This window comes from Frateuria sp. GZRR35, assembly GCF_051900415.1.
GTDB lineage: Bacteria > Pseudomonadota > Gammaproteobacteria > Xanthomonadales > Rhodanobacteraceae > Frateuria_A.
Window position 1 is genome coordinate 110,360 of the sequence record NZ_JBHZGL010000002.1, and the last position, 55,751, is coordinate 166,110.

The window sequence follows — 55,751 nt, forward strand, 5'->3', positions numbered from 1 at the left end:
ATCCTCAAGGTTGCCAGCTGCGCCACAGGCGCTCGAAGGCGGCGTGGACGCGATGGATGGCCTGCTCGAAGCCGAACAGTCCGGCGTCGTGGTGGAGGCCGAGCATCAGTGCGTAGATCTCGAAGGCGAGCTGCGGCGCATCGGTGTCGGCGCGCAGGTGGCCGGCGGCCACGGCCTGGGCGATGCCTTTTTCCAGCTCGCCACGCCAGCCGGCCTGCTGCGCGACGACCGCGTCGTGCAGCGGGCCTTCGCGCCCGTCGTATTCGCCTGCGGCGGTGAGCAGTACGCAGCCGCTGGTGTGCATGCGGCCCCACTCGCACCACTGGGCGACGATCGCGCGCAGGCGCGGCAGACCGCGCGGGGCGGACAGCGCCGGCATCAGCACATGGGCCATGAAGCGGCGGGCGGCCGCATCCAGCACGGCCAGTTGCAAGTCTTCGCGCGAGCCGAAATGGGCGAACACGCCGCTCTTGGACATGCCCACGTCGGTGGCGAGGGTGCCGATCGAGAGGCCTTCCAGCCCGCCGACGCGGGCCAGTTCGTAGGCGTGTTCCAGGATGAGTTCGCGGGTGGCGAGACCTTTGGCGGGGGCAGTAGCGGTGGTCATGCCGCGCAAAATAGCACGACCGTTCGTTCTATTAAAGAAGCGGCTTTCTGTAGGAGCGCACCGGTGCGCGACCGGATGCATGACGGTCGCGCACAGGTGCGCGCCTACAGGCGATCGCGCGTTCATCGGATCTAGGCGGGCGCTGCGGCTAAGCTTGGCTGCTGCCCTCGCAAAGGAGACGCCTCATGAAGCCCCGCCTGCTGATCGCCGCAGCCCTCGCCTCGCTGCTTGCCGGCTGCGCCACCTCGCCTACCGGACGCTCGCAGCTGATGGTGGTGTCCGACGCGCAGATGAGCCAGATGGGCCTGGCGTCGTTCAACCAGATGCGCCAGGAGGGCAAGTTCGCCAACGCGCCGAAGGAGCGGGCCTACGCCACCTGCGTCGCACAGGCGCTGATCTCGGTGTTGCCGCCGCCGTGGAACACCCAGCAGTGGGAAGTGCAGATCATCGAGGACAACACCGCCAACGCCTTCGCCCTGCCCGGCGGCCGCATCGGCGTGAACCAGGGCATGTTCAAGGTGGCGAGCAACCAGGACCAGTTGGCGGTGGTGCTCGGGCATGAGCTTTCGCACGTGGTGGCGCGCCACGGTGCCGAGCGTGTGTCGGACAACATGGCTGCGCAGGCAGCGGTGGCCGCCGGCACCATCTACGCGGGCACGCGCGGCGGTGATGCCGGCAACGTCGCGGCGCTGCTGGGTGCCGGCGCGACCGTGGGCATCCTGCTGCCCTTCTCGCGCACGCAGGAAGCCGAGGCCGACACGCTGGGGCAGCGCTACATGGCCAGGGCCGGGTTCGACCCGCGTGCCGCGGTGACGCTGTGGGAGAAGATGGAGAAGCAGGGCAGCGGCGGCACGCCGGCGTTCCTGTCCACGCATCCGGCGCCGGACAAGCGTGCGCAGGTGCTGGGCCAGCAGGCGCAGCAGCTGATGCCGGTGTACCAGCAGGCGCGGTCGAGCGGGCATTCGCCCAGCTGCAGGATGTAAAGCGTTTCCCGTTCGCGTGGGGCTGCGGCAATAGCGCCCCCATCCGCCTGTCGGTACCTTCCCCCGCGTTCGCGGGGGAAGGCTCGCTAGGTGGTTTCCACGCGCCGATCCTTCCCCCGCCACGCGGGGGAAGGTGCCCGAAGGGCGGATGGGCGAAGCCTTGCCGGAAGCCAACAGCAGCCTGCTGCCCGCTGAACGCACGTGAGCACTACGTCAACACGGGACCGCCCGCCCCGTTCTCCGGACTGCACGCCGCCACGCGCGGCGCCCACGGAGAACACGATGCATTCCATCACCCGTCCCCTCGCTTTGCTCGCCGGTCTCGGCCTGGCTTTCGGCGCAGCCGCCTATGCGCCGACCGCGCAGGCCAGTCCCCATGTGACGGTCGGCGTACGCATCGGCGTGCCGCCCCCGCCTCCGCCTGTCCGCGTGGTGCACGTGCGACCGCGGCCGGGCTATGCGTGGGCGCCGGGCTACTGGCGCTGGAGTCCGCGCATCCACCGGCATGTGTGGCGCGAGGGCTACTGGGTGCGTGCGCGCCCCGGCCGCCACTACCGCCCGGCGCGCTGGGAGCGGCATGGCCGCGACTGGCGTTTCCACCGCGGTCACTGGGACCGCTGAGGCCCGCTGCCGGGCGCACCTCGCGCCCGGCTTGCTGCGCCGCAGAAACGGGCGGCGGCCCGACGTACTAAACTAGCGGACTGAATCGACCGCCCCGGCCCTTGCCGGGGCTTTGACTTTCAAGCGTTTTCTGCCGCCTGAGGCGGTCCGCACTGGATCGGCCCGCCACACTTTCTGCGGGATGCCCTCCCCAAGGCATCCGCCAAACTCGTGGAGTCATCGTTCCAATGATCTTTGAAACCATCGCCAAGACGGGTCACGAAGAAGTCGTCTTCTGCCACAACCAGGACGCCGGCCTGAAGGCCATCATCGCGATCCACAACACGGTGCTGGGCCCGGCGCTCGGCGGTCTTCGCATGTGGCCGTACAAGACCGAGCAGGACGCGGTCAACGACGTGCTGCGCCTGTCGCGTGGCATGACCTACAAGAACGCCGTGGCCGGCCTGAACCTGGGCGGCGGCAAGGCGGTGATCATCGGCGATCCGTCCAAGGACAAGTCCGAGGCGCTGTTCCGCGCGTTCGGCCGCTTCGTCAACTCGCTGGGCGGCCGTTACATCACCGCCGAGGACGTCGGCATCGACGTCAACGACATGGAATACGTGTTCCGCGAGACCGAGTACGTGACCGGCGTGCACCAGGTGCACGGCGGCTCGGGCGATCCGTCGCCGTTCACCGCCTACGGCACGCTGCAGGGCCTGATGGCCGCGCTTAACTTCAAGCACGGCAACGAGGACGTGGGCAAGTACAGCTACGCCGTGCAGGGCGCCGGCCACGTCGGTTCGGAGTTCATCAAGCTGCTGCGCGAGCAGGGCGCCAAGGTGTTCGTCACCGACATCAACAAGGATGCGGTGCAGCGCTGCGTCGACGAGCTCGGTTGCGAAGCGGTGGGCCTGGACGAGATCTACGACGTCGACGCCGACGTGTACTCGCCGTGCGCGCTGGGCGGCACGGTCAACGAGCAGACGATCGACCGCATCAAGGCCAAGATCATCTGCGGCGCGGCCAACAACCAGCTGGCCACCGACGCGATTGGCGACGAGCTGAACAAGCGTGGCGTGCTGTACGCGCCGGACTACGCGGTCAACGCCGGTGGCGTGATGAACGTGTCGCTGGAGATCGACGGCTACAACCGCGAGCGTGCGATGCGCATGATGCGCACGATCTACTACAACCTGGGCCGGATCTTCGAGATCTCCAAGACGCAGAGCGTGCCGACCTACAAGGCCGCCGATCGCCTGGCCGAGGAGCGCATCGAGTCCATCGGCAAGATCAAGCTGCCGCACATGGGCAATGGCGGTACGCGCTTCCAGGGGCGCATGCGCGGGCAGTGATGCTTTCGCGTTGACGAAAGGGCCGCCGGTTGGCGGCCTTTTTGTTTGTGCTGGTTCCAGGCGAGGCTCCCCCCATCCGCCTGTCGGCACCTTCCCCCGTAAACGGGGGAAGGCTCACCAGGTTGGTGCGCCGCAATTTGGTCCTTACCTCGTTTACCGGGGAAGGCTCACCAGGCTGGCGCACCGCAGTTTGATCCTTCCCCCGTTTACGGGGGAAGGTGCCCGAAGGGCGGATGGGGGTGGACTTGCCGCAAGCCACACGACCTACCGCGCTAAAATTCCCGACCAGACCTTAAGGAGTACACGGATGCGCCCGTTCCCGCTCGGAGAAGACATCGACCTGTTGCGCGAAAGCGTCCACGCCTTTGCGGAAAAGGAGATCGCCCCGCGCGCCGACCGCATCGACCGCGAGAACGCCTTCCCCGAAGACCTGTGGCGCAAGTTCGGCGAGATGGGCCTGCTCGGCATGACCATTCCGACCGAATACGGCGGCACCGGCATGGGCTTCCTGGCGCATATGGTGGCGATGGAGGAGATCTCCCGCGCCTCCGGCTCGGTCGGCCTGTCCTACGGCGCGCACTCGAACCTGTGCGTGCAGAACATCTTCCACAACGGCAGCGAGGAACAGCGCCGCAAATACATCCCCAAGCTGTGCTCGGGCGAGTACGTGGGCGCTCTGGCGATGAGCGAGCCGGGCGCCGGCTCCGACGTGGTCGGTTCGATGAGCTGCAAGGCCGAGCTTCAAGGGGACGTCTGGGTCGCCAACGGCTCGAAGATGTGGATCACCAATGGCCCGGACGCCGACGTGCTGCTGGTCTACATGCGCACCGCCCCGCGCGCGGCGGGCAGCCGATGCATGACCGCCTTCATCGTCGAGAAGGGCATGAAGGGTTTCTCCACCGCGCAGAAGCTCGACAAGCTCGGCATGCGCGGCTCCAACACCTGCGAGCTGGTGTTCGACAACTGCGAGATTCCCGCCGAGAACATCGTCGGCGAGGTCAACGAGGGCGTGCGCGTGCTGATGAGCGGCCTGGACACCGAGCGCCTGGTGCTCTCCGGTGGCCCGCTCGGCCTGATGCAGGCGGCACTGGACCTCACCCTGCCCTACGTGCGCGAGCGCAAGCAGTTCAACGCGCCGATCGGCACGTTCGGCATGATGCAGGCGAAAGTGGCCGACATGTACACGGCGCTGCAGTCCTCGCGTGGCTTCGCTTACCTCGTCGCGCAGCAGTTCGACGCGGGCATCAAGTCGCGCATCGATCCGGCGGCGTGCCTGCTCAATGCCTCGACCAACGCGGTCAAGGTGGCGCTGGAGGCGATCCAGGCGCTGGGCGGCAACGGCTACATCAACGAGTTCCCGGCCGGGCGGCTGCTGCGCGATGCCAAGCTCTACGAGATCGGCGCCGGCACCAACGAGATCCGGCGCATGCTGATCGGGCGCGAGCTCTTCCACGGCAAGGCGTAAAAAAAGGGCCCGCACATGGGCCCTTGTTCGTAGCGTGGGCTTCAACCCACCGCCAGCATCCGGATGGTGGGCGCAAGCCCACCTACGGTGGCTAGAACGACAACCGGTACGCCAGCGTTGCCATGCTTCCCTGCTCGCGCTGGGCGAACCGGTGGTCGAGGCCGAAGGTGAGCCCCGCCCGCGGCGACATCGCCCAATCCAGCGTCATGCCCGCCACGCCGCCATAGCGCGACAGCCCGATGCCGCCCAGCGGCGCCCACTGGTCGATGCCGGTGAAGCTCGCGTCGAATCCGTCGCCGCGCGTGGCAAGCGCGCGTTGCCAGGCCAGGTGGGCCTGCAGGTCCAGGCTGCCGCCGTTGGCAAAGGTCCATGCCCGCGCTGCACGCAAACCCAACCCGGCCTGCCAACGCTCGATCGCATGCGCGTCGGCCTTGAGGCCGAAACCCCAGGCGCCCTGCTCGTTGAAGCCGCTGCTGTCGATCCGCGCGTATTGCAGGCTGGCGTACGGCGTGAGCGTCAGCCGGCCCCATGTGGTGCGGTAGCCGCTCTCGCCATAGGCAACGTCGTAGCGACCGTGGCTGTCGCTGGCGACACCAGCCAATGCCGGGCCCAGCAACACATGGCGACGCATGGATTCGCGATAGTTGCCCATGCCCACGCGGCCCATCAGGTAGGCGTTGCCCCGCACGAGGCCGCCGTAGAGCATGCCTTCGACCGCGTGGCTGCGGCCCTGGTCGGCGGTTTCGACCAGCCGGCCCAGGCCTTGCGACTGGCTCAGGGCGAAGCCGGCCACGCCGTTGCTGCCGATGCGCATGTCCTGTCCGACCAGCATGCCGGAAAGATCCACACCCACGTTCGCGTAGCCGCTGCGCGCCAGGTCACCGTGGTAGCCCAGGTTCTGCGTCCAGCTTCCGGTGCCGTTGCTGTCGAGCAGACGGTCGAACCGGTCGGACAGGGCGCGCGTGCCCGCATCGATCGCCTCGAAGGTCATCGCCGCGCTCGCGGCATGGAGCTGACCGGAGAGGCTCTCCAGCGACTGGCTGGCGCTGGAAAGCGTGGCTGCCTGCTGCAGGTGCGCCGCGCCGGCGACGAAACCGCCGCCCCCCGAAGCCGAACCGGTGCCGCCGGAGGCCACCTGACCGTCGAGCTGTTCGAACGCCCCTTCCACGCGCTGCGCCGCGTTGTAGCTGGAAGCGCTGTAGCTCATGCCCTGGATCGCGGTGACGTCCGCGCGGGTCACGTCCAGCCAGGCCGTGGTCGCGTCATAGCCGGCCGTGGCGGTGAGCATCACGTTGGAGGCGGCGTTGATCGCACTGAAGGTGCCGGTCAATCCAGCGTTCGCGACGAGCACGTCGGTGTGCGCGTGGACCACGTAGTCCGAGCGCTTGCCGATCACGTAAAGATCGCCGCCGGAAAGATTGGCGGCGCCCGCGACCTTGAGCACCGAACCCAGCTCCAGCGCCAGCCGCCCGCTGTCGTACTGGTAGTAGTTGCCACCGACAGCAAGGTCGCTGCCGCTGACCGTGACCACGCCGGCGTTGTCGATGTCGCCGCCGATGCTGTTTGCGGCGCCCAGGGTGCCGCCGATGTCCACCTGCAGCGCACCGGCCAGCGACTGGGCGTTGAGCGTGCCGCCCTCGATATGCGTCAGACCGGTATAGGTCGACGCCTGGGTCAGGTTGAGCGTGCCGCTGCCCTGCTTGACCAGCCCGCCCGCGCCGGAGATGGCGTTGTTCCAGCTCGACTCGCCGGTGAAGTCGACGGTGGCATCGCCCCAGTCGAATTTCGCCGGGCCGTTGACGGCCTTGCCGACGTTGAGCATGCCGTATCCGAAGATCGCGTCCGGACCGGCCGCACCCAGGTCGTCAGCCGTGCCCAGCAGCGTCTGGCGCACCATGTCGTTGGTGAAATACGGATACGCCTCCCACACCAGCGCCGCGGCGCCGGATACCTGCGGTGCGGCGAACGAGGTGCCGCTGACGATCCAGTAATCCTTGCTCGAATCACCCGTGGGGTAATCCTTGTCGCTGACGATCACGTCGCCTGGGGCGGTCAGGCAGTAATCCATGGCCTTGCCGCAGGCATTGGAATAGTCGGCCAGTTCGGTATTTCCCGCCGCTGTGCTATTGCTGTCGGCCGCCACCGCGACCAGCCAGCCGCGCTCCAGCTCGGGCGCCAGCGAAGGCAACGCGGCGATGTCGCTGGGATCGGTGCGGCTCTCGTTGCCGGCCGCGAACACCACCAGGCCGTCGTGGCTGATCACGAAATCGTCGTAAGCCTGGGCGAAGGCCTGGTTGATGCTCGGGTCGGTGGTATCCCAGTAGATGCCGCCCCAGGAATTGTTCTGGACGCGCACGCCGTCGGCGATCAACGCAGGATTGAGGTATTGGCCGAAGAAGTCGGCATCCGAGGCGCCCACGGCATTGCCCTGGCCGGATCCATCGTCGGTCGGCTCCTCGTCCGCGATGATGCGCGCCGACACCAGGCTGGCGCCCGGCGCAATGCCGCCCGGGAACTCGCCGGCCGCGGCGCCCGCAGCGATCTCCGAAACCCAGGTGCCGTGTCCGACGACGTCGTCGACGCTGGTGTCGTTGACCTGCGGATCGACGTAGATCAGTTCGTCGATCACCCGCCCGGTAAGGCTGGGATGGGTGCGCATCACGCCGCTGTCGACGATGCCGATGGTGACGCCCGCGCCGGTATAGCCCTGGTTATGGGCGGCATAGGTGTTGGTCAGGGCCAGCTGCGCATCCAGCGGCGGCTCGTCCGTAGGCGTGGTGGGGGGCGGGGCCGGGGGCGGCGTTGGGCGGACATTGCTGCCACCACCGCCACCACACGCGCTCAGGCTCAACGCGACGAGGATTCCGAGCGCCACGTCCCGGCGGCGCAATACCTGCGTATTCATGCTTGCTCTCCCCACATCCCTATTCCGTGCCGGTCCCCGCTGGCGGGGTCGGCGCCCGCAAACCGGCGCCAGTTTCCCACAAGCCATGCCCCGGAAGCGTGCACGGAAGCGCGGCCGGCGCGGTTTGCCGCACTGCGGCATACGCTGCGATAATGGGCAATCGTCCACGGCGCGCAGGGCGCGCCCAAGCCTCGCGGAGAATTCCCATGTCCGACGTCGTCATTGCCGGCGCCAAGCGCACCGCCATCGGCTCCTTTCTCGGCCAGTTCACCGGCGTGCCCACCCCCACCCTCGGCGCGACCGCGATCCGGGCCGCGCTGGAACAATCCGGCGTGGCACCGTCCGAGGTCACCGAGGTGATCATGGGCTGCGTGCTGACCGCCAACCTCGGCCAGGCGCCGGCCCGCCAGGCCTCGCTCGGCGCCGGCCTGCCGCCGGCCGTCGGCTGCACCACCATCAACAAGGTATGCGGCTCGGGCATGAAGTCGATCATGTTGGGGCACGACCTGATCAAGGCCGGCTCGGCCGCGGTGGTGGTGGCCGGCGGCATGGAATCGATGACCAACGCCCCGCACATGGTCAACGCCCGCACCGGCATCCGCTACGGCGACGGTCAACTGGTCGACCACATGGCCTACGACGGCCTGACCAACCCGTACGACAACAAGGCGATGGGTATCTTCGGCGAGCAGTGCGCCGACAAGTACCACTTCAGCCGCGAGGACCAGGACGCCTTCGCGATCGAATCGGTCAAGCGCTCGCAGGCAGCGCAGGCCTCCGGTGCCTTTGCCGACGAGATCGTTCCGGTGACGGTCAAAGGTCGCAAGGGTGACGTGGTGGCGGACACCGACGAGCAGCCCGGCCGCTCGGACATCAACAAGATCCCGACCCTCAAGCCCGCCTTCCGCAAGGAAAATGGCACCATCACCGCGGCCAGCTCGTCGAGCATTTCCGACGGCGCCGCCGCCGTGGTGCTGCTCTCGGCGGACGACGCCAAGGCGCGCGGCATCAAGCCGCTGGCGCGCATCGTGGCGCATGCCACCAACTCGCAGGAACCGGAGTGGTTCACCACCGCGCCGGTGGGCGCGATCCAGAAGGTGCTGGACAAGGCTGGCTGGAAGGTCGAGGACGTGGACCTGTTCGAGGTCAACGAAGCCTTCGCGGTGGTCGCCATGGCGCCGATGCGCGAGCTGGGCGTGCCGCACGAAAAGCTCAACGTCAACGGCGGTGCCTGCGCGCTGGGCCACCCGATCGGCGCCAGCGGCGCGCGCCTGGTGGTCACCCTGCTCAACGCCCTGAAGACCCGCGGTGGCAAGCGCGGCGTAGCGTCCCTTTGCATCGGCGGCGGCGAAGCCACGGCGATCGCGGTGGAGCGACTGGATTAAGGCCTTTCCGTCACCTTCTGTCGACGGAACGAATGAAAGCCTGTTAACCGGCTTTTTAATATGTACTGAAGGGCAGTTGGTAAAACATATGGCGCGTGTACGGCGAAAGCGCTATTAATACGCGGCCAAAACGGCATTCCACGGCAAAGGAGATCCACCATGAAGTTGACGCGTACCCTACTCGCCTCCGCGCTCGTCGCGCTGCTGGCGGCTTGCAGCAACGGCGCGCAGGATTCCGCGCAGGACGCCCAGCAGTCCGCCGACCAGGCTCAGCAGTCCGCTGACCAGGCCCAGCAGGCTGCGGCGCAGACCGGTTCGCCGGCCGCCGACCAGGCTGCCCAGCAGGCCACCACGGCCGCCAACGCCGCCGGCCAGGCTGCTGATCAGGCCCAGCAGGCTGCTACTGCCGCCTCGGCTGCCGCCCCGGCCAACAACGACATGTCGAAGGACGCCATGTCGCAGGCCAAGGACGCCGCCGACAACGCTTCGGACCAGGCTGACAAGGCTGCCGACGCTGCCAAGGACGCCGCCGACAACGCCAAGGATGCTGCCGACGACCAGAACAAGGGTCACTGATCCTTCGGTTGTCAGATCGGAAAAAACCGGCCGCTTGCGGCCGGTTTTTTTATGCGCGCCTTTCGCGCGACACGCGTGTTGACCGCACGCGCGGCGGTCGCCGGTTATCATCGGGAGTTTGGCCGGTGCGCTTCGCTCCAATTCGCTATCGCGCCCATGGATGACACCCCGCCGCGTGCGGTTACGAACGAATGAGCCAGAGTCCAGTCCGATGACCAGCATTGCTTCGCAGATCGATACCCGTTCGCCCGATTTCCAGGCTTCCAGTGCGGCTCTGCGCGCGCTGGTCGATGACCTGAAGGCGCAACTTGCGCGCAACGCCGAAGGCGGCGGTGCCAAGGCACGCGAGAAGCACATCGCGCGCGGCAAGTTGCTGCCGCGCGAGCGCATCCGCGCACTGCTCGATCCGGGTTCGCCTTTCCTGGAGCTCTCGCCGCTGGCCGCGCATGGCATGTACGACGACGCGGCGCCGGCCGCCGGCATCATCACCGGCATCGGGCGCGTGAACGGCATCGAGGTGGTGGTGGTCGCCAACGACGCCACGGTCAAGGGCGGCACCTATTTCCCGATGACGGTGAAGAAGCACCTGCGTGCACAGGAGGTGGCGCTGGAAAACCGGTTGCCGTGCATCTACCTGGTCGACTCCGGCGGCGCGTTCCTGCCGCTGCAGGACGAGGTGTTTCCGGACAAGGAACATTTCGGCCGCATCTTCTACAACCAGGCGCGCATGTCCGCGCTCAACATCCCGCAGATCGCCGTGGTGATGGGCAGTTGCACCGCCGGTGGCGCCTACGTGCCGGCGATGAGCGACGAGACCATCATCGTGCGCGAGCAGGGCACCATCTTCCTGGGCGGTCCGCCGCTGGTGAAGGCGGCCACCGGTGAGGTGGTCGACGCCGAAACGCTCGGTGGCGCGGACGTCCATACGTCCGTCTCGGGCGTCGCCGACCATTACGCGGAAAACGACGCGCATGCGCTTTCCATCGCGCGCGACGTGGTGGCCAGCCTCAATCGCCGCAAGGACATGCCGCTGGCGCTCAAGCCCCCGGTCGAGCCGAAGTACGCGGCGGAGGAGCTCTACGGCGTCATTCCGCAGGACACGCGCCGTCCGTTCGACATCCGCGAGATCATCGCGCGCATCGTCGACGGCTCGGAATTCCACGAGTTCAAGGCCCGCTACGGCAAGACGCTGGTCACCGGCTTCGCGCACATCCACGGCTACCCGGTGGGCATCGTCGCCAACAACGGCATCCTGTTCGCCGAGAGCGCGCTCAAGGGCGCGCATTTCATCGAGCTGTGCAACCAGCGCAACGTGCCGCTGGTGTTTCTGCAGAACATCACCGGTTTCATGGTCGGCAAGAAGTACGAGCAGGCCGGCATCGCCAAGGACGGCGCCAAGATGGTGACCGCCGTGGCTTGCTCGCACGTACCCAAGTTCACCGTGGTGATCGGCGGCAGCTTCGGTGCCGGCAACTACGCCATGTGCGGCCGTGCCTACGGTGCGCGCTTCCTGTGGATGTGGCCCAACGCGCGCATCAGCGTGATGGGCGGCGAGCAGGCCGCCAGCGTGCTGGCGACCGTCAAGCGGGACGGCCTGGAGGCTGCCGGCAAGCAATGGAGCGCGGACGAGGAGGATGCCTTCAAGGCGCCGATCCGCGAGCAGTACGAACGCCAGGGCCATCCCTATTACGCCAGCGCACGGTTGTGGGACGACGGCATCATCGATCCGGCCGATACCCGCCGTGTGCTCGGCCTGGCGCTTTCGGCGTCCATGAACGCGCCGATCGAGCCGCAGCGCTTCGGCGTATTTCGTATGTAGCTCCTGCAGGAGCGGGACCGTGCGCGACCGCCGTGCCCGCACGGTCGCGCACAGGTGCGCTCCTTCAGAGATTCCGGTCGTTCGCGCTTTTTCTCTCTATCGCGCCGTCCAGTGCGCAACGGATGCCGCGGTGGCGTCTGGTGCATGACCCTCGACTGGTGGCGGCCTGCGCGGGTCGCTCAGCGTCAGCGACCGCGCGGACGAAAATGCAGCGGCACCGATTGCTGCGCCACAGGCGTCGGTGCGCAGCCGCCGCAACTGGAGCAGCCCTCGCCGCTCCCGCAACCGCCGCTCTTCGCGTCGACCGGCTGCAGCCAGCTACCTGCGCGCCGCAGGGCCGCCGCGCGGCCGGGGCGGTCCAGCGCGGCCGAAAGACGCGCCTGCATGCGTTTGGCCGTCTGCGGCAGCAGCTTGCGAAACGCGGCCAGCAGACTGGCCAGCAGCACCAGCGTGAGCACCACCGCCTGCACGATCGCGAACGTGCTCACGAGAGCGCCCGCGCGATCTGGTAGGTCAGCAGCGAGGCCAGGTAAGCCAGGCCGAACAGGTAGCCGGCAGTGATTGCCACGTTGCGCCAGGAGTTGGTCTCGCGACGGATCACGGCAAGCGTCGACATGCACTGCGGCGCGAACACGTACCAGGCGAGCAGGCTGAGCGCGGTGGCCAGCGACCACTGATTCGCGATCAGCGGCCCGAGTTGGTTGGCAATGGTGTCGTCGCTGCCGGACATCGCGTACACCGTGCCCAGCGCGGAGACCGCCACTTCGCGCGCGGCCAGCCCCGGCACGAGCGCGATGCAGATCTGCCAATTGAAGCCGATCGGCGCGAAGACATAGTGCAATGCGTGGCCCAGACGGCCGGCCAGGCTGTAGTCGATCGCCGGCCCGCTGGCGCCCGGCGGCGGCCCCGGGAAGCTGGAGAGGAACCACAGCAAAACGGTGAGCGCCAGAATGATGCCACCCACGCGCTTGAGGAAGATCTTGGCGCGCTCCCACAGCCCCAGCGCCACGTCGCGCACGTTCGGCAGGCGGTAGGACGGCAGCTCCATCAGCAGCGCGTGCTCGCTCTTGTCCTTGCGGAAGCGCTTGATCACGAACGCCACCGCGAGCGCGCTGACGATGCCCGCCACGTACAGCGTGAACAGCACCACGCCCTGCAGGTTGAACACGCCCCCCACCGTGCGGTGCGGGATGAACGCGGCGATCAGCAGCGTGTAGACCGGCAGGCGCGCCGAGCAGGTCATCAGCGGCGCGACCAGGATGGTGGTGAGCCGGTCGCGCGGATCGGTGATGCTGCGCGTGGCCATGATGCCGGGGATCGCGCAGGCGAAGCTCGACAACAGCGGAATGAAGGCACGCCCGGTCAGGCCGGCCTTGAACATCAGCTTGTCGAGCAGGAACGCCGCGCGCGGCAGGTAGCCGGATTCCTCCAGCACCAGGATGAACAGGAACAGGATCAGGATCTGCGGCAGGAACACCAGCACCGCGCCCAGGCCGGCGAAGATGCCGTCGTTGAGCAGACTGTGCAGCGCGCTTTCCGGCGGCAGCGCCGAGGTCACCCAGGTGCCGAGCGTGCCCACGCCCGCCTCGATGGCATCCATCAGCGGCTGCGCCCAGGAGAACACCGCCTGGAAGATCAGGAACATCAGCACGGCCAGGATGCCCAGGCCGAACACCGGATGCAGCGCCCAGCGGTCGATCGCGTCATCCACGGCGTCGGTGGCGCGCGGCATGATCACCGTCGCGGCCATCAGTGCGCGCACCTGCGCGTGCAGGTCGTTGCGGCTGGCCGGGTCGTCCGGCTGCACCGGCGCGGCCACCGGCACTTCGCCATCGACACGCTCGATCAGGGCCTTCGCACCGCCACGCCTGACCGCGATGGTTTCCACGACCGGCACCCCGAGCAGGCGCTGCAGTCCGAGCACATCGATCACGATGCCGCGGCGGCGCGCGGTGTCCATCATGTTGAGCGCCAGCACCACCGGTCGGCCCAGGCGCTTGACCTCCAGCACGAAACGCAGGTGCAGGCGCAGGTTGGTGGCATCGGCCACGCAGACGATCAGGTCCGGCGCCGGCTCGCCCGGGTAGCGGCCCTCGCAGACGTCGCGGGTGATCTGCTCGTCAGGGCTCGCCGCATCGAAGCTGTAGGTGCCCGGCAGATCGAGCAGTTGCAGCACGCGGCCGGACGGCGCCACGAAACGGCCTTCCTTGCGCTCGACGGTGACGCCGGCGTAGTTGGCGACCTTCTGCCGCCCGCCGGTGAGCTGGTTGAACAGCGCCGTCTTGCCGCAGTTGGGGTTGCCCACCAGCGCGATACGCAGGCCCTGCGCGCTCATGCCGCCTCCGCCTTCACATAGATGCGCGCCGCCTCGCTGCGGCGCAGGGCAAAGCGGGTGGAGCCGATCTGGATCAGCAGGGGATCGGCGCCGAGCGGACCGCAGGCGACCACGCGTACCGGCTCGCCGTCGACGAAGCCCAGGTCGCGCAGGCGCTGCGCGATGGGGTCGCCGGCGTGGGCATCGTCCACGCGGTCGACCACGGCGGGCGAACCTTTGGGCAAGTCGGAGAGGCGCACGGTGGGGTATTGAAGATAAGAATGGTTCGCATTATAGGCCAAAGGGGCTCGGTGCGCAGGGCGGCTTTGTCGCAAGGCTTCCCCCATCCGCCCTTCGGGCACCTTCCCCCGTGGGACGGGGGAAGGATCGGGACGTGGCATCCAGGCGACTGGGAAACATCAAAGCGCGCGGCAGCCAGTGATCCTTCCCCCGTGGGACGGGGGAAGATCGGGACGTAGCATCCAGGCGACCGGGAAACATCGAAGCGCGCGGCAGCCAGTGATCCTTCCCCCGTAGGACGGGGGAAGGATCGGGACGTAGCATCCAGGCGACCGGGAAACATCGAAGCGCGCGGCAGCCAGTGCACCTTCCCCCGTTCACGGGGGAAGGTGCCGACAGGCGGATGGGGGAAGCCTTGCCTCACACCCCGCTACACTCCCCGCTTTCCGCAGGAAGCCCCGCGCATGTCCGCCATCCTCGTTACCGACCGCGCCGCCGTCCGCCAGATCGCCCTCAATCGCCCGGAGGTGCACAACGCCTTTGACGACGGCCTGATTGCCGAGCTGACCTCCGCGCTGGTGGAGGCCGGCCGTGACGATGCCGTGCGGGCCGTGGTGCTGACCGGCACGGGCGCGAGCTTCTCCGCGGGCGCCGACCTCAATTGGATGCGCGGCATGGCGGGGGCGAGCGAACAGGAGAACCGCGAGGACTCGCTGCGCCTGGCCGCGCTGGTGCGCACGCTGCAATTCCTGCCCAAGCCGACCATTGCGCGCGTCAACGGCGCGGCCTACGGCGGCGGCGTGGGGCTGATCGCCGCGTGCGACATCGCCATCGGCGCGGACGGCGCGAAGTTCGGTCTTACCGAAGTGAAGCTCGGGCTGGTGCCCGCGGTGATCTCGCCCTACGTAGTCGCCGCCATCGGCGTGCGGCAGGCGCGCCGGTTGTTCCTCACCGGCGAGATCTTCGACGCGGCCGAGGCCTGCCGCATCGGCCTGCTGCACCGCGTGGTGCCGGCCGAGGGGCTCGACGAGGCGATCGATTTCACGCTGAAGTTGCTCGCCAAGGCCGGTCCGCAGGCGCAGCGCGAGGCCAAGCAGCTGGCGCTGCGCATGGCCGGGATCGACGAAACGGGCGCCGGTGCCATCGACGCGGACAATGCCGAACTGATCGCGCGACTGCGGGTTTCGGCCGAAGGCCAGGAAGGCCTGGGCGCCTTCCTCGACAAGCGTGCGCCCAACTGGATCCCGTAGGGTGGGCTTCAGCCCACCACCACCCCTGCGCGCAAACGAGCCGGTGGGCTGAAGCCCACCCTACGCTAGGGATCGGTCCGGTCGCGTTTCCAACGCTTGCCGGAACGACGCACAAAGCTCTCTCATCTGTTCGTATTCGGGCGTATTCGTGAAAACCGTGTCCCGTATCGCCTCCAGAAGAAACGCCACGGCCTCGGCGAGCGCATTACGGAGAGTTGCCAGATTGGCGAACGTCGTCCGGAGGTCGGCGAGAACTTGCTGGTGCTTCCCGGCCCGGAGCTCTGCACCGTACGTCTCGGTGAAGTGGTGCACGATGTTGTTGCGCTTGTTCACCAGCCCAGCAAGCTGCTCCCGTATGCCGTCGCTGATTGAAAGGGACCGGTCCATGAACTGCTCCGTCAGAGGCCCGAACGGGTGCCTCTTGAGCTTTCCGAGCCGATCCAGCGCTTCGGCGAGGCTGGGGAGCGTCGAGTCCATGAAAGGCAGCAGCGCCTTCAGGTAACGCTCGGCCTCTTGGCAGACAAGCACGGTGGCGCCGACCTGCATTTGCAGCTCGCGTTGGAAATCCGCCTCGGCCACGCCTTACAGCCAGCCCTTCTGCCGCGCCAGCCTGAACGCCTCGATACGGTTTCCCGCACCCAGTTTGCCGATCGCCTCGGACAGGTAATTGCGTACGGTGCCGTGCGAAAGATTGAGCCGTGTGGCGATGTCGCCGGCCGAGAGCCCCTCGCCCGCCAGGCGCAGGACCTGCCGTTCGCGGTCGTTGAGCGGATCGGCTTCGGTCCAGGCTTCCAGCGCCAGTTGCGGATCGATCGCGCGGCCGCCGCGGTGCACCGTGCGCAGCGCCTCGGCCAGGTTCTCGGCAGGGGCGTCCTTGAGCAGATAACCGGATACGCCTGCATCCAGCGCACGGCGCAGGAAGCCGGGGCGGGCGAAGGTGGTCACGATGATCACCTTCATCGGCAGCTCCTGCCGCTGGATGCGCTGGGCCAGTTCCAGGCCGGTCAGGCCGGGCATTTCGATGTCGGTGACCAGCACGTCGGGCTTGAGTCGCTGCAGCTCGCGCCAGGCGCTCTCGCCATCGGCGGCGGAACCGAGCACCTCGATATCGCTTTCCAGGTTGAGCAGCGCCGACAGCGCGCCGCGCACCATCGCCTGGTCCTCGGCCAGCAGCACGCGGATCATGCGGCACTCCCGGCAGCCGGAACCAGGGATGATTCCTTGGCGCTGCTTTCCGCGGGCACGCTTGCCTGCGCCGTCACCGGCACGCGGATGGACAGCCGCGTGCCGTGCCGCGGCGGCGAGTCGATCGCCAGCGTGCCGCCCAAGGCGCGCACGCGTTCGCGCATGCCGCTCACGCCGTTGCCATGCGCGGCCAGCCCGCCGCGCCCGTTGTCGCTGATGTGCATCTGGAGCATCTCGTCTTCGAAGGAAACGCTCGCGCTGGCCTGGGTGGCGCGCGCGTGGCGGTGGATATTGGTGATCGCCTCGCGCAGCACCAGCGCGACCGAAGCCTCGACGCTGTCGGGCAGAGCGAGGCCATCAGGCAAGCTGCCCTCGAACGCCACACCGGAAGCTTCCAGCATGAGCCGGGCAGAGGTGAGTTCGGCGCCCAGATCGCTGCGGCGCATGCCGGTCACCGCCGCGCGCACCTCGGCGAGGGCGTGGCGCGCGACACGTTCGACCTCGGCCATCTCGCGCTGCGCGCGGGCTGGCTCGGCCAGGGCCAGGCGCTTGGCCAGTTCCGACTTGAGCGCCACCAGCGACAGCGTGTGCCCAAGCAGGTCGTGCAGGTCGCGACCGATGCGCTCGCGCTCGGCCAGCGTCGCCAGGCGCCGCACCTCGGTCTGGGACAGGCGAAGTTCCGCGTCCTTGCGCGCGCTGTGCATGTAGGCGATGTTGCTGAAGCCGCCGAACAGACCCGACATCACCACCCACAGCGCAATGCTCAGCGGATCGCCGAAGGCCCACGCCTTGGCCAGGGTCAACGCGCCCATCACCGCCACGCTGGCCAGCCAGCGCCGCCACGATGGCGAGAACGCAGCGACCACACTGGCGAGGATCAACAGGATGAAACCAAAGGGGTTGCAGGCCCACAACGCCAACCCCGTGGCGACCATGCCGGCGACATACCAGTCCACGCGCCGGCGTGGCCCCACGTAGACGCGCGAGTACAGGTACACGAACACCGGGACCGCCAACAGCGTGGGCGCCAGCCACGTTCCCAGCTCGCGGTGCAGCGACGCCGGTCCCTGGAACAGGGCCACCAGCGCGAACAGCGAGAGGCCGGCCTGCCAGCGCATGTACAGCGGCGAGCGCAGTTGCCCCAGCAGCGAGTCCGGCCGCGGCGCGAACCACCGCATCACGGGCGCGCTTCCGCTGTCATCGGCAGGCTGTCGACCGGCGCGGGCGCCGCCGCGATCTGCATCGCCGACGCGGGCAACGGCACCACCACCCGCAGGCGCGTGCCATGCCCCTGCTGCGAATGGATCTGCAGGCGACCGCCGAGCGCACGCACGCGCTCGCGCATGCCGGTCAGGCCGTTGCCCTCTTCCAGCACGCCACCACGACCATTGTCCGCGATGGTCAGACACAGGCCGCCGTCGATGCATTCGAAAGCCACGTTGGCGCAGGTGGCCGCCGCGTGGCGCGCGATGTTGGTCGCCGCCTCGCGCAGCACCAGCGACAGGCCGCGCTCGGTCTCGGCAGGCAGGCACGGTGGCTGGCCATAGTCCAGGTGGACGCCGGAAGATTCCAGCAGCAGCCGCGCGGAGGCCAGTTCGGCCGCCAGGTCGGTCGCACGGATGCCGGTGACCGCCGCGCGTACCTGCGCCAGTGCATGGCGCGCGACGTTCTCGGCCTCGATCACCTCGCGCCGCGCCGCCTCGGTGTCGCGATCGAACAGCTTGCGCGACAGTTCCAGCTTGAGCGTGATCAAGGACAGCGTGTGGCCCAGCAGGTCATGCAGGTCGCGCCCGATGCGCTCGCGCTCGGCGGTGGCCGCGAGCCGGCGTACTTCGTCGTGGGAAAGCTTGAGCGCCGCGTCCTTCTCGTGCCCGATGCGCTCCACGTGCGTCACCATGGCGATGATGATGGTCATCATGGGGAAGGCGACCAGCGCCTGCCACGGATAGCCCACTTTCCAGGCCACCAGCAGGTAGACCGCGTTCAACAGCAGCAGGCGCAAGAAGAACGGCGCCAGGCGGCGGCTGCTCACGCTGCAGGACACACAGCCGTAGATGAAGTAGTTCACGCTGCCCGAATAAAACGGGATCAGCACGATGCCAAACAGCGCCAGCCCCATGCCGTAGCGCGCCGCGATGTTCCGGGGAACCAGCATGGACTTGGCGAACAGCGCCACGAACACCGGGTAGGTCAGCGCGGTCAGGATGGCCCAGCGCCAGGTGTAGCCGCGGTCGAACAGCGGCGTGACGAACAGCCAGGCCGACCACAGCAAATGGACCGATTCCATCCGCGGCGACTTGCCCTGCTGGATGATCTCGCTGACGCGCGATCCGGGCTCGGGCGCAAACCAGGTGGCGAGGCGATTCATGGGCCGGTCCTGCGAGGCGATCGCGCTGATGCTACTTCAACCGTACCGGCGCAGCCGACGTGCGGCCAGCAGCAGGAAGGCGGCGGTGAATCCGAGCAGCACCAGCACGTGCCCGGCCAGCCCATCCTGCGGCATGCCCACCGCGGCGAGCGCCAGGCGGTCAAGGTGGTAGCTCGGCCACACCGGCGCGATCTGCTGCAGCACCTTGGGCAGCATCGGCAGCGGGAACCACAGGCCGGACAGGAACGACATCGGCAGGTAGATGAGGTTGAGCACGCCCGGGCCGCCCTGCCCCTTGACCAGCGTGCCGATGAACATGCCCAGCGCGCAGAACGGCAACACGCCGAGCACGCCGGTGGTCAGCAGCGCCGCGGCCTGGGTAAGCGACAGCGACACGTGCGCGGTCTGCGACAGTCCCAGCAGGAGCAGTACCACGAACGCGGCCGCCCCCATCGCCATCAGCATCTTGCCGAGCAGGTAGGCGCCCGGTGGCATGGGGAGTGCGCGCTTGAGCGTGAGCAGGCCGCCATCGCGCTCCAGCGCCAGCGACACGCCGAAGCCGAACAAGCCCGGGCTCATCACGCCGAAGGTGGCGTAGCTGGCCAGCAGGTAGCGCGCCGCGTCGGTGCCCTCGCCCTTGGCCATCAGCACGCCGAACACGAGGTAGAACATGCCGGGAAACAGGGTAATCGGCAGCATGAAGCTCGGCGCACGCAGGTAGCGCAGGCATTCGCTGCGTGCCTCGGCGAGGTAGGCGCCGAGCACGCGGCCAGCGGGCATCGTGTCGTTGTCGGCGGCCGGGTTCAGGGAAAGCGTATCCATGTCAGGCGGCCTCTCGCTGGTCATTGGGCGATGCGTCGGCATCGCGGGTCAGTTCGGTGAAGGCTTCGGCAAGGCCCGCACGCTGCACTTCCAGCTCGCGCAGCCAGGCGTCGTTCTGCAGCAGGCGCAGCACCACCACTTCGGCCTCGGCGGTGGTCAGCTGCAGGCGACCGCCTTCCACGCGCACCTCCACCACCTCGGGCCAGGCAGCCACCGTTTCGGGCAGCAGCGTGCTGATGCAGCGGATGCGTTTGACGCCTACGCGGGCGCGCAGCTCGTCGACCGTGCCTTCGTGGATGGCGCGACCGCGGGTCATCACGCAGACGCGGTCGGCCAACGCCTCGGCCTCTTCCAGGTAGTGCGTGGTCAGCAGCACCGAGCAGCCTTCGCCGACCAGCCGGCGGATGGCTGCCCACAGCGCCTGGCGCGCCTCGATGTCCATGCCGACGGTCGGTTCGTCCAGGAACAGCAGTTGCGGACGCCCGCACAGCGCCAACGCAAACTGCACGCGCCGCTGCTGGCCGCCGGAGAGCTTGCCGTAGGGGCGGTCGAGCAGGTCCTCGACCGCCGCCAATTCAGCCGATTCCTGCAGCACGCGCGGATTGGCGTAGTAGCTGGCGGTCAGGCGCAGCAACTCGCGCACACGCAGCGTCAGCGGCAATGTGGCGCTCTGCAGCATCACGCCGATCCGCCGGCGCGCCTCGATCCGCTGCGGATCCTGCCCGAACAGCTCCACTTCGCCCGCATCGGGCCGGTGCAGACCCAGCAGCAGGCTGATGGCGGAAGACTTGCCCGCGCCATTGGGACCGAGCAGCGCGAGCAGCTCGCCGCGATGCAGGGCGAGGTCCAGGCCGTCGACGGCGGTGAGCGCGCCGTAGCGCTTGACCGCACCGCGCAGGCGCGCGACCGGGATGGCTGACATGTCCATGGGACCTCCTTGGTATGGACGCAAACATTAGGCACGGCAAGGCCTTGCGGACACTGGTCGACGTCAGCCGGCGCTGGTGACAGCCGTCATGCGGGGTTACGGCGGAGCCGGGCGCACGGTATCCTTGGGATTATCCCCGGCCCGTCAGGCGCGCTTTCCACGGTCGAAAAGACGGGTCCGCACAACCGCATGCGCCGAAAGCCGCGCGTGCCCGCAATCACCGCCAGCGGCGCCATCGAGGCGCCGGCCGGCCACGAGGAGGACTGCCATGGGTGTGATCGATCAGCTGCGCGAGATGCGCGAATTCGGCGGCAAGCCGCGTACCGTTGGCCTGGACGACGCCAACATCGAGCGCATGGCGGCCAGCGCCCCCGAACTGGTGCAGGCTGTCGACGAGGCCCTGGCCCGCCATCGCGAACTGCGCGCGGAACTTGGCGATTTCCTCAAGCTGGACGAATCCGAGCAGTTGGCCAAGGCCCAGGCCGGCTACGTCAACTTCTATCCGGACGACGCGATCAACCCGTACCTGCCGGCCGCCGCGCGCGGTCCGTGGATCGTGACGCTCAAGGGCGCCGTGCTGCACGACAACGGCGGCTACGGCATGCTCGGCTTCGGCCACAACCAGCCGGCGATCATGGAAGCGCTGTCGCAGCCGCAGGTGATGGCCAACGTGATGTCGCCCAGCGTCTCGCAGCTGCGCTTCACCCGCGCGATGGACAAGGAGCTGGGCCGCAGCCGTGGCGCCAATCCGTACAAGCAGTACCTATGCCTGAACTCCGGTTCCGAAGCCGTGGGCCTGGCCTGCCGCATCGCCGACGTCAACGCCAAGCTGATGACCGACACGGGCGGCCGCCATGCCAACCGCACGATCAAGCGCCTGTCCGTGCGCGGCGCCTTCCACGGCCGTACCGACAAGCCGGCGCTGTATTCCGATTCCAGCCGCAAGACCTACCAGCAGCACCTTGCCAGCTACCGCCACGAGGACACGCTGATCACGGTCGCGCCCTACGACGTGGAGCAGCTCAAAGCCGCGTTCGCAGACGCCGACAAGCACGGTTGGTTCATCGAGGCGATGTTCCTGGAGCCGGTGATGGGCGAAGGCGACCCGGGCCGCGCGGTGACGCCGGAGTTCTACAAGGCCGCGCGCGAACTGACCGAGGTGCACGGCACGCTGCTGCTGGTCGATTCGATCCAGGCCGGCCTGCGTGCGCATGGCGTGCTGTCGATCATCGACTACCCCGGCTTCGAGAAGCTGCCGGCGCCGGACATGGAGACCTTCTCCAAGGCGCTCAACGCCGGCCAGTACCCGCTGTCGGTGCTGGCTGTCAGCGACCGCACCGCCGGCCTGTACCGCAAGGGCATCTACGGCAACACCATGACCACCAACCCGCGCGCGCTGGACGTGGCGCTGGCCACGATGGACCTGCTCACCGACGCGGTGCGCGCCAACATCAAGGCCCGTGGCGAGGAATTCGTGGCCAAGCTGGAAAAGCTCAAGGATGAACTGGGCGGCCTGATCACCAAGGTGCAAGGCACCGGCCTGCTGTTCTCCTGCGAGCTGGCGCCGCAGTTCAAGTGCTACGGCTCCAACTCGACCGAGGAATACATGCGCGAGCACGGCGTGGGCGTGATCCACGGCGGTGCCAATTCGTTGCGCTTCACGCCGCACTTCAATGTCACCAGCGCCGAAGTCGACCTGGTCGTGGACCACGTGCGCCAGGCACTGCTGAAAGGTCCGCGCAAGCAGACCGCCGAGGCGGCCTGAGCGAAGTGAAACGAAGGGCGCGTCGGCAACGGCGCGCCCTTTTTCGTGCCTGACAAATTCAGGCTCTTGCAGGAGCACCTTGGGCGCGACCGGGATGCATTGCGGTCGCGCCCGGCTCCTGCGGCGCGCAACTGGAGGAATTGCCATGCCCGTCACCGAAGTCCGCCACCCGCTCATTCGCCACAAACTCGGGTTGATGCGCCGTGCCGGCATCAGCACGAAGGAGTTCCGCGAGCTCGCCTCCGAAGTGGCCGCCCTGCTGACCTACGAGGCGACCAAGGACCTGGACACACTCGAGGACACCATCGAAGGCTGGGCCGGCCCGGTGACGGTCGAACGTATCAAGGGCAAGAAGGTCACGATCGTGCCGATCCTGCGTGCCGGCCTTGGCATGCTGCCGGGCGTACTGGACCTGATTCCCTCGGCCAAGGTCAGCGTGGTCGGCGTGCAGCGGGATGAAGCCACGCTTGCTCCGGTCGCCTACTACGAAAAGCTCAGCGGCAGCATGCACGAGCGCACCGCCCTGATCGTCGATCCCATGCTGGCGACCGCCGGCACGCTCGTGGCGGCGGTCGACATGCTCAAGGCGGCCGGTTGCCGGCGCATCAAGGGGTTGTTCCTGGTCGCCGCGCCGGAAGGCCTCAAGCGCATCGGCGACGCCCATCCGGACGTGGAGATCTTCACCGCTTCGATCGACCAGCGGCTCAACGAGAAGGGCTACATCCTTCCCGGGCTGGGCGATGCGGGGGACAAGATCTTCGGAACGAAGCAGCTGCCAGGTTGAGAAGGCTTTAGGGTGGGCTTCAGCCCACCACCAAGGTTGCCGGCGAGGTTGCCGGTGGGCTGAAGCCCACCCTACGGCGCTTCGTGGGTATCCACGCGAGCCCCGACCCCTCACCCTGCCCTCTCCACGGCGGGGAAAGGGCATGAGGTGCGCCTACGGCGCTATTTCTTGAAGCGGTCGGTCGCCTCGATCAGCTCGTGCGTGATGCCCGGCTCGAACGCCGAGTGCCCTGCGTCCTGAACGATGCGCAGGTCGGCCTCCGGCCAGGCGCGGTGGAGGTCCCACGCGCTGCGGATCGGGCACACCACGTCGTAACGCCCCTGCACGATCACAGTGGGGATGCGTCGGATGCGGTCCACGTTGCGCAGGAGCTGGTCGTCGTGCTCGAAGAAGCCGCCGTGCACGAAGTAGTGGCATTCGATCCGGGCGAACGCGAGTGCGAACTCATCCTCGCCGCTGCTGGCGATGTAACCCGGGTCCTGGAACAGGAAGCTGGTGCCAGCCTCCCAGGTCGACCAGGCGCGCGCGGCAGCCAGCCGGGTGGCCGCATCCGGGCTGGTGAGGCGGCGATGGTAGGCGCTCATCAGATCGCCACGCTCGGCCTCCGGAATCGCCGCGAGGTAGGACTCCCACGCATCCGGATAGAGCGCGTCGCAACCCTTCTGGTAGAACCATTCCAGCTCCCAGCGACGCAGCATGAAGATGCCGCGTAGCACCAGCTCGGTCACCTTGTCCGGGTGGCTCTGCGCATAGGCCAGTGCCAGCGTGGATCCCCAGGAGCCACCGAATACCTGCCAGCGCGAGATCTTCAGGTGCTCGCGCAGTCGCTCGATATCGGCGACCAGGTCCCAGGTGGTGTTGTCGGTCAGCTCCGCGTGCGGCGTCGAACGCCCGCAGCCGCGCTGATCGAACAGGATGATCCGGTAGACGGCCGGATCGAAGAAGCGTCGGCAACGCGGACTCGCGCCGGCACCCGGGCCGCCGTGCAGGAAAACCACCGGCTTGCCGTCAGGATTGCCGCTCTGCTCGTAGTAGATCGTGTGCAGCCCGGACACCGGCAGCATGCCGCTGTCGTAGGCCTCGATCTCCGGATACAGCGCGCGGCGTTCCTGGGTCATGCCTGGTTCTCCGTAGGAATGGGAAGCGATCAAGGCTAGCACCCGCGCCTCCTTTGTAGGAGCCCGCTTGCGGGCGACGCGCTTTCTGGCATCGCCCGCAAGCGGGCTCCTTGCAAGGGTGCGGTGCGTTTATTCGAACAGCTTGCCGGGGTTGAGGATGCCGCTGGGATCGAAGACCTGGCGCACCCCGCGCATCAGCGCGATCTCCGCCGCACTGCGGGTACTTCCCAGATAGTCCCGCTTGACCAGGCCGATGCCGTGCTCGGCGGAAATGCTGCCGCCGTGGCGCTGCAGCGTATCGGCCAGCAGTCGCGTCACCCGTTCGCAGTGCGCGATGAACTCGGCCTGCTGCATGTCTTCAGGCGGCAGGATATTGATGTGCAGGTTGCCGTCACCGATATGACCGAACCAGACCACCTCCATCCGCGGGTATTCGCGCGCCAGCAGCGCCTGCATCTCGCGCAGGAAGGCGGGCATCGCGCCGATGCGCAGCGCGATGTCGTTCTTGTACGGCTTGCGCGGCGCCAGGCTTTCGGTGATGCCTTCGCGCAACCGCCACAGCGTCGCCGCCTGCGACTGGCTTTGCGCGATCACGCCATCGGCGATCCAACCCTCGCGCACGCCGTCCTCGAACGCCAGCAATGCCGCCTGCTCGTCGGCATCGTCCAGCGCGTCGTATTCGGCCACCACGTAGTACGGCAGGTCGGCGTCGATGGCGCGCTGGGCACCGTTCGCCAGCACATGCTTGAGTGCCACGTCAGTGAAGAACTCGAACGCCTGCAGCTTCAGCTGTGCACGGAACAGTGCGAACACCTCCATCAGCGCGCCCATGTGCGGTAACGCCAGCAGCATGGTCTGCGCCGGCGGCGCCGGATCGGTGAGTTTGAGCTGCGCCCCGACCACCACGCCCAGGGTGCCCTCCGAACCGATCATCAACTGGCGCAGGTCATAGCCGCTGGAGTTCTTCAGCAGCCCGCGGTTGAGCTCCAGCAGCTGGCCGTTGCCGGCAACCACCGTGAGGCCGCCGATCCACTCGCGCGTCGTGCCGTAGCGGACTACGCGGATGCCGCCTGCATTGGTGGCGACGTTGCCGCCGATGGTGCAGGAGCCGCGCGCGGCGAAATCCACCGGATAGAGCAGGCCGTGCGCCCGCGCCTCATCGTGAACGGCTTGCAGGGTGACGCCGGCCTCGACCGAGAGCAGGCGGTCGGTGGCGTCGAAGCCGAGCACCCGATTCATCCGCTCCAGGCTCAGCACCAGCTCACCACGCGCCGCCACGGCACCACCGGACAGGCCGGTGCGGCCACCGGAGGGCACCAGCGCGACCTGCCGTTCGCTGGCCCACCGCACGATGGCCTGGACCTCATCGATCGAGCCCGGCAAGGCCACGGCCAGGGGCGAGGGGCCCCAGCGGCGCGTCCAGTCGCGTCCGTAGTGGATCAGGTCGGCCAGTTCGGTGAGCAGGCGCAGCGAGGGGACACGGGCGGTCAGTTCGGCGAGGCGGGGGTCGGTCATGGTGGCTCCGGGGGGAGCCGCCAGCCTGCCAGAGCGGGCCCGGCGCGGTCCAGTGCTGCAGTGCCGCAAAAACACGGGAGCTCTGGCATAGTAGCCGCTCGCCCCGGCATGGACTTGCGCAGATGAAGACCTCGTTCCCCAGGCAGGACATCCACGTGCTGCTGCTTGAAGGCGTCAGCCGCAGCGCGGAGGAAGCGTTCCGTCATGCCGGTTACACGCAGGTCGAAGTCCATCCCAAGGCTTTGCCGGAAGCCGAGCTCAAGGCCCGCCTGGCCGAGGCGCATATCGTGGGCATCCGCTCGCGCACCCAGCTCACGCCCGAGGTGCTGGAACATGCAAGGCGCCTGATTGCGGTGGGCTGCTTCTGCATCGGCACCAACCAGGTCGACCTGGGCGCCGCGCGAAAGCTGGGCGTGCCGGTGTTCAACGCGCCCTACTCCAATACCCGCAGCGTGGCCGAACTGGTCGTCGCCGAGGCGGTCATGCTGCTGCGGGGCATTCCGCAGAAAAACATGCAATGCCATCGGGGCGGCTGGTCGAAGTCCGCCAGCGGCAGTTACGAGGCGCGCGGCAAGGTACTGGGTATCGTCGGTTACGGCCACATCGGCACGCAGGTCGGCGTGCTGGCCGAGAGCATGGGCATGCGCGTGCTGTTCCACGATATCGAGGCCAAGCTCGCGCTGGGCAATGCGCGCGCTGCGGCGAGCCTGGACGACCTGCTGGAAGCGGCCGACGTGGTCACGCTGCACGTGCCCGATACGCCGGCGACACGGATGATGATCGGCGCCGAACAACTCGCGCGCATGCGCGAGGGATCGTTGCTGGTCAACGCCTCGCGCGGCAGCGTGGTGGACATCGACGCGCTCGCCGCGGCGCTGTTCAAGGGTCACCTGGCCGGCGCGGCAGTGGACGTCTTTCCGTCCGAACCCAAGGGTAACGACGACGCCTTCGTGTCACCGCTGGTGGGCATGGACAACGTGATCCTCACCCCGCACATCGGCGGCAGCACGCTCGAGGCGCAGGACAACATCGGCATCGAGGTGGCGAGCAAGCTGGTGCGCTACAGCGACAACGGCTCGACACTTTCGGCTGTGAACTTCCCTGAGGTTTCGCTGCCCGAGCATCCACGCAGCCGCCGCCTGTTGCACATCCATCGCAACGTGCCGGGCACGCTGTCGCGCATCAATGAATTGTTCTCTGCCGGCAACATCAATATCGATGCGCAGTTCCTGCAGACGGACGCCGAGGTGGGCTACGTCGTGATCGATGTGGCGGCCGACATAGCGCAGACGCAGGCGCTGAAGGAGCGGATGGCGGCGATTCCGGGGACGTTGAAGACTCGCGTGCTGTATTGAGGCTGCCTGGGCCTCGCTTGCTGCTGGAAGCGGTGGTCGAACCCGCTTTGCCCATCGGTCAGCGAGCTCGGGTCTGGCGTTGAGGTCGGCACTTCGACTTCGGCCGCGACCACGCTCTGTGGTCGTTTTCGCATGTGAGTGAACCGGTACCGCCGGAAACCTGCACAAGGCACTTCGGCTTTGGCGCAGGGCGCCTGCGCCTGGCGTGAACGGTGGCTCGGAAAGGTGGAAACGAAAACGGCGCCAGAGGCGCCGTTTCGAACTACCGAATTGGTCGGGGCGGCCGGATTCGAACCGACGACCCTCTGCCCCCCAGGCAGATGCGCTACCAGGCTGCGCTACGCCCCGACGTGACTCGTGTGTCCGCCGCGTTCGCGGTGAACAGACGGCGAACTATAACAGATGAGCGAGTGTTTCAGCGACGCAGCAGGGTCAGGATTTCTTCCAGTTCCATGCGCACCTGGCGCACGATCTGGTGGGAAATGCTCGACTCCATGCGCGCCTGCGGGCCTTCCAGGCGAGCGCGGGCGCCGGTGATGGTGAAGCCCTCGTCGTACAGCAGGCCGCGGATCTGGCGGATCATCAGCACGTCATGGCGCTGGTAGTAGCGCCGGTTGCCGCGGCGCTTGACCGGATTGAGCGCGGGGAATTCCTGCTCCCAGTACCGCAGCACATGCGGCTTCACCCCGCAAAGCTCGCTCACCTCACCGATGGTGAAGTAGCGCTTCGCCGGGATGGCGGGCAGTTCGGTGTTATTCCCTTGGTCCAGCATAGCTCTCGACTCGCACCTTGAGTTTCTGCCCCGGACGGAACGTCACCACGCGGCGGGCGGAAATCGGAATCTCCTCGCCCGTCTTGGGGTTGCGACCCGGTCGCTGGTTCTTCTGACGCAGGTCGAAGTTGCCGAAGCCGGACAGCTTCACCTGCTCGCCCCTTTCCAACGCTTCGCGGACGACCTCGAAATAGGCGTCCACGAATTCCTTCGCCTCACGCTTGTTGAGGCCCACCTCGAGGAACAGGCGCTCGGCCATTTCCGCCTTGGTCAGCGCCATCTCAACCTCGCAACTTTGCCTTGCATGTCGTTTCCAACGCAGCCACCGCATCGCGCACGCAGCGGTCCGCGTCGTCGTCGGTAAGCGTGCGTGAAGCGTCCTGCAAAATCAAGCCCATAGCGAGACTCTTTCGGCCTATATCGACGCCCTTGCCGCTGTAACGGTCGAACAGCTTGAGCTCCTTGAGGAGGTTGCCCAGCGTGCCGCGGACGGCCTGCTCGATCTGTGACCAGCGCACCTCTTCGGGCAGCTCGACCGCGATATCCCGGCGTACCGAGGGGAAGCGGGGAACCGACCGGGCCCGCGGCAGGTGGCGGTCCAGCAGCGGCGGCAGGGCCACCTCCAGGACGTGCACGTCCGGCCCTAGATCCAGCGCCTTGGCCAGTTGCGGATGCAGGGCGCCTAGATAGCCCACCGTCTCACCGTCGCGCGCGACACGCGCGCCGCGGCCCGGGTGCAGCCAGGCCGGCAGACCGTCGGCATGCAGCGACCAGCGCTCATGCTGACCGCCCCAGGCCAACAGGGCGTCCAGCTCTCCCTTGAGATCGAAGAAGTCGTACGGGCGCGCCGGCTCGGCCCACTGCTCGGCACGCGCGCTGCCGCAGGCAGCGATCGCCAGGCTCGGCGTTTCCATCGGCGGATCGCCGGCAGCGAAGACGCGGGCCACTTCGAACAACCGCACCCGCTCTTGCTGGCGCGCACGGTTGTGGCGCAGCGCCTCGACCAGGCCAGGCAGCAGCGAGGGCCGCATGACGGCCAGATCCGCCGACAGCGGATTGGCCAGCGGTACCAGGTTTTCGGTGTGACCCCAGCGAGCAAGCAATTCAGCGCTGACGAAGGAAAGGTTGACCGCCTCGTAGTAGTCGCGCGCGGCGAGCTGTTCGCGCAGGGGCAGCTCACCGATGCGCGCCTCGGGCTCGGGGGCGAGCGTGAGCGCGCCGGCAGGCGTGTGCGTGGGGATGCGGTCGTAGCCGAATACGCGCGCGACCTCTTCGATCAGGTCCTCCTCGCGCTCGATGTCGAAGCGGCGGGTCGGCGCGATCACCTGCCAGCCGTCGGCGGTCGGGTGCACCGCCATGCCCAGCGCGGTGAAGATCCGCGTGACTTCCTCATCCGGCACGGTCAGGCCCAGCACGCGCGCCAGGCGGGCGCGGCGCAGCACGACCGTGGCGGGCTGCGGCAGGTCAGCCGGGTTCTCGGCGGCCAGCACCGGGCCGGCCTTGCCGCCTGCGATGGAAAGCAACAGCTCGGTGGCCCGTTCCAGCGCGCGGCGCGGCAGTTCCGGATCGACGCCTCGCTCGAACCGGTGGGAGGCGTCGGTGTGCAGGCCGAGCTTGCGCGCGCGGCCCATGATGGCCGCAGGCGCGAAATGCGCGGATTCCAGGAAGATGGTGCCGGTGGCATCGTTGACGCGGGAATCGTGGCCGCCCATGACGCCGGCCACGGCCAGCGCCTTGCGGTCGTCGGCGATCACCACGAAGCCCTCGTCGAGCTTCGCGTCGCTGCCATCGAGCAGCTTCAGCGTTTCGCCTGGGCGCGCGTGGCGCACCACGATGTCGCCCTCGAGCGTGTTGTCGTCGAAGGCGTGCAGCGGCTGACCCAGCTCCAGCATCACGTAGTTGGTGACGTCGACCACTGCACTGATCGGACGCAGGCCGGCGCGGCGCAACCGCTCGGCCAGCCACAGCGGCGAGCGCGCGGCCGCGTCGATGCCTTCGATGATGCGACCGAGATAGCGCGGCGCATCCTTGCCCGCTTCCAGTCGAACACCGCGGCGCGCGTCGGAGGTGACCGGCGCGGGATCCTGCACCGGCACCAACACGCGGCTACCGAACAGCGCGGCCACGTCGTGCGCCAGGCCGACGAGCCCCAGGCAATCGGGGCGGTTCGGGGTGAGCTTGAGCTCGATGCTGGCATCGGGCAGCCCCAGGAATTGCGCCAGCGGCTGGCCCATCGGCGCATCGGCCGGCAATTCCAACAGACCGGAAGCATCGGCGTCGATACCCAGTTCCCTGGCCGAGCACAGCATGCCCGCCGATTCCACCCCGCGCAGCTTGGCCGCCTTGATCGTGATGCCGCCCGGCAGCACGGCACCGATCATCGCCAGCGGGGCCTTAAGGCCGACGCGCGCATTGGGTGCGCCACAGACGATCTGCAGTGGCTCGCCCTGCCCGGCGGCAACCTTGCAGACCTGCAGGCGATCGGCTTCGGGATGTTTTTCGGCGGCGACGATCTCGCCCACCACCACGCCGGCGAGACCCTCGCCCAGCACGGTCAGTTCTTCCACTTCAAGCCCGGCCATGGTCAGCGCATGGGCCAGCTCGGCGCGGTCGGCCTGGATCTCGACCAGCTCGCGCAGCCAGTTCTCGGAGAATTTCATCGGTTTTCCTTACGCGAACTGCTTGAGGAAGCGCAGGTCGTTCTCGAAGAACGCGCGCAGGTCGGAGACGCCGTAGCGCAGCATGGCAAAGCGCTCGACGCCGAGGCCGAAGGCGAAGCCGGTGTAGCGCTCCGGATCGATGCCGCAGTTCTTCAACACGTTCGGGTGGACCATGCCGCAGCCGAGCACCTCCAGCCAGCGGCTCTGGCCGTCTTCCGTTTCCCAGCGGATATCCACCTCGGCCGAGGGTTCGGTGAAGGGGAAATAGCTGGGGCGGAAGCGCATCTCGAAGTCGCGCTCGAAGAACGCGCGCACGAACTCGGCCAGCGTGCCCTTCAGGTCGGCGAAGCTGGAGGTCTCGTCGACCAGCAGGCCCTCGATCTGGTGGAACATCGGCGAGTGCGTCTGGTCCGAATCGCTGCGATAGACCTTGCCCGGCGCGATGATGCGGATCGGCGGCTGGCGGCCGGCCATCGAGCGGATCTGCACCGGCGAGGTATGCGTGCGCAGCAGCCGCCCGTCGCCGAAGTAGAAGGTGTCGTGCATGGCGCGCGCCGGATGATGCGGCGGGAAATTCAGCGCCTCGAAGTTGTGCCAGTCGTCCTCGATCTCCGGGCCTTCGGCGCGCTGGTAGCCGAGGCGGGCGAAGATCGCGGCGATGCGCTCGAGCGCGCGGGTGATCGGGTGGATGCCGCCACGCTCACCGTCGCGGCCCGGCAGGGTGATGTCGAGCTTTTCGGAGGCCAGGCGGCGGTCGAGTTCGGCCTGCTCCAACGACTGCTTGCGGGAGGCGAGCGCGTCGGCGAGGCGTTCCTTGAGGCGGTTGACCTCGGCGCCACGGGCCTTGCGCTCATCAGGGGCGAGGGCGCCCAGCGATTTGAGCGCGGCAGTGACGATGCCGCTCTTGCCGAGCAGGCCCACGCGCAAGGCTTCCAGCGCGTCGAGCGAGGCGGCAGCTTCGATATCGGCCAGGGCCTGGGTTGCGCGACTATCCAGATCGTCCATCGGTGCGGTTTCCGCTGTTCGCTCTTAGCTCCCTCTCCCCTCCGGGGAGAGGGTTGGGGTGAGGGGCGCTCTTGCGTTGTTGCCGCATCGGAGCGGCTTCGATGATGTCCAAGGCAAGCCTTGGCCCCTCACCTCAATCCTCTCCCCCGTCCTCGATCAGAGATGGGGGAGAGGAAGCGAACGCAAAAGAGCAGGTTATTAAATTAAAACGGGCACGTTATTCAAATAAAAACGGGGAGAAGGCGTCAGCCTTCTCCCCGCTTGATTTACAGCATACCGTCGGTGACGACGATCAAGCGGCCAGGCTGGCCTTCGCCTTTTCCGCGATGGCGCCAAACGCCTTGATGTCGTGCACGGCGATGTCCGCCAGCACTTTGCGGTCGATCGTGATGCCGGCTTTGGACAGGCCATTGATCAGGCGGCTGTAGGACAGGCCGAACTGACGGGCCGCGGCGTTGATACGCACGATCCACAGCGCGCGGAACTGGCGCTTGCGCTGCTTGCGACCGATGTAGGCGTACTGGCCGGCCTTGATGACGGCCTGGTTTGCTACGCGGAAGACCTTGCGACGGGCGTTGTAGTAGCCCTTCGCGCGGCCAATGATCTTCTTGTGACGACGACGGGCGGTAACGCCACGCTTTACACGAGCCATGGTGTTCTCCCCTTAGACGTACGGCAACATGCGAGCCACACCCTTGGTGTCGCACGCCTTGACGTGGTTGGTCGCGCGCAGGTTGCGCTTACGCTTGGTCGACTTCTTGGTCAGGATGTGCGACTTGAAGGCGTGACCGGCCTTGAACTTGCCCGAGGCGGTCTTGCGAAAACGCTTCGCGGCCGCCCGGTTGGTCTTGATCTTGGGCATGGGAATGCTCCATGAGTGGGCTTGGTTGCCCGGTTTCTGACTGATTCGGCGGTGGCCCTCGGGACCACGCTTTCCGTCCTGCCGACATCGGTTCACGACCCGTCCATGTGGGTCGAACCGGCGATTATACGGAGGAGTCCGGAGCAAAGCCAGCCTGCCGGGCGGCCTGCCCTTGCCGGGGGGCCGACCGGCTAAAGTGGGCGCTTCCCCGCACCTGGAGCCGCCATGACTGCCCCAGCCGATACCGTCCGCATCGTCGAAGTCGGCGCCCGAGATGGCCTGCAGAACGAAAAGACCCTGCTGCCGGCCGAGGTGAAGATCGCGCTGATCGACCGGCTGTCCTCCACCGGCCTGGCTACGATCGAGGCGACCAGCTTCGTCAGTCCCAAATGGGTGCCGCAGCTGGCCGACGCGGCGGAGGTGTTCACCGGCATCCGCAAGGTGCCCGGCGTGCGCTATCCGGTGCTGGTGCCCAACCTGCAGGGCTACGAGCGGGCGCGCGCCGTCGGCGTGCAGGAGATTGCCGTGTTCACCGCGGCCAGCGAGGCGTTCAACCGCAAGAACGTCAACGCCTCGATCGACGAGTCGATCGAACGCTTCATCCCGGTGATCGAGCGCGCCAGGGCGGATGGCGTGGCGGTGCGCGGCTACGTGTCCACCGTGCTCGGCTGCCCCTACCAGGGCGAGGTGCCGGTCGCCGAGGTGGTACGTGTGGCCGAAAGGCTGCATGCATTGGGCTGCTACGAGGTTTCGCTGGGCGACACCATTGGCGTGGGCACGCCGGCCAGGGCGCGCGCGATGTTGCACGCGGTGGCGCAGGCCGTGCCGATGCAGGCGCTGGCGGTGCATTTCCACGACACCTACGGCCAGGCGCTGGCCAACATCCTGGCCTGCCTGGAGGAAGGCGTGCGCGTGGTCGACAGCGCGGTCTCCGGCACCGGCGGCTGTCCCTACGCCAAGGGCGCGACCGGCAACGTGGCGAGCGAGGACGTGGTCTACATGCTCGAGGGCATGGGCCTGGATACCGGCGTCGACCTGGATCTGCTGATCGCCACCGGGGCCTGGCTCTCGGCCCAGTTAAACAAGGACACCGCCAGTCGCGTCACCCGCGCACGCACGGCCGCCTGAAACCACAGCAAAAAGCCCTGACCGATGACCGCCAACTTTCTCATCCGCCCGATCGAGCCCCGCGACGATGCCGCCGTGGCCGCGATCATCCGCACGGTGATGCCTGAATTCGGCGCCGACGGCCCCGGCTTCGCCATCCACGATCCGGAAGTCACCCACATGGCCGAAGCCTATGCGCGCGCCGGCTGCGCCTATTTCGTGGTCGAGCGCGAGGGCGTGGTCATCGGCGGCGCCGGCGTGGCGCCGCTTGAGGGCGGCGAGCCGGACGTGTGCGAGCTGCGCAAGATGTATTTCCTGCCGCAAGCGCGCGGCATCGGCGCCGGCGCCGCGATGATGCAGCGCTGCCTGGATACGGCGCGCGCGCTGGGCTATCGCCGCTGCTACCTGGAAACCCTCACCGGCATGGACGCCGCCCAGGCGCTCTACCGGCGCAGCGGTTTCGCGCCGATCTGCGCGGCGATGGGCGGCACCGGCCACCACGGTTGCGACCGCTATTACCTGCGCGAGCTCTAAAGCCGTGATCCGCATCGCCCGCCCCGACGACGCCGAGGCCATCCACGCCATCTACGCGCCGTCGGTCAGCGACGGCGTGGCCACCTTTGAAACCGCCCTGCCCGGCGTCCCGGCGATGCGCGAGCGCATCCTGGCGCGGCTGGCGCACTACCCGTGGCTTGTCTGGGAAAGCGAAGGCGAGGTGCTCGCCTATGCCTATGCCAGCCGCTTCCGCGAGCGCGCCGCCTACGACTGGATCGGCGAAACCTCGATCTACGTGCGCGAGGATGCCCGGCGCCAGGGCGTCGCCCGCCACCTGTATGGCGTGCTGCTCGAGGCGATGCGCCTGCAGGGCATCAACCAGGCGGTCGGCGTGATCACCCTGCCCGGCGACGCCAGCGTGCGGATGCACGAGGCGATGGGTTTCACACCGGCGGGCGTGTGGCGGCAGAGCGGCTACAAACTCGGCCGCTGGTGGGACGTGGGCGTGTGGCAGAAGACCCTGCAGGTGCCGGCCGAGCCGCCGACGCCGGTGGTGCCGTTTGCGGTACTGCGTGACTCGGCCAGGCTGCAGTGCCTGCTGGCGGACACCCATCCCTTGTAGGAGCCCGCGTGCGGGCGAGCTCTTTGGCTGGGCCGAACAAAGAGCATCGCCCGCACGCGGGCTCCTACGAAAGGTGTGGCGGGGTTAGACGGCTACCGGCGCCTTGATGGCCGGGTGGGGCGCGTAGCCTTCCAGCACGATGTCCTCGAAACGGAAGTCTTCCAGCGCCCGCACTTGCGGATCCAGCACCACACGCGGCAACGTCTTCGGCTCGCGACCGAGCTGCAGCCGCGCCTGCTCGACGTGGTTGCTGTACAGGTGCGCATCGCCCAGCGTGTGCACGAAGTCGCCCACGTCCAGCCCGCACACGTGCGCCACCATGTGGGTGAGCAATGCGTAGCTGGCGATGTTGAAGGGCACGCCCAGGAAGATGTCGCCCGAACGCTGGTAGAGCTGGCAGGAAAGTTTCCCGTCGGCCACGTAGAACTGGAACAGCGTGTGGCAGGGCATCAAGGCCATCTTCGGCAGCTCGCCGACGTTCCATGCGCTGACGATCAACCGCCGCGAATCGGGGTTGCGGCGGATTTCGTCCACCACCCAGCGGATCTGGTCCACGGCGTGGCCGTCGGCGGTCGGCCAGGCGCGCCACTGCCTGCCATAGACTGGGCCGAGGTTGCCTTCCTCGTCGGCCCATTCGTCCCAGATGCTGACGCCATGTTCCTTGAGGTAGGCGATGTTGGTGTCGCCGCGCAGGAACCAGATCAGCTCGTGCACCACGGATTTCCAGTGCACCTTCTTGGTGGTGACCAGCGGAAAGCCTTGCTTCAGATCGAACCGCATCTGCCAGCCGAACACGCTTTTCGTGCCCGTGCCGGTGCGATCGGTCTTGTCCGTGCCGTGGTGGAGGACGTGGTCGAGGAGGTCGAGGTAGGCGCGCATGGGGAAAGGATAGCGTGCCCAACCCATCACCATGACAACGGTCACTCCCCCGGCGCCTGCCCGCCGGCCTAGACTCGTGTCCTTCCACCAAGGGACGGCCAACATGACGCAGTGGTACTTCAGCTACGGCAACAACGAACGCATCGGTCCGCTGGACGACGAGGCCGCCCGCGCGCAGGCGCGCAACCGTCCCGACGGCTACTGCTGGAAGGAAGGCTTCGGCGAGTGGAGGCCGATTCACAGCGTGTTCCAGCCCGCCACCGACATGGCGGTCGCCCCGCCGCCGGTGCCGGCCGGCCGCTACGGCACCTCCGACGAGGTCGATTACCGCATCGTCGGCAGCGACATGCAGTTCGTGGAGGTCGAGCTCGATCCGGGCGAGAGCGCGATCGCCGAGGCCGGTTCGCTGATGTACAAGGAATCGGCGGTGCAGATGGACACCGTGTTCGGCGATGGTTCCAGCTCTGCCCAAGGCGGCGGCCTGATGGGCAAGCTGATGTCGGCCGGCAAGCGCGTGATCACCGGCGAGAGCCTGTTCACCACCGTCTTCACCCACACCGGCAGCGGCAAGGCCAAGGTCGCCTTCGCCGCGCCCTACCCCGGCACCGTCATGGCGATGAAGCTTTCCGAACACGGCGGCCGGCTGATCTGCCAGAAGGATTCGTTCCTGGCCGGCGCGCGCGGCGTGCAGCTGGGCATCTACTTCCAGCGCAAGATCCTCACCGGCCTGTTCGGCGGCGAGGGCTTCATCATGCAGAAGCTCGAAGGCGACGGCTGGGTGTTCGTGCACGCCGGCGGCACCGTGGTCGAGCGCGAGTTGAAGCCCGGCGAGCGGCTGGACGTCGACACCGGCTGCGTGGTCGCTTTCCACGACACGGTCAGCATGGACGTGCGTCCGGTCGGCGGCATCAAGAGCATGTTGTTCGGTGGCGAGGGCGTGTTCCTGGCCACGCTCACCGGTCCGGGCAAGGTGTGGCTGCAGTCGCTGCCGTTCTCGCGCATGGCCGGCCGCATGCTGGCGGCCGCGCCGCAGGGCGGCGGCCAGCGCCGTGGTGAAGGCTCGATCCTCGGTGGTCTGGGCGACCTGATCGGCGGCGACAACAACTTCTAGCGCCCCTGTAGGAGCGCACCTGTGCGCGACCGCGGACCTCCCGGTCGCGCACAGGTGCGCTCCTACAACGGTTCCGGCCGAACGCTTCAGTGCACCGCCGGCACCAGCGTCGGCGCCCGGCGCGACATCGCCACCAGCACCAGCCCGATCGCGATCAGCGGCAGCGACTGCACCTGCCCCATCGTGAGCCAGCCCCAGGCCAGGTAACCCAGCTGCGGATCGGGCACGCGCACGAATTCCACCGCGAACCGGAAGCAGCCGTACATCAGCGCGAACAAGCCGGACACCAGGTAACGCGGGCGCGGCTTCATCGACACCAGCCACAGCACCGCGAACATCACCACGCCTTCCAGCGCCATCTCGTACAGCTGCGAGGGATGCCGCGGGATGCCACCGAACTGCGCCAACTGCTGCGCCAGCGCCGGTTGGTCGTGCGCCAGTTGTACGTCTTCCAGCTTCGCGTTTGGGAAGATCATCGCCCACGACGCGTCGCTGGGCTTGCCCCACAGCTCACCGTTGATGAAGTTGCCCAGCCGCCCCAGCCCCAGGCCCAGCGGTACCAGCGGCGCGACGAAATCCATGGTGTCGAAGAAATGCAGCCGATGCCGCCGCGACCACCACCAGGCGGCCACCAGCACGCCGATCAGGCCGCCGTGGAAACTCATGCCGCCGTCCCACACCTTGAACAGCGCCAGCGGATCGGTCCAGATCCAGCGCAGGCCGCCGGCGTAATAGAACAGCATGTACCACACGCGCCCGCCAACGATGATGCCCAGCATCGCGTAGAACGCCAGGTCACTCAGCGCATCGCGACTCACCGGCAACCGGCCCTGTTTGCGCCGGCGCTCGCCCAGCAGGCCCGCCCCCAGGAAACCGAGCAGGTACATCAGGCCGTACCAGTGCACCTGCACGGGCCCGATGTGGAAAGCGACCGGATCGAAGTGGACGGTGAAGGGCTGGGTCATGGCGGAAGGTTGGCGAACTAAAGATCCAGTGTAGCCGGGCCCGAGCGACCGGCGCAGGCCCTTCCCGCCCTCGATCCACTCTCACTAGAATCGCGACGGACACACGCGGCGCCCGGGGCGCCGCCAGGCCGGCCACCGTGCTCCCGATGGCCGCGTCTGCCAAAAGGAGCTTAAGGGGGAAGGGATGATGAACCGATTCACGCGGGCCGCGCTGTGTGCGGTCCTGTTGGGGGCGTCCGCGATCGTCGCGGCAGCCGACCTGCTTCCGGTGGAGGATTTCGCACGCCACCCGTCGCTGTCGATGCCGCGGCTGTCGCCCGATGGCAAATACCTGGCCGTGCGCTGGGATGACGGCAGCTCGCACGCGCTGATCGTCTACCGCGTCGACGACATGACCCGCCCGGCCAGCATGTTGCGTATGCCCAAGTACGAGCTGCCGGCCGGCATCACCTGGGTCAGCCCGACGCGACTGGTAGTGGAAAAGGGCAAGGAGTACGGGTCGATCGACAAGCCCTCCATGACGGGCGAGATCATCGCCACCGACGTGGACGGCAAGCATCAGGACTACCTGTACGGCTACGAGGTCAAGTACAGCTCGCGCGCCGCCACGCGCGGCACCGACCGCGGCTGGGGCACCGTCGACGGCCTGCCCGAGCACGCCAACGGGCACTTCTACATGGCTGCCATGCCGTGGGAAAGCCCGGACCACAGCTATCTCTATGACGTCGACGCCAGCGCCAATACCCGCCACCTGATCGGCGACATCGGCGAGGGCGACATGAACTTCATGGTGGGCGCCGATGGGCAGGCGCATTACGCCTACGGCCGCAACGAGAAGTTCGAATACGTCGTCTACCATCGCCAGGATGGCCGCTGGCAGTCGCTGACCGCGCAACAGATCGGCGGCACCTTCGCGCCGATCTATTTCACCCCCGACCACCAGCGCGTGTACGCCATGTACGACGCCGGCGGCGGCCCGGCCTCGCTGGTCGAGCAGGACGAGAACGGCGGCAACCGCAAGGTACTGGCGGCGGCGGGTTTCGGCGAGGTCGGCGGCATCGAGTGGACGCCGCTGCCCCGCCAGCCGTTCGCGACCATCCCCGATACCGGCTTGCCGCAGTTGAGCTACATCGATCCCAACCTGCCTGCCGCCAAGCTGCACCGTGCGCTGGCGATGAAATTCCCGGGCCAGTACGTGCATTTCGTCGACTACAGCGAGGATGGCGGGCAACTGCTGTTCAGCGTGGCCAGCGATCGCGCCCCCGGCTCCTACTTCCTGATCGACACGCACACCTACAAGGTGCGCAAGCTGTTCGACGCGGCGCCGTGGATCGACCCGACCAAAATGGCCGAACGCCGCCCGCTGCGCTTCAAGGCCAGTGACGGCACCGAGCTGGAAGCGATCCTCACGCTGCCGCCGGGTCGGCCCGGGACCAACCTGCCGATGGTGCTGCTGCCGCACGGTGGCCCGATCGGCGTGCGCGACGACTGGTTCTACGACGGCGACGCGCAGTTCCTGGCCAGTCGCGGCTACCTGGTGCTGCAGGTCAACTACCGCGGCTCGGGCGGGCGCGGCGAGGACTTCCAGGAAGCCGGCTACCTCAAGTGGGGCACACGCATCCAGCAGGACCTGATCGACGGCGTCAAATGGGCGGTCGCCGAACACTATGCCGACCCGGCGCGCGTATGCGTGTACGGCGGCAGCTTCGGCGGCTACTCGGCGATGATGACGGTCATCCGCGCGCCGGGCATGTTCAAGTGCGCCGTGGGCTACGCGGGCGTCTACGACCTGAAGATGATGTACAAGAAGGGCGACATCCAGCAGAGCGAGAGCGGCCGCAGCTACCTCACCACCGTGATCGGCCGCAACGACGCCGAGCTCGACGGCAACTCGCCCGACAAGCTCGCCGACAAGATCAGCGTTCCCGTCCTGCTCGTCCACGGCGAGGACGACAAGCGCGCCCCGTTCGCCCAGGCCAAGGCCATGCGCGCGGCGCTCGATGCGGCCCACAAGCCCTACGAATGGATGAGCAAGCCCGGCGAAGGCCATGGCTTCTACGACGAGCAGAACCGCATCGACTTCTACAACGCGCTGCAGGCGTTCCTGGAGAAGCACATCGGCAAGGGGGCCTGAGCCTCCGGATTCCCGTAGGGTGGGCCTCAGCCCGCCGCCTCGTGCGCGGGTGGTGGGCTTAAGCCCACCCTACGGCTTCCGCGAGCTGCTACAGCAGCACCGGCCGGTCGGGCAGTTCGTCCGGGTTGTCGCGATCGTCCGCGGGGAAGTGCTCGCGCAGCAGCGCGTTGATGGCGGCCAGGCCTTCCAGGCTGCCCTCGCGCCAGCGGCCGGCGGCGAAATGCTCACGCATGAGCGCACACACACCGTCCCATTGATCCTGCGCCACGCGGCGCGCGATGCCGCGGTCGGCCACGATTTCGATCCGCTGTTCCGACAGCAGCAGGTAGATCAGCACGCCGCAGTTTTCTTCGGTGTCCCACACGCGCAGCTGGGCAAAGACGTCCCGTGCGCGCGTTCGCGCGTCCATGCCAGCGAGCACCGCGCGCACGGTCAGCCGCGATTCCACCGCGAAACGCACCTCGCCCAGGTGGCCACGCTCGCCGACGGTGACCGCGGCGGCCAGGTCGTCCAGCAACATGGCGGGGAAGCGCTGGCGTAGCTGGAACCAGCCGCCGAACAGGTTGGCGAGCAATCGTTGCACGGGTGTCATCACCAGCTCCCCGAAGAACCGCCGCCGCCGAAGCTGCCGCCGCCACCACTGAAGCCGCCGCCTCCGCCGAAACCGCCGCCGCCGAAGCCGCCCCCTCCGAAACCACCGCCGCCAAAACCGCCCCAGCCACCCCAGCCACCGCGTCCGATCGAGCGGCCGCCGCCGCCGGGCAGCAGCATGAACACGCCGCCGATGATCGCGCCCAGCGCCGCGGCGCCAAGGCTGGCGGCGACCAGCCACAGGATGCCGCCGGTGATGCCCGCGCCCAGCGGCGTGCGCACGAACAGATTGGCGCGGCCGAACAGGTTGCGCAGGAAGAAGGCGATGAAGATGCCGATGAACAGCGCCTGCTGGAATCCGATGCCGCGATGTTCGCGCGGCGCGCCCTGCACGGGCGGCGGCAGCGGCTCGCCCTCGATCAGTTGGGTAAGCGCGCCTACCGCGTCGTGAATGCCGCCGTAGTAGTCGCCCTCGCGGAATTTCGGCGCGATGTACTCGCGGATGATGCGCGCGGTCGCGGCATCGGGAATCGCGCCCTCGAGCCCATAGCCGACCTCGATCCGCACCCGCCGGTCGTCCTTGGCCACCAGCAGCAACACGCCGTCGTCGGTGCCCTTGCGCCCGACCTTGTTCTGCTCGGCCACCGCCAGCGAGTAGCTTTCGATGTCCTGCTCGCCGGTGCTGCCGACCATCAGCACCACCAGCTGCGCGCCCTTGCCTTTCTCCAGCGCCACCAGCTGGCCATCGAGCTGGTCGACCTGCTGCGCGCTCAGCGTCCCGGTCAGGTCGGTGACGTGGCGCTTGAGCGTCGGAACCTCGGCAGCCTGCGCTACCGAGCCGACCACGAGGAGCAGCAGGCCGAGCAGCAGCCACGCCAGCCGCGGCGCGCGAGGGGCCATGTCAGTGCGCGGCCGAGCCGGCCGGCGCGGGCGCCTGCGTACCGAAGTCGACCGTCGGTGCGGTGGAGATCGCCTTTTCGTTCTCGACGGTGAAATTCGGCTTCACCTGGTAGCCGAACATCTTGGCGGTGAGGTTGTTCGGGAAGGTGCGGATCATCGAGTTGTATTCCTGCACCGACTGCACGTAGCGGTTGCGCGCCACGGTGATGCGGTTCTCGGTGCCCTCTAGCTGCGCCTGCAGGTTCTGGAACAGCCCGTTGGCCTTCAGGTCCGGGTAGCGCTCGCTGACCACCATCAGCCGCGACAGCGCGCTGGACAGCTCGCCCTGGGCCTGCTGGAACTGCTTGAGCTTCTGCGCGTCATTGATGGTCTCCGGGGTGACCTGCACGCTGCCCACGCGGGCGCGGGCATTGGTGACCTCGGTAAGCACGCGCTCCTCGTGCTGGGCATAGCCCTTGACCGTGTTGACCAGGTTCGGCACCAGGTCGGCACGGCGCTGGTACTGGTTGAGCACTTCCGACCAGGCGGCCTTGACCGCCTCGTCCTGGCGCTGGATGGCGTTGTAGCCGCAACCGCTGAGCAGCACGGCGAGCAGCGACAGCACGATCACGCGAAGGGTCTTCATGGCGGCGCTCCGGATGAGTGGGTGCGCCAGCGTAGGGTCAGGCTCCGGCCAGCGTCAACGAGCCCGGTAGGGGCGGGCTTGGGCCTGCCGTGACGTTCGGGCGAAAAGTTGTCGGGTAAGCAGGCCTGCCGCGCTACATCGCCAGGATCGCGGGCAGCCGGGGACCGACGATCAGCGCCCAGCTCAGGCCCATGAAGACCAGCAGCACGAACACGGCCGCCGAGCCCATGTCCTTGGCGCGACCGGCCAGCTCATGGAATTCGGGACTGACCTTGTCGACCACCGCCTCGATCGCCGAGTTGAGAAGCTCCGCCGAGAGCACCAGGAACATCGGCAGCACCAGCGCCAGCTTCTCCAGCGGGCCATGGCCCAGATACAGCCCTAGCGGAATCACCACGATCGCGAGGCAGACCTCGAAGCGGAACGAGGCTTCGTGCCGCCAGCCGGCGCGCAGGCCCTTCATCGACCAGCGCAATGCGTTCCACAATTGCCGCGGCCCGCGGAATCCTTCGGCGGCCATGCGCTCAGGCGTCCTTCCGCGCGGAGGCGGAGCCGGAGGGCGGCGGAAACGGGGCTGTCGACATGGGCGGCTACTCGCGATCGGCCGGCGGCAAGCGCGCCATGATGCCACAGCGCCCGTCACGCAACCGCATGTCGCAGTGCAGCGTCACTGGGTTTGGCGGATGGGTTACCCTCGGGTGATTGCAGCCCGGTTCAGGGTTGCAGAGCAGGCCGCGCCGCGGCTGTCTGTGTTCATCCGCTCGGAAACTCCATGGCAACCCAGAATCCACCCGTATCGCAAACGCGATCCTTCAGCACCGTCTTCCTGATCGAAATGTGGGAGCGCTTCGGCTTCTACGGCATGCAGGTGCTGATGGTCACCTACATGATGAAGAAGCTCGGCTTCATCGATACCCACGCGAACCTCGTCTGGGGTGCGGCTGCAGCGTTGATCTACGCCACGCCCGCGATCGGTGGCTGGGTCGGCGACAAGCTGATCGGTACACGCCGCACGATGCTGACCGGTGCGGTGGTGCTGGGCCTGGGCTACGCGATGCTGTGGATTCCCACCGACAACCCGTACCTGCTGTACGTCGCACTCGGTGTGATCATCGTCGGCAACGGCTTCTTCAAGCCCAACGCCGGCAACCTCGTGCGCAAGATCTACGAGGGCGACGACACCAAGATCGATAGCGCGTTCACCATCTACTACATGGCGGTCAACGTCGGCTCGATGATCTCCATGACGCTGACACCCTGGGTGCGTGATTACGTGGGCGAGCGCTACGGCGACGCCTGGGGCTGGCACACCGCCTTCGGCATCTGCGCCATCGGCCTGCTGCTGGGCCTGGTCAACTACACGCTGATGAGCCGCACGCTGCGCCACATCGGCTCGGCGCCGGACCAGAAGCCGTTCAATCTCGCCCGCTTCGGCGCGGTGATGCTCGCGGCCGTCGGCATGGTGTTCGTCTCGGCCTTCATCCTGCAGAGCCAGACGGTGGCGCGCATCTGCGTGTATGCCGCGGGCGTCGTGATCCTGGGCATCTTCATCCACCTGATCCGCTCCAGCGAGCGCAGCGAGCGGGCCGGCCTGGTCGCCGCACTGGTGCTGACCGTCCAGACGATCTTCTTCTTCATTTTCTACCAGCAGATGTCCACCTCGCTGAACCTGTTCGCGCAGAAGAACGTGAACCTGGACTTCAGCGTGTTCGGCATGCACCTGTTCACCTGGATTCCCGAGCAGTACCAGAACTTGAACGCGATCTGGATCGTGCTGCTCAGCCCGGTGCTGGTGTTCATCTACAACTCGCTCGGCCGCGTCGGCAAGGATCCGTCCGTCGCCGCCAAGTTCGCCCTGGGCTTCGCCGCGGTCGCGGCCGGCTTCTTCGTTTACGGCGTCGGCGCGCACTGGGCTGTCGCGGGCCAGGTTTCCTCGTGGACCATGGTCTGGGGCTACGGCCTGTATTCGCTGGGCGAACTGCTGGTGTCGGGCCTGGGCCTGGCCATGATCGCCCGCTACGTGCCGGCGCGCATGGGCGGCTTCATGATGGGCGCCTACTACGTGGCCTCGGGTATCTCGCAGTACCTGGGCAGCGTGGTGGCCAACTTCGCGCACATCCCCGAGGGTCTCAACGACCCGCTGCAGTCGCTTGAGATCTACACCAGCCTGTTTACCAAGCTCGGCTGGGTCGGCCTGGGCTGCACGGCAATCGCCGTGGCGGTGCTGCCGCTGATGAAGAAGCTCTCCAACAGCCACGCCGAACACGCCGCCGCAGCCGATCCGCTGCCGCCCGTGCGCAGCGAGGAAGGCTGGGAACTCCCGGGCTGATCCCACGGCGCCGCGGACCTCCGCGGCGCCTTTTTTTCGCGCCATGCCCCACCGGCACGCCAACCGCCGCATCGGTCCTTTCGCGCTCACGCGCATGCTCGCCTGGTTGCGCCTTTGCGCGATCGCCGGGCAGAGCGTGGCGGTGCTGGTCTGCGCGCTGTGGATGCACCTGCCGATTCCGCTGCTGCCGCTGCTGACCGGCATCGGCGCGCTGGCCGTCTTCGCCGTCTTCGCCGCCTGGCGGCTCGGCCAGCCCTGGCCGGTGCGCGAGTGGGAAACCATCCTGCACGTGGCGGTCGACACGCTGGTGCTGGGCTACCTGCTCTACTTCACCGGCGGCGCCAGCAACCCGTTCGTGACCTTGCTGCTGGTGCCGATCGCGCTGACCGCCGCCGCGCTGTCGGTGCCGGCGGTACTGGCGGTGGCGGCCCTCGCCGGCGTGGCCTACCTGCTGCTGCTCTATCGCTACGAACCGCTGCCGCTGCCCATGCACGGCGGCGGCTTTCCGCTGCACATTCTCGGCATGGGCGTGAACTTCGTGATCACCGCGCTGCTGCTGGGCTTCTTCATCAACCGGCTGGCGCGCGCGTTGCGCATGCAGCAGCTCGAAGTGCAGCGCGTGCGTGAGCGTGCGCTGCGCGACGAGGGCATCCTGGCCATTGCCACCCAGGCCGCAGGTGCCGCACACGAGCTCAACACGCCGCTGGCGACCATGCGCACGCTGCTGCCCGAACTGCGCCGCGAGCACGCCCAGGACACCCTGCTGGAAGAAGACCTCGCGCTGCTGCAGGAGCAGGTCGACCGCTGCCGCACGATCCTGCGCGAGATGGTCGCCTTCGGCCAGGCGCAGCTGTCGCAGGAGGCCGAGCGGATGTCGCTGCAGGCGTTCGTGCACGGTTGCCTGGAGCGCTTCCAGTTGCTGCGCCCGGAAGCGGAGCTCGCGCTCGACCTGCCCGACGCCACCGCCCGGCTGGTGCTGCGCGTGCCGGCGGGCCTGCGCCACGCGCTGATCAACCTGCTCAACAATGCGGCCGACGCCTCGGAGTCGCGCGGGTCGGACGCGGTCGAGCTGCAGATCCGCTGCGAGCACGGCTGGCTGGAGCTGACCGTGCGCGACCACGGCCCCGGCTTCGACAGCCAGGCCGAACTGGGCGAACTTGGCCGCAGCGGCAAACAGGGCGGCCTCGGGCTGGGCCTCGCGCTGGCCGAAGCCACCGCCGAGCGCCTCAACGGCGAACTGACGGCGGGCAACACGGGGCAAGGTGCGCAGGTGCGCCTGCGCCTTCCGCTGGCCGCGATCGCCGCCGGCTGAACCGCCGAACGTGCAACTGCGACGCGCTCGGGCAAGAATGTCTTTCCCGATACCGCTCCCACAGCCCTCATGACCGACGCCAACGCTCCCCGCCAGTTGCTGATCGTCGACGACGACGCCACCTTCGTCCGCGTGCTCTCCCGCGCGCTGGGCTCGCGTGGCTTCGAAGCGATCGGCGCCACCCGCGCCGACGAGGCGCGGCAGCTGGCCCGCAGGCACCAGCCTCGCTACTGCGTGCTGGACCTCAAGCTGGGCGAGGAGAACGGGCTGAAGCTGATCTCCGAACTGCACGCGCTGGTGCCGGAGATGCGCATCCTGCTGCTGACCGGCTACGCCTCGATCGCCACCGCCGTGGAAGCGATCAAGCGGGGCGCCCACGACTACCTGGCCAAGCCGGTCGATGCCGACGCGGTGGTGCGTGCGCTGCTCGAGGGCGAAGGCCCGGCACCCGCCGACGACGAGCCGCCGGAGGCGCCCGAAGCGCCCCTCGCGCTGCGCCGGCTGGAGTGGGAGCACATCCAGCGCGTGCTGACCGAATGCGACGGCAACATCTCCGAGACCGCGCGGCGCCTGGGCATGCATCGCCGCACGCTGCAGCGCAAACTGAGCAAGCATCCGGTGCGCGAGCGTCCCGACACGGGCGAGTGATCGTGCCCCCGTAGGAGTCCGCTCGCGGGGGATGCCCTTGCCGGGCCCGATGCAAAAGCATCGCCCGCAAGCGGGCTCCTACAGGGGCGACACCGCGCCATCGCGCGCTTTCCACACTCCTGTGCGACAACGCGTCATCTGGCCGTGCACATTGGCGCCGCTATGCTGCGAAGCCTCGACCCACGTCCAGAGTTGACCGTGAAGCCCCGATCGCCCGGCATCTGCGTGCTCGCCCTCCTGGCCGCCCCTGCCCTGCTGCACGCCGCCGACACGCCACCGCAGGCCACCACGCTCGCCCCGGTGATGGTGCACGCCAGCGACACCCACGTCACCGAGACGCCGGCGGTCAGCGTGCGCATCGACCGCGCCCAGCTCGCACGGCAGAACGTCACCACCAGTGCCGACGCGCTGCGCTTTGCGCCCAACCTGCAGGTGCGCTCGCGTTACATCGGAGACCCCAACGCGATCATCAGCGGGCGCAACGCGGGCACCCTGCAAAGCGCGCGCAGCCTGGTCTATTCCAACGGCCTGCTGCTCTCCAACCTGATGACCAACGGCTGGGACGGCGCGCCGCGCTGGGGCATGGTCGCGCCCGAGGAAATCGGCGCGGTCGACGTGTTGTACGGCCCCTATTCCGCGCTCTATCCGGGCAACTCGATCGGCACCACGGTACTGATCCACACGCGCCTGCCCGAGCGGCTCACCGCCAGCGCCAGCGTGCAGGTCATGAACCAGGATTTCCGCGACGCCTATGGCGCTGGCGGCCACTACAACGGCCGCCACGCCGCCGCTTCGCTCGGCAACCGGCAGGGCCGCTGGAGCTGGCTGCTCACCCTCGACCGGCTGGACAACCACGGCCAGCCGATGCAGTACGCCACCGCCAAGGCCGGCGGCGATCCGTCGGCTGCCGTCGCAGTGGATGGCGCCACGCTCGACCGCAATCCCAACGGCAGTCCTCGCCTGGTCTATGGCGCCAACAGCATCGAGCACACCGTGCAGACCCAGGCCAAGCTCAAGCTCGGGGTGGACCTGACCGACCGGGTGGCGGCGCTGTTCACGCTCGGCTGGTGGCACAACCACGCCGAGGACCGTACGCGCAGCTTCCTGCGCGATGCCGGCGGGCAACCGGTCACCGCGGGCACGGTGAGCGCCTACGGCGGGACCTGGACCTTGCCGGCCAGCGGCCTGGCGCCGACCGGCAGCGAGGATACGCACCTCCTGTACGGCGCCGAGCTCAATGGCCACTGGTCCAACGACTGGCGCTGGACCGCCGTCGCCAGCCACTATGACTTCGTCCGCGCGCTCGCACGCAGCGCGTCGTTGCCGCCGCCGGTCGGCCCGCTGGGCGGTCCCGGTACCGTGGCGGACAACGCAGGCTCCGGCTGGGACACGCTCGACCTGCGCAGCTCCGGCCCGCTGGGCGACACGCACATGCTCTACGCCGGCCTGCACGGCGACCGCTACGTGCTCGATTCGCGCGTGTTCGCCGCCAGCGACTGGCGCGGCGCCGCCGACGGTGCGCTGGCGAGCGCCTTCGCCGGCCGCACGCAGACGCGCGCCGCCTACCTGCAGGACGTCTGGAGCTTTGCCGATGCCTGGGCACTGACGCTGGGTGCTCGCTGGGAGCAATGGCGCGCCTACGGCGGACGCCGTGCGGACAGCGCCGCGACCGTCCGTTACGCCGACCGCCAGCGCAGCGACCTGTCGCCCAAGGCCGCGCTCGAGTGGGACTTCGCGCCCGACTGGCAGCTCCGCCTGGCCTGGGGCAAGGCCGTGCGCTACCCGACCGTGGCTGAGCTGTTCCAGGGTGCGATCGCCGCCAACGCGATCGTCGGCAACGACCCCAGCCTCAAGCCTGAGCGGGACAACTCGATGGACCTCACGCTCAAGCGGCAGCTCACCGACGGCCACTGGCGCGTCTCGCTGTTCCAGGACCGCATCGCCGATGCGCTCTACACGCAGACCGACATCACCGTCACGCCCACTGTCACCAACGTGCAGAACATCGACCTGACCCGCATCCGCGGCATCGAGGGCGAGCTTGCGCTGACCGACCTGTGGACGTCCGGGCTGGACCTCACCGCCAGCGTGGCCGTGAACGACGCCAAGACCCTGCGCGACCGCCGCTACCCGCTGGCCGAAGGCAAATGGTTCCCGCGCATCCCGCGCCTGCGCGCCAGCCTGTTCGCCGACTACCGCTTTGCCGACGGCTGGGAAGCCTCGTTGGGCATCCGCCGCTCCGGCCGCCAGTACGGCTCGCTGGACAACAGCGATTTCGTCGACACCTACGGCGCCGTCAGTGCCTTCACGGTCGCCGATGCGAAACTGCGCTGGCATTTCGCCCCGCACTGGACCGCCTCGCTGGGCGTGGACAACCTCACCAACGCGCGCTACTGGGTCTACCACCCGTATGCCGGCCGCACCTGGGTCGGCGGCGTGCGCTGGGAGCTGTAGCCGAAGGAATCCCATGCGTCGTCTGCTGATCCTGCTGCTTTGCCTTGCCCTCGCGCCGGTGGCCGCGCACGAGCACATGGCCATGCCGAAAGAGCCGCCGCTCGGCGCGAGCGCGGCGTTCGACGCGCAAGGCCGGCTTTGGGTCGCCGATGCCGCCGACGGCCACGTGCGCCTGCGCCACTCCGACGACATGGGCAAGACCTTCAGCGCGCCGGTGACGGTCAATACCGCGCCCGAGCCGATCTACGCCGAAGGCGAGAACCGGCCCAAGCTGGCGTTCGGCCCGAAGGGCGAGATCTACGTGAGCTGGTCGCAACCGCGCGCCAAGCCGTGGACCGGCTTCGTACGCTTCGCCCGTTCGCTGGATGGCGGCGCCCATTTCTCCGCCCCGCTCACCGTGCACCACGATCGCGCGGAGATCACCCACCGCTTCGATGCGCTTGCCGTCGACGGCCAGGGACGCGTGGTGCTGGCCTGGATCGACAAGCGCGACCAGGCCGCGGCCGAGGCAGCGGGCAAGCCCTACCTGGGCGCAGCCGTGTACTACGCGTGGTCCGACGATCGCGGCGCGAGCTTCGTCCCCGAGCGCAAGCTTGCAGAGCACAGTTGCGAGTGCTGCCGCATCGCGCTCTCGCACACGCCGCAGGGCGATATCGCCGCGTTCTTCCGCGCGGTCTACGGCGACAACATCCGTGACCACTCCTTCGCCGTGCTGCGCACCGACGGCGGGGCCAGCCATGCCGAGCGCGCCACCTTCAGCGGCTGGCACATCGCCGGCTGCCCGCACCACGGCCCGGGCCTTGCGATTGCGCCGGACGGCACCCGCCACGCGGTCTGGTACGAGGCCAACGGCAAACCGACCATCTGGTACGGCCAGCTCCAGCCTGGCCAGCACGCCGCACACGCGCAGGCGATCGCTGGCGCCGGTGCCAGCCACGCGGATATCGCGGTGGATGGCAACACGGTGTGGGTGGCGTGGAACCAGGTCGACGCGAAAGGCGAGGCGCTGATGCTGCGCCGCTCGGACGACGGCGGGCTGCATTTCGGCACGCCGCGCACGATGGCAAGCAGCGCCGCGGCGGTGGGCTCGCCGCAGCTGCTGCTGCGCGATGGCCGGGCTTACGTCGCCTGGAACACGGCGACCGGCTTCCGCCTGCTCTCCGCCAGGGCGACGCCATGAAGCGTTGGCTCGTCGCCCTGTTGCTGCTGCCGGGCCTCGCCATGGCCGGCTCCCCGAAGCCGTTGAGCGCAGCCGATGTCCCTGCCCTGCTCACACCACCGGCCCACGGCGAGCGCCTGATCGCCCTGTGGGCGCTGGACTGCGCGTATTGCGAACCGAACCTGCAAGCCCTGGCGCGATTGCAGCAGGCGCATCCGAAGAGCATCGAACTGGTCACCGTGGCCACCGACGACATGGCGCATGCCCCGGCCATCGAAAAGCGCCTCGCCGCCGCCGGCATGACCGCCTGGCCGGCCCGCGCCTACGCCGATGCCACGCCCGAGCGGCTCAACTATCTGCTCGATCCCGAATGGGGTGGCGAAACACCTCGCGTGCTGGCGATCCGCGCCGATGGCTCACGCCAGGGATACAGCGGCGAACTGACGGAAAAGCAGCTGCAGGCCCTCACCCCGAAACCGTAGGGTGGGCTTCAGCCGACCCTGCCGTTGCGTAGCACGAGGACGGTGGGCTGAGGCCCTACGAGTTCTACTTCCAGATACGCAAAACGCCCCGAGAGGGGCGTTTTGCATGTCTGGCGGAGAGAGAGGGATTCGAACCCTCGATAAGGCTTTTGACCCTATACTCCCTTAGCAGGGGAGCCCCTTCGGCCTCTCGGGCATCTCTCCGGGTATGTTCCGCGCTTTCGCGGAGCCGGCAAGGATACCGGCCGACGCCGCCGAGGTAAAGCGTTCGTGATCAGTGTTCGCCAGTTTCGCCGGACGTGCTGCTGCCGGACTCGTGCTCGCCCTTGATCCGCTGATAGATCTCTTCGCGATGCACCGCCACGTTCTTCGGGGCATTGATGCCGATACGCACCTGGTTGCCCTTCACGCCGAGAACGGTAACGGTCACCTCGTCACCGATCATCAGGGTTTCACCGACCCTGCGGGTCAGAATCAACATGTTGTGTTACTCCATTAATGCTGTTGGTCACAGGCCTGCCGCACGATGGAGCTTCACCCCTGAGCCCATCGCCAGTCAGTTCGACGAAAGTCCGTCGAAGGCCCTACCGCCTTCCCCGGCTCACAGCCAAGGCATTCACCATGAATGCCCTTGCCTTGCGGCAGCATCGTGGGTCATGCCGCCGACAGTCGTCCGATACTAGCCGAGCGCGAGCGCCGCGCGCAACGCATTTCGCGGGTGATAAATCCCCGATTCACAATGGTCTAGCGGGTCTACATCCTTTGGCCGATCCACTCCGGCAAAGCGGCGAGCAGAGCGGGTAGCTGGGCCGTATCCAGGCCGCCGCCCTGGGCCATGTCCGGGCGTCCGCCGCCCTTGCCCTCGATCTGCTGCGCGACGTGCGACACCACGTCGCCGGCCTTGATGCGACCAAGCGCCGCACCGTGCACGCCGGCCACCAGCGAGACGCGACCGTCGACCGCGCCGGCCAGCAGGACCACGCAATCGCCTAATTGCTGCTTGAGCTGGTCGACGCTGTCGCGCAGGGACTTGGCATCGAAACCTTCCAGGCGCGCGGCCACCACCTTGATGCCAGCCACCTCGGGAGCATTCCCGGCGAGATCGGCCGTGGCACTGCCGGCGGCCTTGCTGCGCAGCGATTCGAGCTCGCGCTCGAGCTTCTTCTGGCGATCGAACAGCTGGCGCAGCTTTTCGATCACGTCATCACCGCTCCCAGAGAGCAGGTGCGAGAGTTCGCCCAGGCGCCGTTCCTCGTCGGCGACGAAGGCCAGCGCGCCCTCGCCGGTCACGGCTTCGATGCGGCGCACGCCGGAAGCCACGCCCGCTTCGCTGACGATCTTGAACAGGCCGATATCGCCGGTGCGGGTGACATGCGTGCCACCGCAAAGCTCGGTCGAGAAATCACCCATCTTCAGCACGCGCACTTCATCGCCGTACTTCTCGCCGAACAGCGCCATCGCGCCGAACGCGATCGCCTCGTCGTAGGCCATCTGGTGCACCTCGGCGGGCGCGTTGCGGCGCACCTCGGCGTTGACCAGCGCCTCGACCGCGGCAAGCTCGTCGCGGCTGAGTGGCTTGAAGTGCGAGAAGTCGAAACGCAGGCGCTCGGGCGCGACCAGCGAACCCTTCTGCGCGACGTGGTCGCCAAGTACCTGGCGCAACGCCGCGTGCAGCAGGTGCGTCGCCGAATGATTGAGTACGGTGGACTGGCGGCGCGCGGTGTCGACCTGTGCGTCGAGCGTGTCGCCGGTGCGCAGCGCCACGCCGTGCCAGCGGCCCGCGTGGCCGAAGAACACGCCTCCCATCTTGAGCGTGTCGCCGACGTCGAAACGGCCGTCGGCGTGGCTCAGCACGCCGGTGTCGCCCACCTGACCGCCGGACTCGGCGTAGAACGGCGTGCGGTCAAGGATCACCAGGGCTTCCTCGCCATCGTCCAGCGCATCGACCTGCCTGCCGTCGCGCACGATGCCGAGCACCTTGCAGCCGGTCGCCGCGAGTGCGTCGTAGCCCAGGAACACCGTCGGCGCCAGGCGGCTGGCCAGCTCCGCCGGCATCTGGCCCTTGGCCTCGAAACGGCCCGCCGCGCGGGCGCGCTCGCGCTGCTCGTTCATGGCCTGCTCGAAGCCGGCCATGTCGACGGTGAGGCCGCGCTCGCGCGCGATGTCACCGGTCAGGTCGACCGGGAAGCCGTAGGTGTCGTAGAGGCGGAAGGCATCGGCACCGGGGATGGTGTTGCCAGCCTTCTTCGCCACCTCGTCGAACACACGCATGCCATGCTCGAGCGTCTCGCCGAAGCGCTGTTCCTCGGTACGCAATGCATCCTCGACGAAGGCCTCCTTGGCGGCCAACTCCGGATAGGCCGCGCCCATCTCCTCGACCAGCGGCGCGACCATCTTCCAGAAGAAGTCACCGCGCACGCCCAGCATCCAGCCATGGCGCAGCGCGCGGCGGATGATCCGGCGCAGCACGTAGCCGCGGCCTTCGTTGGACGGCAGCACACCATCGACGATCAGGAAGGAACAGGCGCGAATGTGGTCGGCGATCACGCGCAGCGACTTGTTGGCCAGGTCCTTGGTGCCGGTTAGCTCGCCGGCGACGCGGATGAGGTGTTCGAACAGGTCGATCTCGTAGTTGGAGTGCACGTGCTGCAACACGGCGGCGAGGCGCTCCAGGCCCATGCCGGTGTCCACGCAGGGGGCCGGCAGCGGCGAGAGCGTGCCATCCGGTGCGCGGTCGAACTGCATGAACACCAGGTTCCAGATCTCGATGTAGCGGTCGCCGTCCTCGTCCGGCGAACCGGGCGGGCCACCCGCCACGCCCGGGCCGTGGTCATAGAAGATCTCGGTGCACGGACCGCAGGGACCGGTGTCGGCCATCTGCCAGAAGTTGTCCGAGGCGAACGGCGCGCCCTTGTTGTCGCCGATGCGCACGATGCGCTCGGCCGGTACCCCGACCTGCTTGTTCCAGATGTCGTACGCCTCGTCGTCGGTCTGGTAGACCGTCACCCAAAGGCGCTCGGCCGGCAGCTTGAACACGCCCGTGAGCAGCTCCCAGGCATAGGCGATGGCGTCGCGCTTGAAATAGTCGCCAAACGACCAGTTGCCCAGCATCTCGAAGAAGGTGTGGTGGCGCGCGGTGTAGCCGACCTGGTCCAGGTCGTTGTGCTTGCCGCCGGCACGCAGGCAGCGCTGCACGTCGGCGGCGCGCGCGTAGGGCAGCTTCTCGCTGCCCAGGAACACGTTCTTGAACTGCACCATGCCCGAGTTGGTGAACAGCAGCGTGGGATCGCTTGCCGGCACCAGCGAGCTGGACGGCACGATGGCGTGGTCCTTGGCGCGGAAGAATTCGAGGAAGGTCGAACGGATGTCGGCGGTTTTCATGGGCAGCGCAGGCTTGAGACAAAAAAGGCCACGCCGGCGGCCACCGCCGATGAAATCAGTCGATTTCGTCGGCAGCGTCGTCCACTTCGGCGTGGGTAGCACGTCGTACTGTGGCGGCGGCAAAGCCGCGACGCAAGAGGAATTGCGCGCGTCGGGCGCGCTCGGCGTGGTCCGCCGGGGCCTTCCCGCCATAGCGCCTGCGCAACTGATCGAGCGCGGACGCTTCCCAGTCGACTTCAGCCGTGTCCAGCAATTCGCGGATGCGCTCGTCCGGCACGGCGTGTGTCTTGAGCTCGGCGCGGATCCGCTGGGGGCCGTAGCCCTGGGATGTGCGACTGCGCACCAGGACTTCGGCGAAGCGGTCGTCGTCCTGGTAGTGCTGCTCACCCAGGCGGTCGATGGCCGAGGCAGCCTCATCGCCCTCGTATCCGCTCTGGCGCAGCTTGGTCTTGAGCTCACGGCGCGAGTGCTCGCGGCGGGCGAGCAGGACGAGCGCCTTGTCGTAGGCGCTGCGTTTGATGCGTCCCTTGTCTTTGCCAGGCTTGTCAGCCACGCCCGAGAGACTCTTCTTGCCAGGGGAACGCAATTTGAAAGGCGCCCGCCCCCCGCCCGGATCTTTCGTCATTGCAGACGGGCAGCGTGCCTGCCTGTCGCTCGTATTCATGCAGGGCAGCCCGCTCGGCCGCCTTGACCAGGCGCTTGGCCGAATCGAAGTCCTCGGCGACCAAGCTGGCCCACGAAAAATGCCAGCTATCGAAGCCCTTGAAGCACTCGCATCGATATCTGGCCCAGTTCCTGGTGTCCCGCGGCTCGCCACCAAGGAGGGTGAACGGACCACCGCAGTGACCCGCCGCCTTGCAGCAGTGCTTCCACAGGCGGTCATGCAGCGTGGACGGGCTCTTGGTGCCCACCGAACGCCCGAGGTAGATCGCGCTCGCCGGCTCGGACAATTCGCCCAACCTGGCGTCGGCAATCACATAGAGCCCGGCCCAGGGCGTGCCCAGATCCCCGGCAAGGGGCCTGAACATGCTGTTTCGCCGCAGCTCGGGATCGTAGTGATACGCCCGGTCAAAGGGCAGCCAGTTATTGAAGCTGACGAGCACACGCCCTCCGCGCGGAAATCCGGAGCCAGTCCCTGTGCCAGGAGAGCGAGGGCACATCCCCTCCCCTGGCGTACCTAGAGGAGAGGAAGGTGGGCTTCGGCCAGGACAGAAAAATCAGGCTTCTTCGAGCGCCTCTTCAGAGGTGGCGGCTGCCTTGCCGCCGCCCACCAGCAAGCGCGCACGCAGCTGCTGGTCGATCTCGTCGGCGATGGCGGGGTTGTCGCGCAGGAACTGGCGCACGTTCTCCTTGCCCTGGCCGATGCGGTCGCCGTTGTAGCTGTACCAGGCGCCGGACTTGTCGATCAGGTTTTCCTTCACGCCCAGCTCGATGATCTCGCCCTCGCGCGAGGTGCCCTCGCCGTAGAGGATCTCGAACTCGGCCTGGCGGAACGGCGGCGCGACCTTGTTCTTCACCACCTTGACGCGGGTCTCCGAGCCGATCACCTCGTCACCCTTCTTGACCGCGCCGATGCGGCGGATGTCCAGGCGCACCGAGGCGTAGAACTTCAGCGCGTTGCCGCCGGTGGTGGTTTCCGGGCTGCCGAACATCACGCCGATCTTCATGCGGATCTGGTTGATGAAGATCACCAGGCAGTTGGACTTCTTGATGTTGGCCGTGAGTTTGCGCAGCGCCTGGCTCATCAGGCGCGCGTGCAGGCCGACGTGGGAATCGCCCATCTCGCCCTCGATTTCGGCCTTCGGCGTGAGCGCCGCCACCGAGTCGACCACCACCATGTCCACTGCGCCGGAGCGCACCAGCATGTCGGCGATCTCCAGCGCCTGCTCGCCGGTGTCCGGCTGGCTGATCAGCAGGTCGGC

52 protein-coding genes and 2 tRNA genes (1 of these 54 cut by a window edge) are annotated in these 55,751 nt (G+C 67.8%); 22 read left to right on the forward strand and 32 right to left on the reverse strand.

From position 1 onward, the window contains the following. Positions 1-4: 4 nt before the first annotated feature. Positions 5-607, reverse strand: a complete 603-nt coding sequence (locus ACFWZ3_RS03030; RefSeq protein ID WP_439706319.1) for a TetR/AcrR family transcriptional regulator — start codon at positions 605-607, stop codon at positions 5-7. 185 nt (positions 608-792) lie between these two features. Here ACFWZ3_RS03030 and ACFWZ3_RS03035 point away from each other — a divergent pair, with 185 nt between their 5' ends. The 4 genes from ACFWZ3_RS03035 (at position 793) to ACFWZ3_RS03050 (ending at position 5,007) form a co-directional block, all read left to right on the forward strand. Further along, positions 793-1,590, forward strand: coding sequence for a M48 family metallopeptidase (locus tag ACFWZ3_RS03035; protein ID WP_439706320.1), 798 nt, complete (start codon positions 793-795; stop codon positions 1,588-1,590). Between the two features lie 282 nt (positions 1,591-1,872). After that, positions 1,873-2,211, forward strand: coding sequence for a YXWGXW repeat-containing protein (locus tag ACFWZ3_RS03040; RefSeq protein ID WP_439706321.1), 339 nt, complete (start codon positions 1,873-1,875; stop codon positions 2,209-2,211). 227 nt (positions 2,212-2,438) lie between these two features. Then, positions 2,439-3,542 (forward strand): Glu/Leu/Phe/Val dehydrogenase dimerization domain-containing protein, encoded by a 1,104-nt coding sequence (locus ACFWZ3_RS03045; RefSeq protein ID WP_439706322.1) that lies wholly within the window; start codon positions 2,439-2,441, stop codon positions 3,540-3,542. A 307-nt stretch (positions 3,543-3,849) separates the two neighbouring features. Then, positions 3,850-5,007, forward strand: coding sequence for an isovaleryl-CoA dehydrogenase (locus ACFWZ3_RS03050; protein WP_439706323.1), 1,158 nt, complete (start codon positions 3,850-3,852; stop codon positions 5,005-5,007). Between the two features lie 91 nt (positions 5,008-5,098). Here ACFWZ3_RS03050 and ACFWZ3_RS03055 read toward each other — a convergent pair whose 3' ends face one another. Then, a complete protein-coding gene (locus ACFWZ3_RS03055) occupies positions 5,099-7,912 on the reverse strand; it encodes a S8 family serine peptidase (RefSeq protein ID WP_439706324.1) in 2,814 nt (937 codons plus the stop codon). Between the two features lie 206 nt (positions 7,913-8,118). Between ACFWZ3_RS03055 and ACFWZ3_RS03060 the strand changes: the two genes are divergently transcribed. The 3 genes from ACFWZ3_RS03060 to ACFWZ3_RS03070 all read left to right on the forward strand — a co-directional run bounded on the left by ACFWZ3_RS03060 (position 8,119) and on the right by ACFWZ3_RS03070 (position 11,692). Beyond that, a complete protein-coding gene (locus tag ACFWZ3_RS03060) occupies positions 8,119-9,297 on the forward strand; it encodes a thiolase family protein (protein WP_439706325.1) in 1,179 nt (392 codons plus the stop codon). Positions 9,298-9,456: 159 nt separating this feature from the next. Further along, positions 9,457-9,873: a hypothetical protein gene (locus ACFWZ3_RS03065; RefSeq protein WP_439706326.1), complete on the forward strand. Its 417-nt coding sequence runs from the start codon at positions 9,457-9,459 to the stop codon at positions 9,871-9,873. A gap of 211 nt (positions 9,874-10,084) precedes the next feature. Continuing rightward, positions 10,085-11,692: a carboxyl transferase domain-containing protein gene (locus tag ACFWZ3_RS03070; RefSeq protein ID WP_439706327.1), complete on the forward strand. Its 1,608-nt coding sequence runs from the start codon at positions 10,085-10,087 to the stop codon at positions 11,690-11,692. Positions 11,693-11,877: 185 nt separating this feature from the next. Here ACFWZ3_RS03070 and ACFWZ3_RS03075 read toward each other — a convergent pair whose 3' ends face one another. From ACFWZ3_RS03075 to ACFWZ3_RS03085, 3 genes are read right to left on the reverse strand one after another with little or no spacing between them, the layout of a single operon-like run. Then, positions 11,878-12,180, reverse strand: a complete 303-nt coding sequence (locus ACFWZ3_RS03075; protein WP_439706328.1) for a DUF6587 family protein — start codon at positions 12,178-12,180, stop codon at positions 11,878-11,880. Continuing rightward, on the reverse strand, positions 12,177-14,027 hold the full coding sequence (gene feoB / locus ACFWZ3_RS03080) for a ferrous iron transport protein B (protein ID WP_439706329.1): 1,851 nt from the start codon (positions 14,025-14,027) through the stop codon (positions 12,177-12,179). The genes ACFWZ3_RS03075 and feoB overlap by 4 nt, the downstream gene beginning before the upstream one ends. Next, positions 14,024-14,266: a FeoA family protein gene (locus ACFWZ3_RS03085; RefSeq protein ID WP_209618493.1), complete on the reverse strand. Its 243-nt coding sequence runs from the start codon at positions 14,264-14,266 to the stop codon at positions 14,024-14,026. The genes feoB and ACFWZ3_RS03085 overlap by 4 nt, the downstream gene beginning before the upstream one ends. A 444-nt stretch (positions 14,267-14,710) precedes the next feature. On the opposite strand from ACFWZ3_RS03085, the gene ACFWZ3_RS03090 reads away from it, so the two are divergent. Then, positions 14,711-15,496: an enoyl-CoA hydratase/isomerase family protein gene (locus ACFWZ3_RS03090; protein WP_439706330.1), complete on the forward strand. Its 786-nt coding sequence runs from the start codon at positions 14,711-14,713 to the stop codon at positions 15,494-15,496. 60 nt (positions 15,497-15,556) lie between these two features. On the opposite strand, the gene ACFWZ3_RS03095 is transcribed toward ACFWZ3_RS03090, so the two are convergent. The 6 genes from ACFWZ3_RS03095 to ACFWZ3_RS03120 are packed head-to-tail and all read right to left on the reverse strand — an operon-like array spanning position 15,557 to position 20,799. Beyond that, positions 15,557-16,075 (reverse strand): hypothetical protein, encoded by a 519-nt coding sequence (locus ACFWZ3_RS03095; RefSeq protein WP_439706331.1) that lies wholly within the window; start codon positions 16,073-16,075, stop codon positions 15,557-15,559. A 3-nt stretch (positions 16,076-16,078) separates the two neighbouring features. Further along, positions 16,079-16,681: a response regulator transcription factor gene (locus ACFWZ3_RS03100; RefSeq protein WP_209618483.1), complete on the reverse strand. Its 603-nt coding sequence runs from the start codon at positions 16,679-16,681 to the stop codon at positions 16,079-16,081. Next, positions 16,678-17,859, reverse strand: coding sequence for a sensor histidine kinase (locus ACFWZ3_RS03105; RefSeq protein ID WP_439706594.1), 1,182 nt, complete (start codon positions 17,857-17,859; stop codon positions 16,678-16,680). The genes ACFWZ3_RS03100 and ACFWZ3_RS03105 overlap by 4 nt, the downstream gene beginning before the upstream one ends. Beyond that, positions 17,859-19,049 (reverse strand): sensor histidine kinase, encoded by a 1,191-nt coding sequence (locus ACFWZ3_RS03110; protein WP_439706332.1) that lies wholly within the window; start codon positions 19,047-19,049, stop codon positions 17,859-17,861. The genes ACFWZ3_RS03105 and ACFWZ3_RS03110 overlap by 1 nt, the downstream gene beginning before the upstream one ends. A gap of 36 nt (positions 19,050-19,085) precedes the next feature. After that, entirely contained in the window at positions 19,086-19,871 is a 786-nt protein-coding gene (locus tag ACFWZ3_RS03115; RefSeq protein WP_439706333.1) for an ABC transporter permease, read from the reverse strand. Between the two features lies 1 nt (position 19,872). Continuing rightward, entirely contained in the window at positions 19,873-20,799 is a 927-nt protein-coding gene (locus ACFWZ3_RS03120) for an ATP-binding cassette domain-containing protein (protein ID WP_439706334.1), read from the reverse strand. A gap of 268 nt (positions 20,800-21,067) precedes the next feature. Between ACFWZ3_RS03120 and ACFWZ3_RS03125 the strand changes: the two genes are divergently transcribed. Then, positions 21,068-22,564 (forward strand): aminotransferase class III-fold pyridoxal phosphate-dependent enzyme, encoded by a 1,497-nt coding sequence (locus ACFWZ3_RS03125; protein ID WP_439706335.1) that lies wholly within the window; start codon positions 21,068-21,070, stop codon positions 22,562-22,564. A 145-nt stretch (positions 22,565-22,709) separates the two neighbouring features. Further along, positions 22,710-23,348 carry a uracil phosphoribosyltransferase gene (gene upp, locus ACFWZ3_RS03130; protein ID WP_439706336.1) on the forward strand — a complete coding sequence of 213 codons (639 nt, stop codon included), beginning with the start codon at positions 22,710-22,712 and terminating at the stop codon, positions 23,346-23,348. A gap of 161 nt (positions 23,349-23,509) precedes the next feature. Here upp and pip read toward each other — a convergent pair whose 3' ends face one another. Continuing rightward, on the reverse strand, positions 23,510-24,466 hold the full coding sequence (gene pip, locus ACFWZ3_RS03135) for a prolyl aminopeptidase (protein ID WP_439706337.1): 957 nt from the start codon (positions 24,464-24,466) through the stop codon (positions 23,510-23,512). A gap of 129 nt (positions 24,467-24,595) precedes the next feature. Continuing rightward, on the reverse strand, positions 24,596-25,981 hold the full coding sequence (locus tag ACFWZ3_RS03140) for an FAD-binding oxidoreductase (RefSeq protein ID WP_439706338.1): 1,386 nt from the start codon (positions 25,979-25,981) through the stop codon (positions 24,596-24,598). Between the two features lie 122 nt (positions 25,982-26,103). Between ACFWZ3_RS03140 and serA the strand changes: the two genes are divergently transcribed. Further along, a complete protein-coding gene (serA, locus tag ACFWZ3_RS03145; protein ID WP_439706339.1) occupies positions 26,104-27,336 on the forward strand; it encodes a phosphoglycerate dehydrogenase in 1,233 nt (410 codons plus the stop codon). Positions 27,337-27,607: 271 nt separating this feature from the next. Here serA and ACFWZ3_RS03150 read toward each other — a convergent pair. The 7 genes from ACFWZ3_RS03150 to rpmI all read right to left on the reverse strand — a co-directional run bounded on the left by ACFWZ3_RS03150 (position 27,608) and on the right by rpmI (position 32,635). Continuing rightward, positions 27,608-27,684 (reverse strand) — tRNA-Pro (locus tag ACFWZ3_RS03150). A 67-nt stretch (positions 27,685-27,751) separates the two neighbouring features. Continuing rightward, positions 27,752-28,108 (reverse strand): MerR family transcriptional regulator, encoded by a 357-nt coding sequence (locus ACFWZ3_RS03155; RefSeq protein WP_231349364.1) that lies wholly within the window; start codon positions 28,106-28,108, stop codon positions 27,752-27,754. Then, positions 28,089-28,388 carry an integration host factor subunit alpha gene (gene ihfA, locus ACFWZ3_RS03160; RefSeq protein ID WP_091333672.1) on the reverse strand — a complete coding sequence of 100 codons (300 nt, stop codon included), beginning with the start codon at positions 28,386-28,388 and terminating at the stop codon, positions 28,089-28,091. Before ihfA ends, ACFWZ3_RS03155 begins: the two co-directional genes overlap by 20 nt. Before the next feature lies 1 nt (position 28,389). Then, the gene (gene pheT / locus ACFWZ3_RS03165; RefSeq protein ID WP_439706340.1) at positions 28,390-30,768 is read right to left on the reverse strand and encodes a phenylalanine--tRNA ligase subunit beta; all 2,379 of its coding nucleotides are present in this window, start codon (positions 30,766-30,768) and stop codon (positions 28,390-28,392) included. A gap of 9 nt (positions 30,769-30,777) precedes the next feature. Then, positions 30,778-31,773 carry a phenylalanine--tRNA ligase subunit alpha gene (pheS, locus tag ACFWZ3_RS03170; RefSeq protein WP_439706341.1) on the reverse strand — a complete coding sequence of 332 codons (996 nt, stop codon included), beginning with the start codon at positions 31,771-31,773 and terminating at the stop codon, positions 30,778-30,780. Between the two features lie 292 nt (positions 31,774-32,065). Continuing rightward, entirely contained in the window at positions 32,066-32,425 is a 360-nt protein-coding gene (rplT, locus tag ACFWZ3_RS03175; protein ID WP_091333679.1) for a 50S ribosomal protein L20, read from the reverse strand. A 12-nt stretch (positions 32,426-32,437) separates the two neighbouring features. After that, positions 32,438-32,635 (reverse strand): 50S ribosomal protein L35, encoded by a 198-nt coding sequence (gene rpmI, locus ACFWZ3_RS03180; protein WP_026635107.1) that lies wholly within the window; start codon positions 32,633-32,635, stop codon positions 32,438-32,440. A 225-nt stretch (positions 32,636-32,860) separates the two neighbouring features. Here rpmI and ACFWZ3_RS03185 point away from each other — a divergent pair, with 225 nt between their 5' ends. The 3 genes from ACFWZ3_RS03185 to ACFWZ3_RS03195 are packed head-to-tail and all read left to right on the forward strand — an operon-like array spanning position 32,861 to position 34,859. Beyond that, complete coding sequence (locus ACFWZ3_RS03185; RefSeq protein WP_439706342.1) at positions 32,861-33,763, forward strand: hydroxymethylglutaryl-CoA lyase; 903 nt, start codon at positions 32,861-32,863, stop codon at positions 33,761-33,763. Between the two features lie 24 nt (positions 33,764-33,787). Next, complete coding sequence (locus tag ACFWZ3_RS03190; RefSeq protein WP_439706343.1) at positions 33,788-34,276, forward strand: GNAT family N-acetyltransferase; 489 nt, start codon at positions 33,788-33,790, stop codon at positions 34,274-34,276. Positions 34,277-34,280: 4 nt separating this feature from the next. After that, positions 34,281-34,859 carry a GNAT family N-acetyltransferase gene (locus tag ACFWZ3_RS03195; protein ID WP_439706344.1) on the forward strand — a complete coding sequence of 193 codons (579 nt, stop codon included), beginning with the start codon at positions 34,281-34,283 and terminating at the stop codon, positions 34,857-34,859. A gap of 84 nt (positions 34,860-34,943) precedes the next feature. On the opposite strand, the gene ACFWZ3_RS03200 is transcribed toward ACFWZ3_RS03195, so the two are convergent. After that, positions 34,944-35,738: a thymidylate synthase gene (locus ACFWZ3_RS03200; protein WP_439706595.1), complete on the reverse strand. Its 795-nt coding sequence runs from the start codon at positions 35,736-35,738 to the stop codon at positions 34,944-34,946. A 103-nt stretch (positions 35,739-35,841) separates the two neighbouring features. Between ACFWZ3_RS03200 and ACFWZ3_RS03205 the strand changes: the two genes are divergently transcribed. Then, a complete protein-coding gene (locus ACFWZ3_RS03205) occupies positions 35,842-36,849 on the forward strand; it encodes a TIGR00266 family protein (protein WP_439706345.1) in 1,008 nt (335 codons plus the stop codon). An 86-nt stretch (positions 36,850-36,935) separates the two neighbouring features. On the opposite strand, the gene lgt is transcribed toward ACFWZ3_RS03205, so the two are convergent. Then, positions 36,936-37,814, reverse strand: coding sequence for a prolipoprotein diacylglyceryl transferase (lgt, locus tag ACFWZ3_RS03210; protein WP_439706346.1), 879 nt, complete (start codon positions 37,812-37,814; stop codon positions 36,936-36,938). 187 nt (positions 37,815-38,001) lie between these two features. Here lgt and ACFWZ3_RS03215 point away from each other — a divergent pair, with 187 nt between their 5' ends. Beyond that, on the forward strand, positions 38,002-39,948 hold the full coding sequence (locus ACFWZ3_RS03215; protein WP_439706347.1) for an alpha/beta hydrolase family protein: 1,947 nt from the start codon (positions 38,002-38,004) through the stop codon (positions 39,946-39,948). An 88-nt stretch (positions 39,949-40,036) separates the two neighbouring features. Here ACFWZ3_RS03215 and ACFWZ3_RS03220 read toward each other — a convergent pair whose 3' ends face one another. The 4 genes from ACFWZ3_RS03220 to ACFWZ3_RS03235 all read right to left on the reverse strand — a co-directional run bounded on the left by ACFWZ3_RS03220 (position 40,037) and on the right by ACFWZ3_RS03235 (position 42,584). Next, the gene (locus tag ACFWZ3_RS03220; protein WP_439699756.1) at positions 40,037-40,540 is read right to left on the reverse strand and encodes a TPM domain-containing protein; all 504 of its coding nucleotides are present in this window, start codon (positions 40,538-40,540) and stop codon (positions 40,037-40,039) included. Continuing rightward, complete coding sequence (locus ACFWZ3_RS03225) at positions 40,540-41,439, reverse strand: TPM domain-containing protein (RefSeq protein WP_439706348.1); 900 nt, start codon at positions 41,437-41,439, stop codon at positions 40,540-40,542. The genes ACFWZ3_RS03220 and ACFWZ3_RS03225 overlap by 1 nt, the downstream gene beginning before the upstream one ends. A gap of 1 nt (position 41,440) precedes the next feature. Beyond that, positions 41,441-42,064, reverse strand: coding sequence for a LemA family protein (locus ACFWZ3_RS03230; RefSeq protein ID WP_439706349.1), 624 nt, complete (start codon positions 42,062-42,064; stop codon positions 41,441-41,443). 133 nt (positions 42,065-42,197) lie between these two features. Next, the gene (locus tag ACFWZ3_RS03235) at positions 42,198-42,584 is read right to left on the reverse strand and encodes a diacylglycerol kinase (protein WP_439706350.1); all 387 of its coding nucleotides are present in this window, start codon (positions 42,582-42,584) and stop codon (positions 42,198-42,200) included. Positions 42,585-42,836: 252 nt separating this feature from the next. Here ACFWZ3_RS03235 and ACFWZ3_RS03240 point away from each other — a divergent pair, with 252 nt between their 5' ends. The 6 genes from ACFWZ3_RS03240 to ACFWZ3_RS03265 all read left to right on the forward strand — a co-directional run bounded on the left by ACFWZ3_RS03240 (position 42,837) and on the right by ACFWZ3_RS03265 (position 50,448). Continuing rightward, positions 42,837-44,393, forward strand: a complete 1,557-nt coding sequence (locus ACFWZ3_RS03240; RefSeq protein WP_439706351.1) for a peptide MFS transporter — start codon at positions 42,837-42,839, stop codon at positions 44,391-44,393. 43 nt (positions 44,394-44,436) lie between these two features. Then, the gene (locus ACFWZ3_RS03245; protein ID WP_439706352.1) at positions 44,437-45,705 is read left to right on the forward strand and encodes an ATP-binding protein; all 1,269 of its coding nucleotides are present in this window, start codon (positions 44,437-44,439) and stop codon (positions 45,703-45,705) included. Between the two features lie 69 nt (positions 45,706-45,774). Then, a complete protein-coding gene (locus ACFWZ3_RS03250) occupies positions 45,775-46,353 on the forward strand; it encodes a response regulator transcription factor (RefSeq protein ID WP_439706353.1) in 579 nt (192 codons plus the stop codon). 198 nt (positions 46,354-46,551) lie between these two features. Next, on the forward strand, positions 46,552-48,807 hold the full coding sequence (locus tag ACFWZ3_RS03255; protein WP_439706354.1) for a TonB-dependent receptor: 2,256 nt from the start codon (positions 46,552-46,554) through the stop codon (positions 48,805-48,807). 13 nt (positions 48,808-48,820) lie between these two features. Continuing rightward, positions 48,821-49,987 carry a sialidase family protein gene (locus tag ACFWZ3_RS03260; RefSeq protein ID WP_439706355.1) on the forward strand — a complete coding sequence of 389 codons (1,167 nt, stop codon included), beginning with the start codon at positions 48,821-48,823 and terminating at the stop codon, positions 49,985-49,987. Continuing rightward, on the forward strand, positions 49,984-50,448 hold the full coding sequence (locus ACFWZ3_RS03265; RefSeq protein WP_439706356.1) for a hypothetical protein: 465 nt from the start codon (positions 49,984-49,986) through the stop codon (positions 50,446-50,448). Before ACFWZ3_RS03260 ends, ACFWZ3_RS03265 begins: the two co-directional genes overlap by 4 nt. Positions 50,449-50,559: 111 nt before the next feature. Here ACFWZ3_RS03265 and ACFWZ3_RS03270 read toward each other — a convergent pair. From ACFWZ3_RS03270 to recA, 6 genes are all read right to left on the reverse strand, one after another. Next, positions 50,560-50,652: transfer RNA gene (locus ACFWZ3_RS03270), tRNA-Ser, on the reverse strand. A gap of 70 nt (positions 50,653-50,722) precedes the next feature. Continuing rightward, positions 50,723-50,929, reverse strand: a complete 207-nt coding sequence (gene csrA, locus ACFWZ3_RS03275; protein WP_231349385.1) for a carbon storage regulator CsrA — start codon at positions 50,927-50,929, stop codon at positions 50,723-50,725. Positions 50,930-51,201: 272 nt separating this feature from the next. Then, on the reverse strand, positions 51,202-53,829 hold the full coding sequence (gene alaS / locus ACFWZ3_RS03280; RefSeq protein ID WP_439706357.1) for an alanine--tRNA ligase: 2,628 nt from the start codon (positions 53,827-53,829) through the stop codon (positions 51,202-51,204). Between the two features lie 55 nt (positions 53,830-53,884). Continuing rightward, positions 53,885-54,382, reverse strand: coding sequence for a regulatory protein RecX (locus ACFWZ3_RS03285; protein ID WP_439706358.1), 498 nt, complete (start codon positions 54,380-54,382; stop codon positions 53,885-53,887). Continuing rightward, positions 54,375-54,932 carry a hypothetical protein gene (locus ACFWZ3_RS03290; RefSeq protein ID WP_439706359.1) on the reverse strand — a complete coding sequence of 186 codons (558 nt, stop codon included), beginning with the start codon at positions 54,930-54,932 and terminating at the stop codon, positions 54,375-54,377. Before ACFWZ3_RS03290 ends, ACFWZ3_RS03285 begins: the two co-directional genes overlap by 8 nt. Positions 54,933-55,046: 114 nt before the next feature. Further along, positions 55,047-55,751, reverse strand: partial view of a recombinase RecA gene (gene recA / locus ACFWZ3_RS03295; protein ID WP_439706360.1) — the 3' portion only. It continues 330 nt past the right edge of the window; the window shows 705 of its 1,035 coding nt (coding positions 331-1,035); the start codon falls outside the window, past its right edge — the gene reads right to left on this strand; it ends in the stop codon at positions 55,047-55,049.

Bases quoted from the DNA above. Each gene is read 5' to 3' on its own strand.
- ACFWZ3_RS03245 (WP_439706352.1), top strand. From the start codon at position 44,437: ATGCCCCACCGGCACGCCAACCGCCGCATCGGTCCTTTCGCGCTCACG.
- ACFWZ3_RS03120 (WP_439706334.1), bottom strand. From the start codon at position 20,799: ATGGACATGTCAGCCATCCCGGTCGCGCGCCTGCGCGGTGCGGTCAAG.
- rplT (WP_091333679.1), bottom strand. From the start codon at position 32,425: ATGGCTCGTGTAAAGCGTGGCGTTACCGCCCGTCGTCGTCACAAGAAG.
- ACFWZ3_RS03110 (WP_439706332.1), bottom strand. From the start codon at position 19,049: ATGAATCGCCTCGCCACCTGGTTTGCGCCCGAGCCCGGATCGCGCGTC.
- ACFWZ3_RS03220 (WP_439699756.1), bottom strand. From the start codon at position 40,540: ATGACACCCGTGCAACGATTGCTCGCCAACCTGTTCGGCGGCTGGTTC.
- ACFWZ3_RS03230 (WP_439706349.1), bottom strand. From the start codon at position 42,064: ATGAAGACCCTTCGCGTGATCGTGCTGTCGCTGCTCGCCGTGCTGCTC.
- ACFWZ3_RS03265 (WP_439706356.1), top strand. From the start codon at position 49,984: ATGAAGCGTTGGCTCGTCGCCCTGTTGCTGCTGCCGGGCCTCGCCATG.
- ACFWZ3_RS03090 (WP_439706330.1), top strand. From the start codon at position 14,711: ATGTCCGCCATCCTCGTTACCGACCGCGCCGCCGTCCGCCAGATCGCC.
- rpmI (WP_026635107.1), bottom strand. From the start codon at position 32,635: ATGCCCAAGATCAAGACCAACCGGGCGGCCGCGAAGCGTTTTCGCAAG.
- ACFWZ3_RS03105 (WP_439706594.1), bottom strand. From the start codon at position 17,859: ATGCGGTGGTTCGCGCCGCGGCCGGACTCGCTGCTGGGGCAACTGCGC.
- ACFWZ3_RS03125 (WP_439706335.1), top strand. From the start codon at position 21,068: ATGGGTGTGATCGATCAGCTGCGCGAGATGCGCGAATTCGGCGGCAAG.
- pip (WP_439706337.1), bottom strand. From the start codon at position 24,466: ATGACCCAGGAACGCCGCGCGCTGTATCCGGAGATCGAGGCCTACGAC.
- ACFWZ3_RS03050 (WP_439706323.1), top strand. From the start codon at position 3,850: ATGCGCCCGTTCCCGCTCGGAGAAGACATCGACCTGTTGCGCGAAAGC.
- ACFWZ3_RS03140 (WP_439706338.1), bottom strand. From the start codon at position 25,981: ATGACCGACCCCCGCCTCGCCGAACTGACCGCCCGTGTCCCCTCGCTG.
- csrA (WP_231349385.1), bottom strand. From the start codon at position 50,929: ATGTTGATTCTGACCCGCAGGGTCGGTGAAACCCTGATGATCGGTGAC.
- ACFWZ3_RS03185 (WP_439706342.1), top strand. From the start codon at position 32,861: ATGACTGCCCCAGCCGATACCGTCCGCATCGTCGAAGTCGGCGCCCGA.
- ACFWZ3_RS03235 (WP_439706350.1), bottom strand. From the start codon at position 42,584: ATGGCCGCCGAAGGATTCCGCGGGCCGCGGCAATTGTGGAACGCATTG.
- ACFWZ3_RS03030 (WP_439706319.1), bottom strand. From the start codon at position 607: ATGACCACCGCTACTGCCCCCGCCAAAGGTCTCGCCACCCGCGAACTC.
- ACFWZ3_RS03250 (WP_439706353.1), top strand. From the start codon at position 45,775: ATGACCGACGCCAACGCTCCCCGCCAGTTGCTGATCGTCGACGACGAC.
- ACFWZ3_RS03155 (WP_231349364.1), bottom strand. From the start codon at position 28,108: ATGCTGGACCAAGGGAATAACACCGAACTGCCCGCCATCCCGGCGAAG.
- ACFWZ3_RS03055 (WP_439706324.1), bottom strand. From the start codon at position 7,912: ATGAATACGCAGGTATTGCGCCGCCGGGACGTGGCGCTCGGAATCCTC.
- ACFWZ3_RS03115 (WP_439706333.1), bottom strand. From the start codon at position 19,871: ATGGATACGCTTTCCCTGAACCCGGCCGCCGACAACGACACGATGCCC.
- serA (WP_439706339.1), top strand. From the start codon at position 26,104: ATGAAGACCTCGTTCCCCAGGCAGGACATCCACGTGCTGCTGCTTGAA.
- ACFWZ3_RS03070 (WP_439706327.1), top strand. From the start codon at position 10,085: ATGACCAGCATTGCTTCGCAGATCGATACCCGTTCGCCCGATTTCCAG.
- ACFWZ3_RS03190 (WP_439706343.1), top strand. From the start codon at position 33,788: ATGACCGCCAACTTTCTCATCCGCCCGATCGAGCCCCGCGACGATGCC.
- ACFWZ3_RS03040 (WP_439706321.1), top strand. From the start codon at position 1,873: ATGCATTCCATCACCCGTCCCCTCGCTTTGCTCGCCGGTCTCGGCCTG.
- pheS (WP_439706341.1), bottom strand. From the start codon at position 31,773: ATGGACGATCTGGATAGTCGCGCAACCCAGGCCCTGGCCGATATCGAA.
- ihfA (WP_091333672.1), bottom strand. From the start codon at position 28,388: ATGGCGCTGACCAAGGCGGAAATGGCCGAGCGCCTGTTCCTCGAGGTG.
- ACFWZ3_RS03065 (WP_439706326.1), top strand. From the start codon at position 9,457: ATGAAGTTGACGCGTACCCTACTCGCCTCCGCGCTCGTCGCGCTGCTG.
- ACFWZ3_RS03060 (WP_439706325.1), top strand. From the start codon at position 8,119: ATGTCCGACGTCGTCATTGCCGGCGCCAAGCGCACCGCCATCGGCTCC.
- ACFWZ3_RS03100 (WP_209618483.1), bottom strand. From the start codon at position 16,681: ATGATCCGCGTGCTGCTGGCCGAGGACCAGGCGATGGTGCGCGGCGCG.
- lgt (WP_439706346.1), bottom strand. From the start codon at position 37,814: ATGACCCAGCCCTTCACCGTCCACTTCGATCCGGTCGCTTTCCACATC.
- ACFWZ3_RS03205 (WP_439706345.1), top strand. From the start codon at position 35,842: ATGACGCAGTGGTACTTCAGCTACGGCAACAACGAACGCATCGGTCCG.
- alaS (WP_439706357.1), bottom strand. From the start codon at position 53,829: ATGAAAACCGCCGACATCCGTTCGACCTTCCTCGAATTCTTCCGCGCC.
- upp (WP_439706336.1), top strand. From the start codon at position 22,710: ATGCCCGTCACCGAAGTCCGCCACCCGCTCATTCGCCACAAACTCGGG.
- ACFWZ3_RS03045 (WP_439706322.1), top strand. From the start codon at position 2,439: ATGATCTTTGAAACCATCGCCAAGACGGGTCACGAAGAAGTCGTCTTC.
- feoB (WP_439706329.1), bottom strand. From the start codon at position 14,027: ATGAGCGCGCAGGGCCTGCGTATCGCGCTGGTGGGCAACCCCAACTGC.
- ACFWZ3_RS03240 (WP_439706351.1), top strand. From the start codon at position 42,837: ATGGCAACCCAGAATCCACCCGTATCGCAAACGCGATCCTTCAGCACC.
- ACFWZ3_RS03215 (WP_439706347.1), top strand. From the start codon at position 38,002: ATGAACCGATTCACGCGGGCCGCGCTGTGTGCGGTCCTGTTGGGGGCG.
- ACFWZ3_RS03260 (WP_439706355.1), top strand. From the start codon at position 48,821: ATGCGTCGTCTGCTGATCCTGCTGCTTTGCCTTGCCCTCGCGCCGGTG.
- ACFWZ3_RS03200 (WP_439706595.1), bottom strand. From the start codon at position 35,738: ATGCGCGCCTACCTCGACCTCCTCGACCACGTCCTCCACCACGGCACG.
- pheT (WP_439706340.1), bottom strand. From the start codon at position 30,768: ATGAAATTCTCCGAGAACTGGCTGCGCGAGCTGGTCGAGATCCAGGCC.
- ACFWZ3_RS03035 (WP_439706320.1), top strand. From the start codon at position 793: ATGAAGCCCCGCCTGCTGATCGCCGCAGCCCTCGCCTCGCTGCTTGCC.
- ACFWZ3_RS03225 (WP_439706348.1), bottom strand. From the start codon at position 41,439: ATGGCCCCTCGCGCGCCGCGGCTGGCGTGGCTGCTGCTCGGCCTGCTG.